At 59.4% G+C, this 57,671-nt stretch carries 46 protein-coding genes and 1 pseudogene (2 of these 47 cut by a window edge); 35 read left to right on the plus strand and 12 right to left on the minus strand.

The genetic code is table 11. The features are described 5' to 3' along the window. A protein-coding gene (locus FTE24_RS09905; protein WP_150233159.1) for a Gfo/Idh/MocA family protein crosses the window boundary here: on the plus strand, positions 1 to 74 show its final stretch. It extends 1,030 nt beyond the left edge of the window; the window shows 74 of its 1,104 coding nt (coding positions 1,031-1,104); its start codon lies off the left edge, out of view; its stop codon occupies positions 72 to 74. Positions 75 to 223: 149 nt separating this feature from the next. Here the strand turns inward: FTE24_RS09905 and FTE24_RS09910 are convergent, their stop codons facing one another. Further along, complete coding sequence (locus tag FTE24_RS09910; protein ID WP_150233161.1) at positions 224 to 787, minus strand: winged helix DNA-binding protein; 564 nt, start codon at positions 785 to 787, stop codon at positions 224 to 226. A gap of 202 nt (positions 788 to 989) precedes the next feature. On the opposite strand from FTE24_RS09910, the gene FTE24_RS09915 reads away from it, so the two are divergent. The 13 genes and pseudogenes from FTE24_RS09915 (at position 990) to FTE24_RS09975 (ending at position 15,626) form a co-directional block, all read left to right on the plus strand. Then, positions 990 to 1,868, plus strand: coding sequence for a carbohydrate ABC transporter permease (locus FTE24_RS09915; protein ID WP_150233162.1), 879 nt, complete (start codon positions 990 to 992; stop codon positions 1,866 to 1,868). Continuing rightward, a complete protein-coding gene (locus FTE24_RS09920; RefSeq protein ID WP_237401713.1) occupies positions 1,865 to 2,779 on the plus strand; it encodes a carbohydrate ABC transporter permease in 915 nt (304 codons plus the stop codon). Before FTE24_RS09915 ends, FTE24_RS09920 begins: the two co-directional genes overlap by 4 nt. Before the next feature lie 87 nt (positions 2,780 to 2,866). Further along, positions 2,867 to 4,219, plus strand: a complete 1,353-nt coding sequence (locus FTE24_RS09925) for an ABC transporter substrate-binding protein (protein ID WP_150233545.1) — start codon at positions 2,867 to 2,869, stop codon at positions 4,217 to 4,219. Positions 4,220 to 4,441: 222 nt separating this feature from the next. After that, complete coding sequence (locus FTE24_RS09930; RefSeq protein WP_237401714.1) at positions 4,442 to 5,365, plus strand: HAD family hydrolase; 924 nt, start codon at positions 4,442 to 4,444, stop codon at positions 5,363 to 5,365. Beyond that, positions 5,362 to 5,697, plus strand: coding sequence for a DMT family transporter (locus FTE24_RS09935; RefSeq protein ID WP_141446704.1), 336 nt, complete (start codon positions 5,362 to 5,364; stop codon positions 5,695 to 5,697). The genes FTE24_RS09930 and FTE24_RS09935 overlap by 4 nt, the downstream gene beginning before the upstream one ends. Positions 5,698 to 5,767: 70 nt before the next feature. Beyond that, entirely contained in the window at positions 5,768 to 7,093 is a 1,326-nt protein-coding gene (locus FTE24_RS09940) for a metallophosphoesterase family protein (RefSeq protein ID WP_337190039.1), read from the plus strand. Positions 7,094 to 7,528: 435 nt separating this feature from the next. Next, positions 7,529 to 8,440: a bifunctional GNAT family N-acetyltransferase/NUDIX hydrolase gene (locus tag FTE24_RS09945; protein ID WP_160441716.1), complete on the plus strand. Its 912-nt coding sequence runs from the start codon at positions 7,529 to 7,531 to the stop codon at positions 8,438 to 8,440. Positions 8,441 to 8,450: 10 nt separating this feature from the next. Then, on the plus strand, positions 8,451 to 9,299 hold the full coding sequence (locus FTE24_RS09950) for a DUF429 domain-containing protein (RefSeq protein WP_337190042.1): 849 nt from the start codon (positions 8,451 to 8,453) through the stop codon (positions 9,297 to 9,299). 100 nt (positions 9,300 to 9,399) lie between these two features. After that, positions 9,400 to 10,151 (plus strand): annotated as a pseudogene (locus FTE24_RS09955) (class I SAM-dependent methyltransferase). A 56-nt stretch (positions 10,152 to 10,207) separates the two neighbouring features. Further along, a complete protein-coding gene (locus FTE24_RS09960; RefSeq protein WP_150233168.1) occupies positions 10,208 to 11,479 on the plus strand; it encodes an ATP-binding response regulator in 1,272 nt (423 codons plus the stop codon). A gap of 40 nt (positions 11,480 to 11,519) precedes the next feature. After that, the gene (locus FTE24_RS09965) at positions 11,520 to 12,512 is read left to right on the plus strand and encodes an MBL fold metallo-hydrolase (RefSeq protein WP_150233170.1); all 993 of its coding nucleotides are present in this window, start codon (positions 11,520 to 11,522) and stop codon (positions 12,510 to 12,512) included. Positions 12,513 to 12,930: 418 nt separating this feature from the next. Further along, positions 12,931 to 14,646 carry a copper amine oxidase N-terminal domain-containing protein gene (locus FTE24_RS09970; RefSeq protein ID WP_237401715.1) on the plus strand — a complete coding sequence of 572 codons (1,716 nt, stop codon included), beginning with the start codon at positions 12,931 to 12,933 and terminating at the stop codon, positions 14,644 to 14,646. Between the two features lie 203 nt (positions 14,647 to 14,849). Further along, on the plus strand, positions 14,850 to 15,626 hold the full coding sequence (locus FTE24_RS09975; protein ID WP_160441717.1) for an enhanced serine sensitivity protein SseB C-terminal domain-containing protein: 777 nt from the start codon (positions 14,850 to 14,852) through the stop codon (positions 15,624 to 15,626). Positions 15,627 to 15,820: 194 nt separating this feature from the next. On the opposite strand, the gene FTE24_RS09980 is transcribed toward FTE24_RS09975, so the two are convergent. Further along, complete coding sequence (locus FTE24_RS09980; RefSeq protein ID WP_141450339.1) at positions 15,821 to 16,378, minus strand: phosphatidylglycerophosphatase A family protein; 558 nt, start codon at positions 16,376 to 16,378, stop codon at positions 15,821 to 15,823. 188 nt (positions 16,379 to 16,566) lie between these two features. Here FTE24_RS09980 and rph point away from each other — a divergent pair, with 188 nt between their 5' ends. Together rph and FTE24_RS09990 are read left to right on the plus strand one after the other, a co-directional pair. Next, positions 16,567 to 17,325 carry a ribonuclease PH gene (rph, locus tag FTE24_RS09985; RefSeq protein ID WP_150233174.1) on the plus strand — a complete coding sequence of 253 codons (759 nt, stop codon included), beginning with the start codon at positions 16,567 to 16,569 and terminating at the stop codon, positions 17,323 to 17,325. Then, positions 17,322 to 17,960 (plus strand): XTP/dITP diphosphatase, encoded by a 639-nt coding sequence (locus FTE24_RS09990; protein ID WP_141446690.1) that lies wholly within the window; start codon positions 17,322 to 17,324, stop codon positions 17,958 to 17,960. The genes rph and FTE24_RS09990 overlap by 4 nt, the downstream gene beginning before the upstream one ends. Before the next feature lie 179 nt (positions 17,961 to 18,139). Here FTE24_RS09990 and FTE24_RS09995 read toward each other — a convergent pair whose 3' ends face one another. Further along, entirely contained in the window at positions 18,140 to 19,984 is a 1,845-nt protein-coding gene (locus FTE24_RS09995; RefSeq protein ID WP_150233176.1) for a DUF342 domain-containing protein, read from the minus strand. Positions 19,985 to 20,214: 230 nt separating this feature from the next. On the opposite strand from FTE24_RS09995, the gene FTE24_RS10000 reads away from it, so the two are divergent. Further along, entirely contained in the window at positions 20,215 to 21,375 is a 1,161-nt protein-coding gene (locus FTE24_RS10000; RefSeq protein ID WP_150233178.1) for a hypothetical protein, read from the plus strand. Continuing rightward, positions 21,372 to 22,469, plus strand: coding sequence for a M23 family metallopeptidase (locus FTE24_RS10005; RefSeq protein WP_150233180.1), 1,098 nt, complete (start codon positions 21,372 to 21,374; stop codon positions 22,467 to 22,469). The genes FTE24_RS10000 and FTE24_RS10005 overlap by 4 nt, the downstream gene beginning before the upstream one ends. 131 nt (positions 22,470 to 22,600) lie before the next feature. On the opposite strand, the gene FTE24_RS10010 is transcribed toward FTE24_RS10005, so the two are convergent. From FTE24_RS10010 to FTE24_RS10030, 5 genes are all read right to left on the minus strand, one after another. Continuing rightward, positions 22,601 to 24,112: a methyl-accepting chemotaxis protein gene (locus tag FTE24_RS10010; protein WP_150233182.1), complete on the minus strand. Its 1,512-nt coding sequence runs from the start codon at positions 24,110 to 24,112 to the stop codon at positions 22,601 to 22,603. 109 nt (positions 24,113 to 24,221) lie between these two features. Next, a complete protein-coding gene (locus FTE24_RS10015; RefSeq protein ID WP_150233184.1) occupies positions 24,222 to 25,211 on the minus strand; it encodes a Gfo/Idh/MocA family protein in 990 nt (329 codons plus the stop codon). A 149-nt stretch (positions 25,212 to 25,360) separates the two neighbouring features. Continuing rightward, positions 25,361 to 26,665: a YsnF/AvaK domain-containing protein gene (locus FTE24_RS10020; RefSeq protein ID WP_150233186.1), complete on the minus strand. Its 1,305-nt coding sequence runs from the start codon at positions 26,663 to 26,665 to the stop codon at positions 25,361 to 25,363. Between the two features lie 238 nt (positions 26,666 to 26,903). After that, a complete protein-coding gene (locus FTE24_RS10025) occupies positions 26,904 to 28,058 on the minus strand; it encodes a YsnF/AvaK domain-containing protein (RefSeq protein WP_150233187.1) in 1,155 nt (384 codons plus the stop codon). Between the two features lie 223 nt (positions 28,059 to 28,281). Further along, complete coding sequence (locus FTE24_RS10030; protein ID WP_150233188.1) at positions 28,282 to 29,376, minus strand: AI-2E family transporter; 1,095 nt, start codon at positions 29,374 to 29,376, stop codon at positions 28,282 to 28,284. Between the two features lie 364 nt (positions 29,377 to 29,740). Between FTE24_RS10030 and FTE24_RS10035 the strand changes: the two genes are divergently transcribed. The 13 genes from FTE24_RS10035 to FTE24_RS10095 all read left to right on the plus strand — a co-directional run bounded on the left by FTE24_RS10035 (position 29,741) and on the right by FTE24_RS10095 (position 48,554). Beyond that, positions 29,741 to 30,577: an amino acid ABC transporter substrate-binding protein gene (locus FTE24_RS10035; protein WP_150233189.1), complete on the plus strand. Its 837-nt coding sequence runs from the start codon at positions 29,741 to 29,743 to the stop codon at positions 30,575 to 30,577. 250 nt (positions 30,578 to 30,827) lie between these two features. Further along, positions 30,828 to 31,496, plus strand: coding sequence for an amino acid ABC transporter permease (locus tag FTE24_RS10040; protein ID WP_150233190.1), 669 nt, complete (start codon positions 30,828 to 30,830; stop codon positions 31,494 to 31,496). Positions 31,497 to 31,520: 24 nt separating this feature from the next. Further along, the gene (locus FTE24_RS10045) at positions 31,521 to 32,273 is read left to right on the plus strand and encodes an amino acid ABC transporter ATP-binding protein (protein WP_141446673.1); all 753 of its coding nucleotides are present in this window, start codon (positions 31,521 to 31,523) and stop codon (positions 32,271 to 32,273) included. 219 nt (positions 32,274 to 32,492) lie between these two features. Then, a complete protein-coding gene (locus FTE24_RS10050; protein ID WP_150233191.1) occupies positions 32,493 to 34,226 on the plus strand; it encodes a methyl-accepting chemotaxis protein in 1,734 nt (577 codons plus the stop codon). 185 nt (positions 34,227 to 34,411) lie between these two features. Further along, positions 34,412 to 36,145, plus strand: coding sequence for a methyl-accepting chemotaxis protein (locus tag FTE24_RS10055; RefSeq protein ID WP_150233192.1), 1,734 nt, complete (start codon positions 34,412 to 34,414; stop codon positions 36,143 to 36,145). A 234-nt stretch (positions 36,146 to 36,379) separates the two neighbouring features. After that, positions 36,380 to 38,155 (plus strand): sensor histidine kinase, encoded by a 1,776-nt coding sequence (locus FTE24_RS10060; protein WP_150233193.1) that lies wholly within the window; start codon positions 36,380 to 36,382, stop codon positions 38,153 to 38,155. 22 nt (positions 38,156 to 38,177) lie between these two features. After that, on the plus strand, positions 38,178 to 39,845 hold the full coding sequence (locus tag FTE24_RS10065; RefSeq protein WP_150233194.1) for a response regulator transcription factor: 1,668 nt from the start codon (positions 38,178 to 38,180) through the stop codon (positions 39,843 to 39,845). A 257-nt stretch (positions 39,846 to 40,102) separates the two neighbouring features. Continuing rightward, complete coding sequence (locus FTE24_RS10070) at positions 40,103 to 41,791, plus strand: extracellular solute-binding protein (protein WP_150233195.1); 1,689 nt, start codon at positions 40,103 to 40,105, stop codon at positions 41,789 to 41,791. Positions 41,792 to 41,953: 162 nt separating this feature from the next. After that, on the plus strand, positions 41,954 to 42,844 hold the full coding sequence (locus tag FTE24_RS10075) for an ABC transporter permease (protein ID WP_150233196.1): 891 nt from the start codon (positions 41,954 to 41,956) through the stop codon (positions 42,842 to 42,844). A gap of 51 nt (positions 42,845 to 42,895) precedes the next feature. Beyond that, positions 42,896 to 43,774 carry a carbohydrate ABC transporter permease gene (locus FTE24_RS10080; RefSeq protein ID WP_141446663.1) on the plus strand — a complete coding sequence of 293 codons (879 nt, stop codon included), beginning with the start codon at positions 42,896 to 42,898 and terminating at the stop codon, positions 43,772 to 43,774. 567 nt (positions 43,775 to 44,341) lie between these two features. After that, complete coding sequence (locus FTE24_RS10085) at positions 44,342 to 46,369, plus strand: beta-galactosidase (protein ID WP_202111829.1); 2,028 nt, start codon at positions 44,342 to 44,344, stop codon at positions 46,367 to 46,369. Positions 46,370 to 46,585: 216 nt separating this feature from the next. Continuing rightward, a complete protein-coding gene (locus FTE24_RS10090) occupies positions 46,586 to 47,512 on the plus strand; it encodes an NADP-dependent oxidoreductase (protein ID WP_150233199.1) in 927 nt (308 codons plus the stop codon). Positions 47,513 to 47,672: 160 nt separating this feature from the next. Further along, positions 47,673 to 48,554, plus strand: coding sequence for a CHAD domain-containing protein (locus FTE24_RS10095; protein WP_160441718.1), 882 nt, complete (start codon positions 47,673 to 47,675; stop codon positions 48,552 to 48,554). Between the two features lie 229 nt (positions 48,555 to 48,783). Here the strand turns inward: FTE24_RS10095 and FTE24_RS10100 are convergent, their stop codons facing one another. The 4 genes from FTE24_RS10100 to FTE24_RS10115 form a co-directional block, all read right to left on the minus strand. Next, a complete protein-coding gene (locus tag FTE24_RS10100; protein WP_150233203.1) occupies positions 48,784 to 49,494 on the minus strand; it encodes an S-layer homology domain-containing protein in 711 nt (236 codons plus the stop codon). Between the two features lie 235 nt (positions 49,495 to 49,729). After that, positions 49,730 to 51,148, minus strand: coding sequence for an aldehyde dehydrogenase (locus tag FTE24_RS10105; RefSeq protein ID WP_150233205.1), 1,419 nt, complete (start codon positions 51,146 to 51,148; stop codon positions 49,730 to 49,732). A gap of 342 nt (positions 51,149 to 51,490) precedes the next feature. Then, positions 51,491 to 52,555 (minus strand): hemolysin family protein, encoded by a 1,065-nt coding sequence (locus FTE24_RS10110; RefSeq protein ID WP_150233207.1) that lies wholly within the window; start codon positions 52,553 to 52,555, stop codon positions 51,491 to 51,493. A gap of 110 nt (positions 52,556 to 52,665) precedes the next feature. Continuing rightward, positions 52,666 to 53,970: a hemolysin family protein gene (locus FTE24_RS10115; RefSeq protein ID WP_141446656.1), complete on the minus strand. Its 1,305-nt coding sequence runs from the start codon at positions 53,968 to 53,970 to the stop codon at positions 52,666 to 52,668. Positions 53,971 to 54,320: 350 nt separating this feature from the next. Here FTE24_RS10115 and FTE24_RS10120 point away from each other — a divergent pair, with 350 nt between their 5' ends. The 4 genes from FTE24_RS10120 to rbsK all read left to right on the plus strand — a co-directional run. Further along, positions 54,321 to 55,271 (plus strand): sulfurtransferase, encoded by a 951-nt coding sequence (locus FTE24_RS10120; RefSeq protein ID WP_150233209.1) that lies wholly within the window; start codon positions 54,321 to 54,323, stop codon positions 55,269 to 55,271. Positions 55,272 to 55,551: 280 nt separating this feature from the next. After that, positions 55,552 to 56,271 carry an SDR family NAD(P)-dependent oxidoreductase gene (locus FTE24_RS10125; RefSeq protein WP_150233211.1) on the plus strand — a complete coding sequence of 240 codons (720 nt, stop codon included), beginning with the start codon at positions 55,552 to 55,554 and terminating at the stop codon, positions 56,269 to 56,271. A gap of 266 nt (positions 56,272 to 56,537) precedes the next feature. Further along, complete coding sequence (locus tag FTE24_RS10130; RefSeq protein ID WP_150233213.1) at positions 56,538 to 57,533, plus strand: LacI family DNA-binding transcriptional regulator; 996 nt, start codon at positions 56,538 to 56,540, stop codon at positions 57,531 to 57,533. A 2-nt stretch (positions 57,534 to 57,535) separates the two neighbouring features. Next, positions 57,536 to 57,671, plus strand: partial view of a ribokinase gene (gene rbsK / locus FTE24_RS10135; RefSeq protein ID WP_150233215.1) — the beginning only. It continues 767 nt past the right edge of the window; 136 of the gene's 903 nt are visible here — the first part of the coding sequence; it begins with the start codon at positions 57,536 to 57,538; the stop codon falls past the right edge of the window.

Raw genomic sequence — 57,671 nt, forward strand, 5'->3', positions numbered from 1 at the left:
AAGCGGTCAAGCTGCATCAACTGCTGGACGCCGTCGAAGAATCTGCACGCACCGGGAACCGGCACGTTTTCTAAACGGGCCGAAATGTCGAAAAACCCGAAGCTCCAGCTTGGAGCTTCGGGTTTTTTGACGTGCATCCGGACATCGGGGTCACGTCGCGGAACGGAGCCCGCCGTCGCCCGACCTCCGATCCGCGTCCGCGTTTAGCCGCATTCAGCCGCGTTCAATCATTGTTTTCAAAAAAATCCCCGCCCTGCATCCGGTCGACGAATCCCTGCAGCCAGACGTAATACTGTTCGGCATGCTGAAGTTTGTGCAGGTCGCGCAGCGCCTGATCGCGCTCGTCGGCCTGCGTATGCCGCGAGAGGACGATCTCCGACAGGTCGGGCGAGACTTCGCGGATCGTGGACAGCATCACGTCGATCTCCCGTTGAAGCTTGGCTCCGAAAAAGTTCCGGAACGTGCGGAAAAAGTCGGTCTCGGCGACGTATTGGTCTTTGCGTTCTTTTTTCTCGTCAAGTTTGTAAATCATTTGCGATTCCGTCAGCGCGCGCACGGCGTAACTCATATTGCTTTTGCTCATGTTCATGAAGTCTTTCATCTCTTCCAGCGTCATCGGCCGGTCTTCGAAGTACATGATGCCGTAGAGCTGACCGAACGAATGGTTCACCCCGTACAGATCCATCGTCGAAGCGATAGACTCGATCATTTTCTTCCGCAGTTCGCGCCGCTGCTCCTGCCCGGACGCTGCGGAAAGGCCGGACGTGCCGGCGGATTCCTGTTCCACGCTGTCACCCCTGAATCGGAATTCGGACTTTGTTCCCCGTTGCCCCCATATTTTACACGATTCCCTGCACATTTAACACCGGGATAATCCCCGTTTTTCAAATCGAATGTACAATCATGTTTGTACGGTAGATTAAAACGTCGAAAAAAAGAGCTGAGAAAATCTTTGATCAAAAAAAATTGAACACGGAGGAGTTGTGGATTTGCGTCTTAAAGCGTTCAGGGAAGGCGAGGCGGTGCTGTTTACCCTGCCTGCGCTCGTTCCGCTGCTGATCTTCTGGATGGGGCCGCTCGGTTACATCCTGTATTTAAGCTTCACGGAGTGGGACTTCATGAGTCCCGAGAAACTCTTCGTCGGCCTGGACAACTATACATATCTGCTGACGCACGCCGAATTCTATCAGGCGCTTCGGGTGACGCTAACGTTCGGACTCGGCACCGTCATTCCGATCATCGTGGGCGGGCTTGCGCTTGCGCTGCTGATGAACAGCAAGCTGAGATCGACCGGCCTGTTCCGGGCCATGATGTTCTCGCCGTGGGTCACGCCGACCGTCGCGGTCTCGATCGCCTGGTCGTGGATCTTCGAACCGGACGTCGGACTTGCGAATCTGCTGCTCGGCTGGATGGGATTCTCGCCGGTCGGCTGGCTGCAGGACCCGAATTGGGCGCTCGTCGCCGTCATGATCGTCACGATCTGGAAATCGATCGGCTGGTCGATGGTGTTCTACCTCGTCGCGCTGCGCAATCTGCCGTCCGACCTGCTGGAAGCCGCTTCGATCGACGGAGCCGGCACCTGGGACAAGTTCCGGGCGATCACGCTGCCGCTGATCTCGCCGACGACGCTGTTCCTCTCGATCATCCTGACGATCCAGTCGCTGCAGGCCTATGACCAGATCAACGTCATGACGCAGGGCGGACCGGCCGGATCGACGCGCACGCTGCTGTACATGTATTACCAATCGGCGTTCGAGACGTTCAACGTCGGCGAAGCTTCCGCGATCGCCGTCATCATCATTCTGATCTGCGTCCTGCTGTCGGGATTGTCGTTCCTGATCAGCCGGCGCCTGGTGCACTACTCATGAACATGACCGAAGCAAGCAAGAAACGCGCCGTGCGCCGGGGAGCCGGGCAGGCGGGCAGCCGCCGGTTCGTCCCGGCCGGGGAACGGTTCGGCCGAGCCGCGCGTTACATCCTGCTGGCCGTGATCAGCCTTGCGATGGCGTTCCCCTTCTATTGGATGGTGACGAGCGGACTGAAGACGAACGACGAGATCTGGCGGTTCCCGCCGACGTTCTGGCCGGAGTCGATCCATTGGAACAACTATGCCGATGCGTGGAATTCGGCGCCGTTCGCCCGCTATATGTTCAACAGCATTTTCGTGGCCGTATCGATCTGCGTACTGCAGGTGATCAACGCCAGCATGATGGCTTATGCGCTGACCCATATGAAGTTTCGGCTAAAAGGCGCGTTCACCGCAATCGTGCTCGTCGGCTACATGATTCCGAGCACGGCCGTATACCTGCCGAGCTATCTGATCCTGAACGAGCTGCATCTGCTGGACAGCTACGCCGGGCTGATCCTGTCCAACTGCGTGAGCGTGTTCGCGATCTTCCTGCTGCGGCAGGCGTTCCTGCAGGTGTCGCACGAGCTTGTCGAAGCGGGGCAGCTGGACGGAGCTTCGCACTTCCGGATTCTGTGGACGATCATGGCTCCGCTGATCCGTTCGTCGTTCGCCGTCATGATCCTCATTACGTTTATCGAACAGTACAACAATTACTTCTGGCCGATGCTGATTACGAAAGACCCGGATCTGAGACTCGTCTCGGCGGGGCTGCGCAGCTTCTTCGTCGAAGGCGGTTCGTACGGGCTGGCCTGGCCGCAGATCATGGCCGCCAGCGCTTTTACCATCGCCCCGCTGCTGATCCTGTTCCTGTTCGCCCAGAAGACGATCATGCAGAGCGTCAACATGTCCGCCGGCGTCAACAAGAGCTGAATTCCGAGTCGAACCCGAACAGGGACAACCCACATCCATTAGGAGGCAAAAAGAATGAAATTACGCCTGAACGCAGCAAATTTCGTCATGAAGAAGCCGGACGCAAGTGCACGCTATCGGAGAGGCGGCCTGTCTATGCTGCTTGCGGCAAGCTTCGCGCTGCTGGCCGCCTGCGGTTCGCAGGGCGGAGATACCCAGGGCGCGGTCGCGACCGCGGCGCCGGCCGCCGCGGAATCGGGCAAGCCGGTCGAGATCGAATTCTGGTACGGCCTGGGCGGCAAGCTTGGCGACAACATGAAAGCGAAGATCGACGCATTCAACGCTTCGCAGGATGAAGTGATCGTCAAAGGCATTGCCCAGGCGGATTATACGGAGACCGAGCAGAAGCTGCAGGCGGCGATCGCGTCGAACAACGTGCCGGCGGCGGTCCTCAGCGCGAACGCGGATTGGGCGCGCAAAGGGTATTACGCTCCGCTGGACGAACTGATCGCGGCCGATCCGGACTTCAACGGCGACGATTTCGTGCAGACGTTCCTCAAGCAGGGCAAGGTGGATGGCAAACAGTATTTCCTGCCAATGTACGGCTCGACGCAGATCATGTATTACCGTCAGGATCTGTTCAAAGAGCACGGAATCGACCCGGCGTCGCTTACGACGTGGGAAGCGCTCGGCGAAGCCGCGGCCAAGATGACGAAAAAAGAAGGTGGCAAGACGACCGTCTACGGCTGGGAGCCGATGTGGGGCGAAGCCAATATGACCGATGCCGTGCTGAGCCGGGGCGGCAGCATCCTGAGCGAAGACGGCAAGACCGTCACGATCGATTCGCCGGAATGGATCGACACGTGGGAGCAGTTCCGCAAATGGATCCACGAAGACAAAATCATGCGGATCCACTCCGGCGGACAAGGCTGGGAATACTGGTACAAGACGATCGACGACGTGATGAAAGGCCAGGCGGCCGGTTACACCGGTTCGAGCGGCGATCAGGGCGACCTCGACTTCAAAGTCGTAGCCGCGATGGAGCAGCCGGGCTGGGCAGGGATGGGCGCGGGCAAGCCGGTCGCCGGCGCGAGCCAGGTGGGCATTCCGGCCAAAGCGACTCCCGAGCAGCAGCAGGCCGCGTTCAAATGGTTCATGTACTTCATGAAGTCGGAGAACACGGCCGATTGGTCGATGAAGACGGGCTATATCGCGGTGCGCCAATCCGCGCTCGAAGATCCGGCGTTCAAGGCGTTCAGCGCCAAAAATCCGCAGATCAGCGTTCCGCTCCAGCAGGCGTCGCATGCGTCGATGCCGTTCCAGGACCCGACCGGCGGCAAGATTACCGACGCGCTCAAAGTCGCAGCCGATCAGGTGCAGATCAACAACATGCCGGCCGAGCAGGCGCTCAAGGAAGCGCAGGCCACGGCGCAGAGCGCACTGGACCGCGCGGCCAGATAACGGTCGGGCGAAAGCCCGGTTCAAGCGGGCCGCAAGCCGCACGCAGCAAAGCCGTGCGAGCTGTAGCTGTCCGCGCTGTCCGCCGCACAGACTGTCCGCAGGGAGCGCGCGTTCCGCGCGGTGCCTGCGGTTTTCTTTTGGACAAAAATATTCGATCGAAGACGGCCGGAAGCGAAGACGCAAGGCCGATCCGGGCAGCAGGAGAAACGGGAGGACGGGATGATGACCGAGACTCAAGACAGGCAGGACGCAGAGGAAATGTGGGATACGCGGGCGCAGGTTGCGGGTACGGGGGAGACGCGCGGCGCGCCGGAGACGCAGATTACGGGGAAGAGCGGCGATCCGCAGATGCAGATGCAAAGCCCACGGAGTATGCGGGACGTTGAAGAGGCATACAGCCTCAATTTGGAGGGCGCGGGTGCGATTTTGTTCGACAAGGACGGGACGCTGCTCGATTTTACGGCCATGTGGGGATTTTGGAGCGATCGGGCGCTGGAGCTGTTTCGGACGCTGTTGGCGGAGCGCGGGCTGGAGCTCGCGGAAGCAGACCTGCCGCAGATCTGGGGCACGACGCATGATGAAAAGGGCAAAACGAACGACTACGACCGGCGGGGACCGCTTGCGATGGGTACGGTGGACGAGATGCACGCCGTGTTGGCCTGGCACGGTTACCGGGCGGGATTGTCGTGGGCGGAAGCCAAACTGCTCGTGCGCCGCTGCGCGGAGCAGGCCGATGCGGCGATGGAAGCGGAACGTCCCGCGCAGCTGCTGCCCGGTGTGCGGAACTTTCTGGACCTCTGCCGCGAGCTGAATATGCCGATGGGCGTCGTGACGGCCGACGAGACGGACAGCGCGCGGCGCCATCTGGAGTGGCTGGGGATCGCGGATTATTTTGAGATCGTCATCGGTACCGATTTGGCGCGGCGCGGCAAGCCGTTTCCCGACTTGTGCCTGCTGGCCTGCGAACGCCTCGGCGTGCGTCCCGAACGCGTCGTCGTGATCGGCGACACCGACGGCGACATGGAGATGGCCCGCGCGGCCGGGGCGGCATTGAAGATCGGTATCGGCGAAGCCGGAACGCTCAAGCTCGCCGACGTGACCGTACCTTCGTTTGAAGGGCTGCTGGGCAGCGCGGTACGGCGATGAGCCCGAACGTCTCGCTCGGGTGGACGCTGCTGGCGTGCGCGATCGCGCTTGAGCTGAGCGGAACGCTGCTGATGAAAATGTCGGACGGATTCACCCGGCCGTGGCCGTCGGTGTTTATGTTCGTCTGCTACGGAGTCAGCTTCACATTGCTCAATTTTTCCGTCAGGCATATTCCGCTCGGCGTCGCCTACGCGATCTGGTCCGGCGTCGGCATCACGCTGATCGGCGTGGCGGGCCATTACTTTTTCGGCGAGCGCCTCAAAGCGGCGTCGCTGGTCTGGATGGGCTTTATCCTCGTCGGCATCGTCGGCTTGAAATGGAGCGAATCGTAAAGCGCCGCAGGTCGGGACAGGCATTGAAAAGAGCAAATAAAACGGAAACCGGAAAACGGAGGGATACGTCATGGAACGGGCAATGCAGCGGGAATCGGAACGCGGAACGGACGGGATGAATGCGGCAGCGGGCTTCGGCACGGAGCGCGGCGAACGCAGAGGGCATCACGGGATGGGGACGTATGAAGCGGCTGCTGGCGCGGGCGGAGTCACAAGCGGGGCGGAGACACGCGGGCTGACGGAGGAAAAGAGTGAAGTGGGCAGCGGGACGGAGATGCGCGAAGCGGCGGACACGGTTTGGGGAAAAGAACTGGCTGCGGCGGCCGAAAAGCCGCTCGCGACGTTTCAGGTCATCACGGATACCCATGTTCGGGATGACGCCGACCATATCAACAACCGGCACTTTGAAGAGGCGCTTGCGGATATTGCGTCTTTTTGCGCGGGCAGCTTGGGCGTGATGCACGCCGGAGACGTGACGGATCGCGGCCTTGCGCCCGAATACCGGGAATTCGCCCGCATCTGGAGCAGCCGCCCGGCTGAGCTGCCGCCGATGTACGTCACGCTCGGCAACCACGACATCGGCGCGATCCTGTGGGGCGAAGGCGACAAGCCGATCGATCTGAGCGTGCTCTCCGGCGACGAGATCGAAGACGTGCTGGACGGGAATTTCCCGGCCGGGACGGTCGGGGCGATTGGGCAGCCGGGCGGAGCGGCCGCGGCGGCGGGGCTTGATCTGGGCGGCATGGCGGCGCGCTTGAACAGCTTGGACGGGAACGAGGCGGAAGGCGGCCTCGTACGCGAGATGTGGAACCGGCGCATGCGCCGGTTTGCCGAAGCGACGGGCGCCGCCGCGCCGTATCACGATCATTGGATCGGCGGCTATCATTTTATTTTCCTCGGCAGCGAAGTGCCGCATCCGAAAGACTGCGACCTTTCTTCGGCGCAGCTGCGCTGGCTGCAAGAGCGCCTGAGCGAAAAGTCGTCGCCGGACCGGCCGGTCTTCGTCTTCCTGCATCAGCCGCTTATGGATACCGTGGCCGGTTCGATGGAGCGGCAGGGCTGGTACGGTGTCAATCAGGACACCGAATTGAAAAAGGTGCTGTCGGCCTGCCCGCAGGCTATCCTGTTCACCGGGCATACGCATTGGCAGCTTGAAGCCGAGCGCACGATGTACGACGGGCAGGGCGTTATGCCGAGCATGTTCAACGCCTCTTCGGTCGCGTACCTCTGGACCGACGGCGACGAACATCTGACCGGCAGCGAAGGGCTGCAGGTCGACGTCTACGGCGACCGGGTCGTCGTGCGCGGCCGCGATTTCGTGAAGCGCGCGTGGATCGAAGGCGCCGAATATACGGTGCCTTATCCGGCAGCCGGTGCGGTTTCCGCGCGGAGGTAGAAAGTGAGCGGCGGGGTGAGCGATACGTCCGCGGTTGGTGCGGCGTATTGGCTCGGCGTGTCCAAAATAAAGGCGGACATGCACTCCGGCAGGCTTCAAGCCCTCGTATATCCAAAATAACTTCCTATATACAGTTATTTGGGCGAAGCCGATCGGCGTATGCGGAATAACTGCGCCAGAGCACTTATTTCGCCCGAAAAATCAAGAAATCAGCCTTGTGGATGAAAATAACTGTCGTGAGGACGTTATTTTTGTTCAAAAGGCTTTTTGTTGTAAAATAGTTGCGCTCAGGACGTTATTTTCGGAAAAGGGTAGAGTGGAGGGGAGAGAGAGGCTTTTTCGTAGGCTTCGGCGGCGCGGCTTGGTATAATAGCAGAAAAAGAACGGGCGGATGCGGAGAAAAAGGGCCGCCGTCAAGGGGAGAACAAGATAGCGATGTCAAAAAACGATCGACCGTCCGTCGCGCTGGAAACGGTGCGGCGCACGGAACTTGAGACGCTGCGCGCGATCGCGGTTGCGGCGTTTGCCGAAGGGCTGCGCGAGTACGGCAAACGACCGGACGGGATCGAGACGATCGGCTGGCACGAGCGGGGCTGCGCGGAAGGCAGCTATCTCGCGATCCGGGCCGACGGCCGCCTCGCGGGCGGGGCGCGGGTGTTCGACTACGGAGAAGGCATGTTCCGGCTCGGCTCGCTGTTCGTCGATCCGGCGCTGCACGGGCGCGGCATTGGCAGCCAAGCGCTCGCCGCGATTGAACGGCGGTATCCGCAGGCGAGCCGCTGGTCGCTCGACACGCCGGCGCTCAACGCACGCAGCCGGCGTTTTTACGAAAATGCGGGCTACGTCAACGTCGGGAACAGCCCCGCCGAACGCGCGTCCGATTTTAGGCTGATCGATTACGTGAAGCTGCCGCTGCTGCTGGAGATCCGGGAAGCCGATCTGTTCCCGGGCCGGCGAGATACTTCGCCGCGGGAAGAGGCGGGCTTCGCGCTGCGCCAGGCGGCCCGCGCCGTGCTGCTGGACGCGGACGGCCGCCTGGCGCTGATGCGCGTGACGCGCAGCGGCTTGCACAAGCTGCCCGGCGGCGGAATCGAAGCGGGCGAAGACGTATTTGCGGCGCTGCGGCGCGAACTGCGCGAAGAAGTCGGCGCTGGCGAGATTCAGCTGACGGACGAGCTCGGCATGACGGCCGAATATATCGCCGAGTATCGGCTGAAGCAGTTCTCGTACGCTTACGCGGCGCGTCTGAGCGGACCGCTCGGCGCCTCCGCGCTGACCGCGGAGGAACAAAGCGACGGGTTCGCGCTGATCTGGACNNGGCGCAGAGGAGGAGAAACTCATCTATAGAGGAATCGGGATCGACGGCTGCCCCGGAGGCTGGGCCGTCGTTTGGATCGAAGGCAAACGGGCCGCCGAGGGCATACGGGCTGACGGCGAATGGGCCGCCGAGGCTACACAGACTGACGGCGCACGATCCGGAGATCAACAGGGAGACGGTCCGCGCGCCGCGCTCGCTTTCCGCTCGGCCGTGTACCCCGACCTCCCGGCGATGTGGGCGGCGCTTCAGCCCGATCCGGCGCGCGACCGCATTCTGCTCGATATGCCGATCGGCTTGGCCGAAGGGGCGGACGGCTCGCTCAACCGCGTCGAAGACCGACGCTGCGACCGGGACTGCCGCAAGCTGCTGCCGAAGCGGCGCAAATCGAGCGTGTTCCCGGTGCCCGCGCGTCAGGCGCTGCATGCGGCCGATCCGTCCGCGGCCAACGAAGCGGCGACCGGCCGACGGCTGAGCCGCCAGAGCCTCAACCTGCTGCCGAAGATTCGCGAGGTCGACGACCTTGTCGCCGGGCTGCTGGCGCGCGGCCTGCCGGTGTCGGGCCTGCTGGACGAATCGCACCCGGAGCTCGCTTTTTTGCGGCTGAACGGGGGAGAGGCGCCGGTGCACGGCAAGAAGGAAGCGGCCGGGCGGCAGGAGCGCCTGGACATTCTGGCCGCCGCGGGCTTGCCCGAAGCGGAGCTGGAGCGGCTGCTGCAGACGTTCGCGCGCAAACAGGCCGCGCCGGACGATCTGCTCGACGCGGCGGCGCTTGCGCTCTGTGCCTGGCGAATCGTGTCCGGGCATTCGCCGGCCCGCGGCGTGACCGAAGGTGACCGGCGGCAGCACGATTACGACGGACGGGTAGAGATGAATATCGTCTATATATGAAGAGAAAATTCGCGGCCGGGTTCGGAAGCGGCCGATTTCGGGCCTTTTGACGTTGTCCGGCCCGCGAAGAACCAAACGGACAAACGAGGAGGACACGGCGATGAGCGAATGGTACAAGGAAAGTTTCGGTGAAGATTATTTGCGGGTGTACAATGACCGGGACGAGCAGGGAGCGGCGCACGAGGTGCACGGCATGATCGCCTGGCTGAAGCTTCCGGCCGGGGCGGAAGTGCTTGACCTGTGCTGCGGTATGGGCCGGCACTCGCTGTCGCTGGCGGAGAAAGGGTACGCCGTGACCGGCATGGACCTGTCGGACGTGCTGCTGGACGAAGCCCGCAAGGAAGAAGGCGCGGACAATGTGCGTTGGGTGCAGGGGGACATGCGGGAGCTGCCTTTTGCGGACGGCTCGTTCGACGCGGTGGTCAATCTGTTCACGTCGTTCGGCTACTTCAAGGAAGATGCGGAGCACGTCCGCGTGCTGCGGGAGATTCGGCGGGTGCTGCGCCCGGGCGGCCGGTTCATCGTCGACTTCATGAATCCCACACATGTGAAGCGCCATCTGAAGCCGTACACCGGACGCGAGGAAGACGGGCTCAAGATCGAGGAACGCCGCAGGCTCGAAGACGGCTTCGTCAAAAAGCACATCACGATCATCCCCGAAAATGAAGCAAAAAAGAAAGCGAAAAACAAAGCCGCGAATACGACGAACGGGTCAAATTGTATACGCGCGAACGCTTTGAAGACATGCTCGCGGAAGCCGGCCTGACGCTTGACGAAGTGCGCGGAAGCTATGAAGAGAAACGTTTCGAGCCCGATTCGCCCCGAATGATTTTTGTCGGAAAAAGGTTATAAGCAGGCAAGCTGAGGGTATATAGCACTATTATGCTTGCCTGAAGAGGTGCTAAGGAATGTCAAACGAACAAGAAAATTATCGAAAAATAGAACGATACGAACACGAGCATCAAGAGCTGCGGACCGAAATCAACGGGCTGCGGCTGCTGCTGGAAGAAGAGCGGTCGGCGCGCGAAGCGGCGGATCGCGAATCGAAGAACAAAGCGCATTTTGTCGCGGTGCTCAGCCACGAGATCCGCAACCCGCTCAACGGCATCATCGCCATGAGCGATCTGCTGCAGGATACCGAACTGACGGAAGAGCAGGAGAATTATCTGGAGATTATCCAGAGCAGCAACCACTCGCTGCTTGAGCTCGTCAACGGTATTCTCGATATGAGCCGTCTTGAAGCGGGCCGAATGACCGTGTCCCACAATCCGTTCGACCTGATCAACACGGTCGAAGATTTGATCTATATGCTCGCTCCGCGGGCGTTTGCCAAAAACGTCGAAGTCATCTTGAACGTCGAATCGGAAATTCCGCTGTTCGTCGTCGGGGACGTGTTGAAAGTGCGCCAGATTTTCCTCAACCTGATGCAGAACGCGATCAAGTTTACGCATGAAGGAGAGATCGTGTTCGAACTCAAACGGATTCCTTCGCTCAAAAGCGACGGTATCTCGGTCAGCTTCGCCATACACGATACGGGTATCGGCATGTCCGAAGAACAGTCGGGCCGGATCTTCGACGTCTACACACAGGTGCACGAGTCGTCGCAGCATACGTACGAAGGCTCCGGACTCGGCATGACGATCACGAAAAATCTGGTTGAGCTGCTCGGCGGCACGATCGAAGTGTCCAGCGAACCCGGCCGGGGCACGTCGATCGAAATCATGCTGTCGTTCGACCGGTATACCGACCTGCCTTCGATACCGTTCGAGGACGACGTGCTGGAAGGCATGCGTTTCCTTGTGGTGGACCAGCAGGCGACGAGCCGCAGCACGATCGTCGGCATGCTCGAAGGCTGGGGCGCCCATGCGGAGTCCGCGGCCGAAATGGAAGAAGATCTGGTGGAGCGCGTCGGCATGGGCGCGTTCGACGTCGTCTTTATCGACGGCAGCACGCTCAAGCGGGGCGAAATTTTCAGCAATTTGCAGCAAATCCCGGATCTTAACCTGTTTCTGCTGGCCTGGCTGGGCGAGAAGATCGAAGAAGGGGAACGCAGCTTCTTCCGCTCGATCATCCCGAAGCCGATTCGCAAGCTGCATATGTTGAACGCGATTTTGGCCATGGAAAAAAACGACCGTTCTGCGGGACGCGACCACGATCGCGATCCGGAGCGCGGCCTGTAGCGGAAGCGGCGGCAGACCGAGGAAAGGACGGAACAAAGGCATGAGCCAATCACGAATGACGAGCTACGACGAATTGACGCGGGTACGGATGGGCATGTCTTTTCCACTGCGCTGGGTCAACAGCTATATGCTGCGCGGCGAAGAAGGCTGGACGATCGTCGATCCCGGCCCCCGTTCCGCCGAGAACGAATCCGCGTGGGAAGACTTGATGCGGGACATGGGCATTGCGCCGCGGGACATCGCTTCGATCGTCCTGACGCATCATCACCCGGACCATTACGGGCTTGCGGGCTGGTTCCAGCAGCGGGGCGGAGCGCAGGTATGGATGTCCCACGCCGCAAGCGAAGCGGCCCGCCGCAACTGGGGCGGCGTGTCGGATTCGTCCGGGGGCGCCGGCTTCGCGCAGGCGACGATCGAATTGTACCGCCGCCACGGCATGGAAGAAGGCCGTCTGGCGCAGCTGCCGGAGCATCTGTCCGGCTTCGCCGCGCAGGTCGAGCCGCAGCCCGAAATCTCGGTGGTCGACACCGGCATGCCGATTCGCTTCGGCGGACGGTTGTGGCAGCCGGTGGAGACGGGCGGGCATGCCGAAGGGCATCTGTCTTTTTACGAGGAGAAGACGGGGCTGATCCTGTGCGGGGATGCGGTGCTGCCGAGAATCTCGCCGAACATTTCCTATACGCCCGGAGGCGACGAACATCCGCTGCGCTCGTATCTGGACGGGCTGCGCGTGCTGGGCGGGCTGCGGGTAAGCCAGGCTTTTCCCGGCCATCGCGATCCGTTCGGGAATTTCGCGGAACGGACGGCGCAGCTGTCGGCCCATCATGAGGAGCGGCTGGACCGGATGCAGGGCATGCTCGGCGGTGAACCGCGCAGCGCCTATGCAGTGTGCGTCGGGCTGTTCGGCGGTTCGCTCGGCATTCACCAGCTCCGCTTCGCGCTGTCGGAGACGCTCGCCCACCTGGTCGAATTGGAAGACCGGGGGCGTGTCTCCCGAACGGAAGAAGACGTATGCACGTGGCATTCCCTTTGACGATCCGCTATCGAATCGAACGAACCTGTTTGAACGAGCTTGTCTCCCTATTAAGGGGGACGGGCTTTTTTTTATGCGACCAAAGTATGAACCGGCAGCCCGGACAAGCCCGCAAAAATAAATTTCGAAATAAGCTTTGCCGCTTGGTTAGTTCTTAGGAACCGCGTTTATATAAGAGATGCCGGCAATTATATAACACTCCAAAAAGTTTCGGGAAATCAAAACCAGAAACGTCCAAATGGAAAATATTTTAAAAAGGCAATTTCGAAGAAATCCAAAGTTTTTAAAAAGATTTTGAAAACAGGTGATCCAAACTTCGAACCGCTGCGTTTTATGACATGTAAGCAGCGGAAACAACGCAACAAACAACGGAAATCAGGAAATAACAAAATTCAGATATACAATGGAGGAATGGACAATGTTTAAAATGTTCAATGCAAAGAAGCTCGTGGCACCGGTACTCGGTCTGGCTCTGGTAGTTCCGACAGTGGCGGGGGCCGCTCCGGCACAGGCTTCGACAACGACAACGACGAACATTGCGGCAACGGCAGCGCAAATGACAGCAATGAAAGCTTCGACTACGACACCTGCGGTCGAACTGAGAGCCGCGCTTGACCGTCTCCTTTCCGAACATTACCAACTCGCGGTAGACTCGATGATCAAAGCGTACCAGGGTTCGCCTGACGCAGCTGCTTCGTTCGCGGCACTGAACGCCAACGCAAGCGACATGCTGCCGGCGATCGAATCGCTGTACGGCAAAGCGGGCGCAACGGAATTCGGACGCATCTTCAGCGCCCACAACCAAGCGACCGATGAACTGGTCAAAGCGCAAAAAGCCGGCAACACGGCAGGCGTACAGGCAGCCCAAGCCAAAATCGAGAAATTCGTCAAAGAATTCTCGGCCTTCCTCGGAACGGCAACAGGCGGCAAACTGCCACAAGCTACAGCCGAAAAAGTGCTTCGTCTCCACGAAGACCAGGTTCAGGATACTTTCGAGAAATATGTAGCGGGCGACTTCACGGGAGCTTACACGGCTTACCGTACAGGCCTGAACACGATGTTTACGGTCAGCGAAGCATTGTCGACGGCAATCGTGACGCAAATGCCGGAAAAATTCCAGAACACGAAATCCGATACGCCTGCCGGCGATCTGAGATCGGCTCTGAACTACCTGTTCGCGGAACATTTCGCACTCGCTACGCTGCAAATGCAAGAGCAGTATGACGGCATGAGCGCAAGCAGCAGCGCACTCGTAATCGCTGAAGCCGGCAACACCAAAGACTTCAAAGCGGCAATCGCTTCGGTCTACGGCAATGCGGGAGCGGACCAGTTCGAAAAGCTCTGGACGACTGACCATATCAACGTGCAGGCTCAATACGTAGCTGCCGTGAAGAGCGGGGACCAAGCGGCCATTACGGCAGCCAAAGCCCAAATCACGAAATTCACCAAAGAAATGGCGGCGTTCTTGAGCGCGGCAACCGAAAACCGTATTCCGGAAGCCGGCGCATTGGCCGGACTGACTGCGCATGAAGATCAAGTGCAAAAAGTGCTGGATCAATACGCAGCCAAAGATTACACCGGTTCGTACAAAACGGAACGCGAAGGTTATGCCCTGATGTTCGACGTGGGCAAACTGCTGAGCGGCGCGATCGTGGACCAGTTTAACCCTAAATTCCAAGAACCGGCTATGACACCGGCTCCTACTACACCAGCTCCAACAACTCCGGCAACACCTGCACCGACACCGGGCAAAATGATGACGGTCAAAATGCAGATCGGAAGCAAAAACCTGACGCTGAACGGCAAAACGACCAAAATGGACACGATGCCGCGCGTTTGGGATAACACCACTTACGTACCGCTTCGTTTCCTGAGCGAAGGCATCGGCGCTGACGTGAAATGGGACAAAAAAGCCAATGCCGTAACGGTAATGGCCGGCAAAGATACGCTGAAATTCTGGTTGGGCAAAGACTTCATGGAAGTCAATGGCAAAAGACAGTCGATCGGCCACGAAGTATTCGCGGACGAGAACGGCAGAACCGTTGTACCGCTTCGCTTCATCACAGGCCTGCTGGGTTGGAACTTCAACGTCGACAGCAGCAACTGGATGATCACGCTCACGAAATCGATGTAATCGATTCGCCAACCTGTCCTTTTCGGACGGACACTTTCCAATCAAGCTTCAAGAGGACTTCCTGTAACCGGGAAGTCCTCTTTTTTTTTGCTTTTACCTATAAACAGGTATAAAATGTCTTATAAGACAGCTGTAATCCTTTTTCTGCAATCCTTTTTCAATCCATGTTCATTATAGAAGACCTACAAGAAAGGAGGGAAATGATGAGTTTTACACCCCAAAACCGATTGGAAATAGCTCTAAGCGAGGCGGTCGAATATCCGTCACGGCGCAGGGCATTCTATGAGGAGCTTCAACGTGCGGAACTGTATGCCCTACATATGGAAGGCGACGTACCGGTCGAAGACGGAATGATCCGGGAAAAAGCGGAAGTGCGTCTGCCATGCGTGGAAATCGAAGGCAAAACGTATTTGCCCGTATTCAGTTCCCTGGAAATGCTGCAGCGTTCGATCGAGCAGGAGATGCGTTATATCTCGATGAACGCGATGGATTTGTTCGGACTCGTTCGCGGTTCGGACGTCTGGCTGAATCCCGGCGCGCCGTTCGCCAAGCAGTTTCCGGCTGCCGAAATCGAATCGATTCTCGACGGAAGCCTGCTGGCAATGCCGCAGAGCTATACGCTGGATACGGACCGTCAGATCCTGCTCGGGCGTCCGGTGCAGGAACCGACCGAGCTGCTGAGCGGCCTCTCGGAAGTGTTTCGATCGTTCTCGAATGTGAAGCTTGCGTACAGCGCGCATTATTACAATCCCGAGAGCGGAGATCCGCCGCACACGCTGATCGCGGTCGAAGCCGAAGGGGAATGGGAAGAAGTGGTACGTGCGGCAAGCCTGCGGGCTTCCTCGGCGTGCATTCCCGATCCGCCTGTCGATTTCGTGCGGCTGGACGGCCTCAGCGGTCTGGAACGTTATTTCGAAGCGGACTGCGAGCCGTTCTACCGCAAGTTCGGACGCCTCAAGCAGGTCGTGCGCCGGGCTTGACAGGCGAGGCTTGACGGCGCGGCAGTCCTATGTTCGCGGAGGCAGGGAAAAAGGGACGTCCCTGCGATACTCCGGCGAACCGGCGGCATGCGAAAAGGCAGGACCGATTCGGTCCTGCCTCTTTTTGGCGCGTTTTGGGCGATGCCGGTTCGGGCAATGCCGGTTATAGGGATACGAACAATGCTGAATATTGCTCAATCGTCGCCGGGTTCTTTGGGCAGCTCGATCGACACTTCGCGTTCGGTCTGCTTGTTGTGCGCGATCCGGCTGCTGGCCGCCGCGGCGATCGCACCGACGATATCGTCGAGGAACGTATGGACGGGGCCGAGATTTTTGTCGTTCAGCCGCTCCAGAATGCCGGGCTTGAGCTTGTCGACGTAACCGAAATTGGTCAGGCCGATACTGCCGTACACGTTGACGATGGACAGCGCGAGAATCTCGTCCACGCCGTACAGCCCTTCGTCGTTTTTGATCATTTCCTGCAGCGGAGACAGCAGTTTGCCTTCTTCCGCAAGCACATCGAGCTGGATGCCGGTCAGCACGGCGTTTTGCACTTCGCGCTTTTCGAGCACTTTTTCCACGTTATGCACGCATTCTTCCATTGTCAGTTCGGGATAATATTTTTGCTGCAGAAAAAGGACCAGTTCCGCGATCTCTTCAATCTTCACGCCGCGCTTGTCCAGCCAGCTTCGGGTCGCTTCGGCCACTTTGCGGCTGTTCAGCGAATAAGCCTGACGTTCGGGAATGCCCATTTTTTCTTCTTTGGGCGTAATTTTTTCCGGATTTTGCATGTTAATCACCTCTCTTCCTTTCTGTACAGTTTCGGCGGCGATGAAACAAAAACTGTCCAAAAAGGCGAGGAAGATGTGCTTTCCCTGACGGATTTTGCTAAAATGAACACAACGAAGCGTCGAACAGACGGATACGGGAGGATACAAAAGTGAGCAGGAACGACAGAAAACCGGACGAGATCCGTCCCGTCAAGCTTGAGATCGACACGAACAAATACGCGGAAGGCTCGGTTACGATCACGGTAGGCGATACGATAGTGCTCTGCAACGCCACAGTGGAAGAAAAAGTGCCGCCGTTTATGAAAGGGCAGGGACGCGGCTGGGTCACGGCCGAATATTCGATGCTGCCCCGGGCGACGCATTCGCGCAGCATCCGGGAATCGGCCAAAGGAAAGCTTGGCGGGCGCACGATGGAAATCCAGCGCCTGATCGCCCGCGCCCTGCGCGCGGTCGTCGATCTGCAGGCGCTCGGCGAGCGGACGATTATCGTCGACTGCGACGTGATCCAGGCGGACGGAGGCACGCGAACGACTTCGATTACCGGCGCGTTTGTGGCGATGTGCCTGGCCATGAACAAGCTCGAAGCGCAGGGCAAGCTCAAGACGTATCCGATTACCGATTACCTCGCTTCGGTCAGCGTGGGCGTCGTCGACGGCGAAGCGCTGCTCGACCTGCGCTACGACGAAGATTCTTCCGCGGCGGTCGATATGAACATCGTGATGACCGGAGCCGGGGAATTCGTCGAGCTGCAGGGGACCGGCGAAGAGCGGCCGTTCAGCCGCGCCGAATTGAACCGCCTGCTCGAACTCGGCGAGCATGGCGTCCGGCAGATGATCGGGCTCCAGCGGGAAGCGCTCGGCGCGAACGCGCTGAAGATCGGCAGTCACGGAAGCGGAGGATTGGCATGAGCGAAGCAGGCAGCGGAAACGGCAGAGAGATCATAGTCATGGCGACCCGCAATATGGGCAAGGTACGCGAGTTCCGGCATGCGCTGGAACCGCTCGGCAAGGAAGTGCGCAGCCTGCACGAGTATCCGGAAGCGCCGGAAGTCGTGGAAGACGGCCGGACCTTCGCGGAGAACGCGTTCAAAAAAGCGAAAGAAATCGGCGATTTTCTGAATCTGCCGGTCATTTCCGACGATTCGGGGTTGTGCGTCGAGATGCTGGACGGAGCGCCGGGCATACATTCGGCGCGATACGCCGGCGAACACGGCAACGACGCGGCGAACAACGCCAAATTGATGGACGAGCTGATGCGCAGACGTCTCGGCGACGACACGGAGCAGCCATTGCTGAGTCCGGCGAAGTTCGTCTGCGCGCTGGCGATGTACGATCCGGCGACCGGCCGCACGCTGGAGTCCGAAGGCCAGGTCGAAGGCTGGATCACGTCGGAGACGGCCGGCGCGGGCGGCTTCGGCTACGATCCGCTGTTCTTCGTGCCGCAGTACGAGCGCACGATGGCGGAACTGAGCGTCGAGGAGAAGCAGCGGATCAGCCACCGCGGAGCGGCTCTGCAGGAACTGCTGAAGAAGCTGAACGGCTAGCAGCAGCAAAGGGACACGGGGACATGCAAGACCGGAAACGCATAAGACTCGGCAACGGGTAAGACCCGGGAGCGACCAAGACCGGGAATGTGCAAGACCGAAACGGCAAAAGCGCGGAAACGAAGGAGAACTTCGTTTCCGCGCTTTTTGCGTTCGGGTCAGGGGGCGTGCGTCCGGGTTCAGCCCGGCACGGCGTTCGCGTCCGGCTCGGGAACGCCGAACGTATAATCCTGCACCGGGGTCAGGATATTACGGTGCTGGGTGCCGACGGAAATTTTCCCTTCGAACATGCGGTGCACATGGATGCTCTGCCGGGCGCGCAGGATGCAGGGCGCGCCGCCGGCGCTGCCGACGATCCGCGCGTCGATCCGCTCTTCCGCTTCGAGGCACGAGCCGCGGCAGACCGAGACCGGATGCACGAACGTGATCGAGCCGGTCGAATACAGATCGCTCTGCATGACGCCTTCGCGGTGGATCACGAGGTCTCCGTTCGATTTGATCGTGCTGGTCTGGCAGCGGGACAATTCGATCCGCGAATCGCCCTGCTGCATATCGTTCACGAACGAATGCTCCCGCTCCAGACTGCCCTGCAGGCGGACGAGCAGCGGTTCGTCCAGCGATTCGATCATCTGGGCCGGCGACAGCATCAGGTTCAGGTCGTCGGCAAATTCGTTCGAAGCGCCGCCGGTGCTGCGCTGCACCGCGACGAGCACCTGCAGCAGCTCGCGCACCCGCGGCTGAATCTCTTTGAACTTCGTCTTCATGAGCAGCAGAACGACCTGGCCGAAGCGGGCGGACTGTCCCCGCCGGCCGACTTCGGCATACAGCGTGCGCGCCGCCTGCAGCAGCATCGCCGTCTCGTCCTTGAGCTGCATCGAGAGGTGATAGAGACGGTTGAAGGTCAGGCCGAAGCTGCCGGAATACAGACAGCTGCCGATCGTGCTGCCCTGCACGACGATGCTGCCGGCCGCCGTGATCGTCGAATGGTAGACGCCGCCCGATACGTAGACGTTGCCGAGCGACTCGACGATCATGTTGTCGGTCACGTTCCCCTGAATGGTCACGTCGCCCGAAAAGACGATATGCCCGGTCTTCAGGTTGACGTCGCCCTGCACGACGTAAGCGTCGGAGACGTCCAAGTAGCGGACGGCTCCTTCCGTGATGCACGGCCGGCCGGATTTGGCGGCGACGAATACGCCGGGTTCCCGTTCTTCGACATGCTGCCGCGCGCGCACGTCGAGCTCGCGTACCGGAGGCGCGGCAATAGATTCGCCGTATACGTCATAGCCCGGCGTGCCCGGCTCCGAAGGGATGACCCGGGCCAGCAGGTCGCCCGGCTGGACAGACGGAATGCGCAGATGGCTGCGGTAATCGAGGGAACCGCCGGCTTCTTCGAATGCATTTTCGATACTCTCTTCGAACCGAAGCTCCAGCTCGGCGTCCCGGCCGGGCAGCGGCTGGCGCCCGAAAGCGAAAGCGGCCGGCTGGCCGTTCGCCTGTTGAAGCGCTTGCACGATAGCGGGGACGTCCAGATGCTGGCGAATGCCAAGCGCTCCGACTTCGGCCATCAGCTCGGCGATCCCGAGCCGGCGAACGACGGTGTCAGTGTCGGGACGCGCGCTCGGCGAGAGCGTGCTTGCGGCGGAGGTGTCTGCAAGCGTCCACGCATGGCGGATCTCGGCGAAGACGCGAATGACCGCCTGCATGCGATCGGGCGAGACTTCGATGTCGTACATCGGCTCGTCCGTGTATTCCCATTCGATCCGGTCAGCCGATCGAACCGCCGAAGCGGAGAGCAGCTCGGCGCCATTGAGCCAAAATCGCAGCGGCGCGGCCGGCAGCAGAACGGCGGGCTCGCCTTCTCCCGCCGGATCGGTCACTTGAATTTTGCCCCCGCGTACGCGGATCGTGCCGTCCGCATGGACCGGCGGCGAAGACGGAGGATGAGGGACGCTGCCGGAGCCGGTAGACGCAGGGACATCGAACAAGTCTGGCTTTTCCGGCACGATCAGGGATTCCGGCATGCGAATAACCTCCTTTGGGATGATGGATCAGAACACGGCAAATAGACGTGCAACTTGAGAGCTAGACAGACAGGGAATTAAGTCTTTGTTATGGAATAGAATAATACCTTTAGCCCTATTTTTCAATAACCATTTCCAATTTGTCCGTTTTATTGCATGTATGCGAGTTATCGCGTACATTAGGGCGCATCAAGAGAACTTTCGTACCGGAAAGGGAGGATGAGCCGAATATGCGAAAAATGTTCAAAATCGCCGCCGCGGCCGCGCTGCTGCTCGCCGTGGCTTCGGGCGCCGCGCTCGCGGATACCGATGCCTGGACGCGGGCGGGCCAAGAGCCGGGGCTGACCGCCCAGCAAGGCGGCATGCTGCTCAAGCTGCCCGGACGGGCGGAGAAGCAGCGTGCCACGGCTTCGATCGATCCGGCGACCGGCCGCACCGGAAGTCTGGCCGGCACGCGGGCCGCGCAGGGGCAGACCGGCACGTTCACGGCCGGACTTCGGGCGGACGGCCTGAACGAGACGCTCACTTTCCGCTATGTCGAATTCGACGGCCGACGGGTTCCGCTGCCTTCGCCGGATCTCGGCTACGAGCTGCATACTCTTCTGGACGGGCAGGCGCTGATCGAATACGCGATGTCCCTCTATAAGCTCGATCCACAGCGGAAGACGCTGTCCCCGTTTCTGCTTGGAGAAACGGGCGGCTACCGCAAGACCGTCCGCAGCGGCACAGCCGGCGGAGCGCCCAAAATGGTCGTTTGGGGCCAGCGTGCTTCGATCAGCCCCGACGGGAGCAAGCTGCTGTACTGGACGACGCGCAGCCTTCCGTCGACCGGCAGCGAAGACGGGGAGAACTGGATCAAGGACCTGCGCACGGGAGCGGAGAAAAAGATCTACGGAGCCGGCTACACGCTGCTCGGCTGGGATACCGACAATCGCTTCTATCTCGATCTGGGCGACGGCGGCATCGTACGCGTGGACAGCTCGACCGGAGCGTCAACCAAGCTCGTCTCCGGCTATTCTGTCTCGGCCGTCTCCGGCACGCATCTGCTGTCGCAGACGAAGGACGGTTCGCTGAGCGTGCGCGACCTGTCCACCGGCAAGGTCCGCACGTTCAAAGGCGGCGGACTGGGGCATGTCCGTGCCGCGGCCGCGTCCGCGGACGGCGGAACGTTCGCGGTGCTGAACGCGCCCGACCGTTCGAGCCGCGTATCGACGCTGATGCTGATCGAAGCGCGCACGCTCAAGAGCCGCACGATCGCGGAGCCCGCGGGCGCTTCGATCCTCGGCCTGTCGTGGCAGGACGCCGAGCGCCTGCTCGTTCGGACGCGCAGCCGGGCGACCGGGACGGAATCGACGTATACGCTCGATATTGGCGAGGAGGCGGGGACATGAAGCGTCAGCGAAGCGTGAACGGAGACGTGCGGGAGCGTACAGACATGCGCCGCCATCGGCCGCTGCGCCGGATCGGCGCGGTCGTCTGCGCGCTGCTTGCGCTCGGCGCGGTATCGACGGCTTCGGCGGCCGATTACGGCGCGCGTTTTGTTCAGCAGTACGGCGTCCGCACGTCGATCGCGCCGGCTCTTACGCCGGCCCGCAGCGATGCGGACGGCTTGCTCGAACGCTATTCGCCGGTTGAAAGCAAGACGAATCAGCCGCGCAGCGTAGTCAGCGGAACCAATCCGCATAACGGCGCGGATCTGGCCATGGCCGCAGGCGAACGCGTCTACGCGATCCTGCCCGGCAGGGTGACCGAGATCAAGTCCGACACGTCGGCCCAGCTCGGCAGCGTGATCGTCGATCACGACACCGACGGGGACGGCATGCCCGACGGCGACTACGTCCAATATGTGCATATGGATCCGGCGGGTTCCGGCGGTTCGGGCCTGCGCGTCGGCGATTACGTGACCGAGACGACCGTGCTCGGCACGGTCGACCGGGCCAAGCGCTACAACCCGCATCTGCATATCCAGCACGTCAGCCGCGGCCGCAGCAGCGATCATGGCAGCCGGACGATGCCGATGTATCCGTTCTACCGCCACGCTTCGCTTGCGACGTGGAACGGCGGTTCGGATCTCGATTATGTGTCCGCCGATTGGCAGGACGGCAGCCTGCTGTACCTGACCGCGTATGCGGGCACCGACAATCCGCGCACGAATCGATATGACCGCAGCGCGCCGGCCGAGATCCGGCTGCATTACAAGATCGGTTCGGGCGGCAGATGGAAAATGTCGCCGGTCCGCTTCAGCCTGTACGACGCCCAAACGTTCCGGTATCGGATCGATCTGCGGCAGGCGACCGGAGCCCGGACCGGGCAGCAGGTTCACGTCTACGCGGTAGCGGTCCGGGCGACCGATCCGACGTTTCCGGGGTCGGCCGCTTACCGGCACGGCTTGTGGCCGCAGTTCTACAAGCAGCCGGACCGGGTGCTGTACGCGTCGTCCCAAGCGAGAGCGGACGCGGCTTCGAGAGTATTCACGATTCGGTAAACCGGGTATATCGGGTGAGCGTTGAGATAGAGGCATACGGCAAAAAAAGGGCAAATCCTGCGCGAGCGCTCGCGCGGGATTTGCCTTTTTATACGGGATAAACGATCGGCCGAACCCGCCGCATCCGGTCTTTATCCGCTCGTGCCGGACGGGACGGACAGCGAACTTTGAGCGTCTTCCCGCTCCGGGGCAGCGGTCAGGTCCTGCAGATCGCCGATCAGCTTCTCCAGCTGGCCGAAGCTGCCCGCCATCTGGTTGGTGATGTACTTCTGTTCGCTCATGCCGGCCAAAATCTCTTCCATGGCGGAGCTGGTCTGCTTCGTGATCGTGGAGATGGCGGCGGTCTGATCGGTGACTTCGGAAGACGAAGCTTTCATCTTCTCGGAGCGCAGTTCGACTTCGCCGGCCTGATCGAGCAGTTTGTGCGTATTCACGTTGATCTCGGTCAGCACGTCTTCGGAGCGCCGGGCGGCGGCCAGACTGCTCTCCGCCGCTTCGCGGCCGCGGTTCACCTGGCTCATGAGCCGCTCCGTGCCGCTCTGCAGCTCGCCGAGAATTCCGCCGATCTGTTCGGCGGACTCGCGCGAATGCTCGGCCAGCTTGCGCACTTCGTCCGACACGACGGCGAATCCGCGTCCGGCGTCTCCGGCCCGGGCCGCTTCGATCGCGGCGTTCAGCGCCAGCAGGTTGGTCTGGCTGGCGATCTCGGAGATCGTCGTCAGAATCTGGGCGATCTGGCGGTTCTGTTCGCGGAACAGCTCCATGTCGTGCGCCGTATCGCTCATGACCGAGTAGACCTGGTCGATCTGTTCGCGCAGGTCGCCCATGCGGCTGGCGCCTTCCTGCGTGACGCTCGCCGTATGGGCGGACAGGTCGCGCATGATCGACGAGTTCTGCACGACGCCTTCGATCTCCACGTCGCTGGCCGACATTTTGTCCGAGATGCCCGATACGCTGCCGGCCTGACTCTCCGCGCCTTCCGCCACCTGGGCAAAAGCGTTCGTGATCTCGCCGGTAATCAGTTCGTTCAGCGTAATGTTTTCTTTGGACTTGTGGGCGAACTTCCCGAGTTGATCGACCGCCGACTTGATTTGGGCAAATACCCGCTCAAGCTGCTCGGCGTCGGCTTCCGCGCGTTGACGCTGCCGGACGGAATCGGCGAACAATTTTTCGCTCAGAAGACCGATCGCGACCGCGATCGCCGCGATGACGACGAACAAGCCCACCGTGAAGATGAGCGATACCATCCGGCCTTCGGGCACGAACACGTCCGCACCGCGCAGCCACGACACGAAAATCGCGATTGCCGTCAGGCAAGAGTAGAGCAGCACGTAGCGCGCCCGCGGATAGAGCAGCAGCAGTACGACCGGCAGCAGCGCCGCCAGCACGTTGATCGTATCGGTCAGCACGAGGGCGTAGCAGGCGAAGAAAAACAAGGCGGCCGCATACGGCAGAGCCGGTTGTGCTTTTCCCGTCCACGTCAGCCATGTAAATGCCGCCGCAAAAACGCCCATGGCGCCGGCCGCAAGCTGCGTCGGAAGCGACAGGTTCAAGCTGGCGAGGCCGAGAAGCAGAAAGACGGCCCACAAGATCCACATGACGATTTTGTTTCTCTGATGCATGACTTGATCGAGATTGCTCAAATGCTCACTTCCCCATCTATGGAATTGGTTGTACGCGATGACAGACTTGGGTTTATTATCGGCAAAAAGCCCCTAACGGTGTAGGGGCTCCTGCGAAAAAACGTATTCCTCAGACCTCGTCGGGGTAGCGGAGTCCCCAACTGCTGCGCGCCTGATCCATCATCGCCATCACGCCGATCGACCAGCCGAGCGTGGAAGGCGTCTCGTCGCCCTGAACCCAGGCGTTGAAATCGCGCACTTCGTACGACAGCGCTTCGGCGCGTTCGCCGGCCGGAATCGTCTCCGTCGTCCCGTCTTCGTACGAGATGAGGGCGCGCACGGCGCGGGTGAAGTCTTTGATCAAGATCGTGCCGCGTTCGCAGACGATAAAGGCGACATGCCCGGTATCGGCCAAAAAGCTGATCGAGACCGACGCCGATTCGCCGAGTCCGCCGTGCAGACGGATGAACGCTTCTTCGTCGACGCCGGTATCCGCTTTGCGTACGTCCGTAAGGAAACGGTCGGGACCGCCCGGCATGAACATCTTGACAAGCGACAGCGCGTACGTGCCCATATCAAGCAGCACGCCGCCGGCCAGATCCGGATTGAAGAAGCGGTTGTCCGGATGGTATTCTTTGGCGTCGCCCATTTCCACGTGAATGCTTTTGATCGCGCCGAGTTTGCCGCCTGCAAGCAGGTCAAGCAGTTCCCGGTACAGCGGCATATGGTAGACGGTCATCGCTTCGGCCAGCACGAGACCTCGCGATTGGGCGGCTTCGACCGCTTCCGCAAGCTGGGCGCCGTTCAGCGTGATCGCTTTTTCGCACAAGACGTGCTTGCCTTTTTCAAGCGCGCGCAGGATGAATTCGTGGTGCGTATTGTGCGGCGTGGCGATATAGACAACGTCGACGGCCGGGTCGTCCAGCAGTTCGTCCAGGCTTCCGTAACTTTTGGCAATATCGTGTTCGCGGGCGAACGCTTGGGCTTTGTCCAGGCTGCGGGCGCCGACCGCCTCGATACTTCCGCACACCGCGCGGATCGCGGAAGCGAAATCGCCGGCAATCTGTCCGGGTCCGAAGATCGCCCACCGGATCTCGGAGCGGGTATTAGGTTCTGTCATGTCGTCAACCTCTTTCGATAGGGAATAGGAATACGGCAGCAGCGCCGAAGAACGGCGCGACAAAGCGGAACGTCCGCATACACGGAACGTTCCGCGGAAAAAGCCGGCCGGAGCCGGCAGATAGAGGACTGCAAATTGCAGCAAGGGCGTTAACGTCTTGGACGTTCGCTGCGCGGCGGCAGGGAGGCCGCATCGGTCGCCGGCGGGGAAGAAGGCAAGCCCGCAGACGGCCGCCGTTCGGCCGCTTCGCCGGCCGAAGCTTCGTCGACCGCCGCGTGCCCGGTCTGTTCGACCCGCGCTTCTTCATGCCGCAGCGTCTCTTCGATATGCCGCGTTTCTTCGACTTCCCGCTTGTAGACGTCGACTTCGCCGGTCACGACGCTGCGCTTGTTCACTTCGATGCGTTCTTCGCTGACCGGGATCCGGATCGTCTCGTTCTGGCCGATCTGTTCGTCCGTCGCTTCGCCGTTGACCGCGCGCCGCTCGATCACGACTTCTTCGTGGCTGACCGGCACCCGGATCACTTTTTCCTCGTGAACGATTTCTTTGCGGACTTCGACTTCCCCGGTGCGAACCTGCTTTTTGTCGATATCGAGCTGTTCGGCCCGCAGCTGGATCGCGTCGCGGTCTGTGTCGCGGTCTGTACCGTGGTCGGCGTGCATCTCCAGTTCGCGCTGCAGGGAGGCTTCCGTATCGCGGCCGGTATCGGCCGGATAAGCGGAATCCCGCTCCTGCTGCCCGATTCCGTCGATTACGCCGAGCGGCGCTTTATCTCGAACATCGGCTGTACCGCGAACATCGACTGTGTCACGAACATCGGCTGTGTCGCGAACATCGGCTGTGTCGCGAACATCGGCTGTACCGCGAACGTCAGCCGTCTCATGAACATCGGCCGCTTCGCGCTCCGAAGCGTGCGGCGCGGCGACGGTCAGATTGTCGTTGTCGCTGTCCGCGCCCAGACGGGTATGGTTCAGCGCGTAATGCCGGCGGAAGATGTCTTCGACTTCTTCTTTGCGGTCGCTTGTCGTATCGACAAGCACCAGCATGCGCCCGCCGCCGATCTGCTGATCGTACGCTTTCGCGTCTTCTTCGGGAATGCCGAGGCCGATCAGGCCGCCGACGAGCCCGCCGCTGGTCGCGCCAACAGCGATGCCGGCCAGCGCCGTCGCGATCGGGCCCGCCGCGAGCAGCGGCCCGATGCCGGGAATGGCCAGCGCGCCGAGTCCGGCCAGCAGTCCGCCTACGCCGCCCAGGATACCTCCGGCCGTCGCGCCTCCAGCGGCGCCTTCGGGTGCTTTGGTGCCGGTCTGTTCGCCGATCGCGGCCGCATCCTGATGGTCTTTGGAAATGACGGAAATATCGTCGGCGTCATAGCCGTACCGCTTCAGCTCCTCGATCGCTTCGGAAGCTTCACGCTGCGTCAGAAAGATGCCCGCTACTTTTTGAGTCTCCATACTTGTCATCCTCCTTGGTGGAACTTGAATAGGCAAATCTCGGACATGTAAAAAAAGAACAATCACCCCGAATACGCGAACAAGCCCGAGCTGTAGTCCAGCCGGGCTTATTCGCGTTCGGAAACGGCGCCGCTTCCTGTCATGGAAGCCTGATGAGGGAGCGGGGGAAGCGGCGCTAGCTTCGGAATCGTTTAACGGGATCTTTTAAGAGGTTCCGGTGTGCAGTCGCACAACCTCGTTACGGACGACGCGTCGTCGCGTTTTCTCTCAGCTTGTCCGCGTCCGCGCCGTCGCGCACTTCCACGCGGCCGTCTTTGTCGACGCGCGCTTCTTCGCGGCGCAGCGTATCGCGAACCTGCTCCGTTTCATGCACTTCGCGTTTGTGAACTTCGACTTCGCCGGTGACGACGTTGCGTTTGTTCACTTCGACCTGCTCTTCGGTGAGCGGCACGCGAATCGTCTCGTCCATGCCGACCGGCTCGTCGGTCGGTACGTTGTTCACCGAACGGCGTTCGATCACGACTTCTTCGTGGCTGACCGGAACGTCGATCGATTTCTGCTCTTCGACGATTTCTTTGTGCACGCCGACTTCGCCGCTGCGCACCGTGTTCTTCGTCACGTCGAGCTGTTCTTCGCGCAGTTGCAGCTTGCGCGCTTCGTCATGATGTTCCGTATCGAGTCCGGCCCGATGTTGATCCAGATCGAGATCGGCAGGGCTTGCAAGTCCGCGGTCGCCGACCGGCGTTCCGTCCATGCGGTTCGCGTCGAGGTTCGTCGCGCCCATCGCCGGCGTATCGCGGTACAGCGTATCTTCCGCCATCGTATCGCGCGCTGCCGCCGGATCGGACGTCGTGTCGTTCAGCATCGTTCCCCCGGCAAGTCCGCCTTTCATGTCCATTTCGTGCCGTCGATTCGTGGAATTGTTGTCCCGGAAAATGCGGGAAATTTCGCCGCGCTTCGCGTCTTCCGAATCGACGATGACGAGGATGCCGCCGCTATCGACCGCGTCATCGTATTCCTTCGCTTCGTTCTCGGGAATGCCGAGGCCGATCAGTCCGCCGACGAGTCCGCCGCCTGCCGCGCCGACCGCCGCTCCGGCCAGTGTTGCCGCGAGCGGGCCTGCCGCCAGCAGCGGGCCGATGCCCGGAATGGCCAGCGCGCCGAGTCCGGCCAGCAGACCGCCGATGCCGCCGAGCACGCCGCCGGTAGCCGCGCCGCCTGCTGCGCCTTCCGGAGCCATGGTGCCCGTCTCGTCTTCAAGCTTGCGCATATCTTTCTTGTCCCGGGTAATGACCGAGATATCGTTCGTGCTGTAACCCGATTTCTTCAGGTCCTCGATTGCATGGGAAGCGTCTCTTTCCGAATTGAACACGCCTACGATTTTGTTGTTCATGGTGGTACCTCCTCGTGGTTGTCGAAATGTAGAATTTCGTTGTGTTTGTCATTCGTCGATGGGGCTGTTCCAAGGCTTCGATGTTCCTGCCATGCTTCATATTTACACACGCCAAGAGATTCTAAACCGCCTTGCAAGGGGTTTTTTCTAAAAGTCAATCTTTTTCTCGAAATCGTTTCAAAAGCAAAAAAGCCGTTCTCCCTTTTGAGGAGAACGGCCGACTTCAGTTCAGCGTATGCTTGATCTTGCTTTTGATGTACATCTGGTAAATGTGACGGATCGCGATCTTGACGACCATGTAGATCGGGATGCAGATCAGCATGCCGAGGATGCCCATCACGTCGCCGCCGACGAGCAGCAGCACGATGACGGTCAGCGGGTGCATGTCGAGCTGCTTGCCGAAGACGAGCGGTTCGAGCAGGTTGTTCTGGACCAACTGCGCCACGACAACGATCACGATCGACCAGAGCGCCATGCTCGGCGATTCGATCAGGCCGACGATGCCGACCGGAACGCCGGCGAGGAAGGCGCCGATGAACGGAATGAAGTTCAGGAAGAACGAGATCAGAACGAGCAGCAGCGAGTACGGCAGTCCGATAATGAGGAAGCCGATATAGAGCAGCACGCACAGCATCAGGTTGACGATAACCCGCCCGGCGATGAAGCCGTTCAGCGCGTCGTCCATTTCGCCGAGCATTGCCTTGCCGTCTTCCTTGTTGTTCGCCGGGAACAGCTTCATCAGGTACGGAGGAAGCCGGTGATCGTCGCGGAGCAGGAAGTAGAGCAGGATCGGGAACGTCGCGATGACGAGCACGAAGCTCGACAGGAACGAGAACATGCCGGTGATGTTATCCGACAGCCAGGTCAGCGACGTGTCGAGTACGCCCGACAAGCGATCGAGCAGTTCCTGGTTCTGGCCGGCATCGCTCGGAAGGAAGCGGCTGAACGTCGGGTTGTTTTGCAGCTGCTGAAGCTGGTATACCGCATCCTGCGCAAGCTGCGGCGCGTTGGTCACGAAGCTCTCCACCTGATCGCGCAGGGTAGGCCATACCCAGAACGAAGCACCGACGATCAGCAGGATAAAGACTACGAAGATCAGCATGACCGACCAGGAGCGCTTCAATTTTTTGCGTTCGAGGAACCGGACGAGCGGACGCAGCGGATAATAGAAAAAGGCTGCGATCAGCAGGGGAACGACGAGCGAACTCACCAGCGATACGACCGGCGTGAAGATGAATTTGACCATCGTTCCCAGGAGAATGATGAGCAGGACCAGGGCGACGCCCGCTCCCGCGACGAAAAAGCGATTCTTGAACATGAACATCCTCCTAGTGAAAGTATGCTTCCGGCAAGAGAAGCTTGCGGCAAATGCCGCTCCGCTGCCCATCCGGAGAGGTGCGGAGACCGGGTCGAGGGTAAGGGGGACTACGGCCCAAGCAAGACAGATCTATGTATATACTTAAACGAAACCGGTTCCCTTCACGCTGTAAAAATAAGAGAGAAATAAGCGCGGTAAGAAGAAGGCGAAAAGGGCGGATTCGGAATGTTGAATCTAAAGCCGATAAAATGAATGGGAATTATACGAAACCCCATTGACTTTCATAAGGTAAGGGTATAAAATTCAATCTTGCACGACCTACTTGTACTGTACATCCATTAGACACAATCGGAGGAATTCACCCATGAAAAAAGCGACTTTGCTCGGCCTTGTTGCCATCCTGATGACCCTGATGCTCGCCGCCTGCGGCAGCAACGGAAGCAGCCCGGCCGCTACGAATAACGCGGGTACGGCGGAAGAGAAGCCGGCCGCGGCAGCCAACGCGCTGGAGAAGATCAAGTCCGACGGCAAGATGGTTATCGGAACCGAAGGCACGTACGCCCCGTTCACTTTCCACGACGCAAGCGGCGCATTGACCGGCTTCGACGTGGAGATCGCCCGCGAAGTGGCCAAGCGTCTCGGCGTGGAAGCCGAATTCGTGGAAGCGCCGTGGGACAGCCTGCTGGCCGGCATCGACGCCGGACGCTTCAACGCCGTATTCAACGAAGTCTCGATCCGCGACGATCGCAAAGAAAAATATGATTTCTCTGATCCGTACATTTCTTCCGGCGCGGTCCTGATCGTGCGCGAAGACAACACGGATATCCAATCGCTGGCCGATCTCAAAGGCAAAAAGTCCGCCCAGTCGCTGACCAGCAACCTCGCTGACATCGCCAAAGAGAACGGCGCCGAGATCGTGCCGATCGAAGGCTTCAACCAGGCGATCGACCTGCTGAACTCCAGCCGCGTCGACGCGACGATCAACGATAATCTGTCGTTCCTCGATCTGAAGAAACAAAAACCGGACATCGCGCTCAAAGTCGTGGCCGAAGCCGACGACGCTTCGCAAAGCGGCGGCGTATTCGCCAAGAACCAGCCGGAGCTGATCGAAGCGGTCAACAAAGCGCTGGCCGACATGCATGAAGACGGCACGTACAAGACGATCTCCGAGAAATATTTCGGCGAAGACGTGTCCAAGTAAGCAAGTAAGAGTGAAGCTTGCCGTCCCTACCTGAATCGGGACAAGGCGCTCGGCGCCGCGGGCTTCGATCCGCATTACTGATACGGAAGAAGCCGTTCGCGGTTTCAACCGCCCGGGGCTACCTTCGGATTCGCGCAGGCGATTCCGGAGGCGGCCCCCTTCCTTTTGTTCGGAGACGCCGATTGCGTGTAATGACGAAGGAGACGTCTTTTCCCAAAACGATTTTGCCTGGAGAGGGGTATAACGGAGCATGGACGAACGTAAAATTCAGATTTTGATCGACTCGCTGTGGCCGATGATCAAAGCCGGCCTGCAGTTTACGATCCCGCTGACGCTGATCGCGTTCGCGCTGGGATTGGTGCTGGCGATCGTCGTCGCTTTGGTGCGGCTGTGGAAGATCCCGGTATTGAGCCAGATTGCCGGCATCTATGTATGGATTATCCGGGGAACGCCGCTGCTCGTGCAGCTGTTCATCATTTTCTACGGACTGCCGAGCATCGGGATCGAACTCGATCCGTTCCCGGCCGCGGTCATCGGCTTCACGCTCAATATGGGCGCCTACAACTCCGAGATCGTGCGCGCCGCGATCCAGTCGATCTCGAACGGACAGTGGGAAGCGGCTTCTTCGCTCGGCATGACGCGCGGACAGGCGCTGCGGCGCATCATCCTGCCGCAGGCCGCCCGCGTGTCGGTGCCGCCGCTGTCGAACTCTTTTGTCAGCCTGGTCAAGGACACGTCGCTTGCTTTTACCATCACCGTGATCGATATGTTCCAGGTAGCCAAACAAATCACGGCCACCACGTATGAGCCGCTGCTTGTATACTCCGAGGTTGCGGTACTGTACCTGATTCTCTGTACGGTTCTTAATGCGCTGCAGAACGTGATGGAGAAGCGGCTGGCCCGTTTCTCGGCCCGCTAATTCGATCGGAGAGGAGACAAATCCATGCTTGAAATTCGCAATTTGCATAAATCGTTCGGAACGCTCGACGTGCTTAAGGGCGTAGACCTGTCGCTGGAAAAAGGCAAGGTGCTCGTCATTATCGGCCCGTCCGGCTCCGGCAAGACGACGCTGCTGCGCTGCCTGAACCTGCTGGAGATGCCGAGCGCCGGTTCGTTGAAGCTGGGCGATTCGGTCCTCGAATTCGGCACCGGGCGCAAACCGGGCAAGGCGGAGATACTCAAGCTGCGCCAAAGCACCGGCATGGTGTTCCAGTCGTACAATCTGTTCCCGCACAAGACGGCGATCGAGAACGTCATGGAAGCGCAGATTATTGTCCAAAAGAAAGACAAGGCGGCAGCGCGCAAACGTTCCGCCGAGCTGCTGGCCAAAGTCGGCCTGAGCGGCAAGGAAGATTCTTATCCGCACCAGCTGTCGGGCGGGCAGCAGCAGCGCGTCGGCATTGCCCGGGCGCTCGCGACCGATCCGCAGGTGATGCTGTTCGACGAACCGACTTCCGCGCTCGATCCCGAACTCGTCGGCGAAGTGCTGAAAGTCATGAAGCAGCTCGCTGCGGAAGGCATGACGATGGTCGTCGTGACGCACGAGATGAAGTTTGCCGCCGAAGCCGCCGACACGGTCGTGCTGATGGACGACGGCATCGTGCTCGAACAGGGACGTCCGGATCAGGTGCTCCGCAACCCGTCCAGCGAGCGCGCCGCGCAGTTCCTGAACGTGCTGATCGAAAAAGAAAGCTGATGCGCCGCTGTGGGTGGTTGGAGACGTCAGGCGATCGTACACAATAAAATCATAAATCATAAATCATAAATTAATAAAAGCCGAAAGATCGAAGCCGATCTTTCGGCTTTTTTTATTATATAAATGCCTATTCACAAATAGGAGTATTTTGTCGAAAAGTAAGAGGTAACGTTTACACAAACTTGTAATAATAAAAGCGCAAAGAACGGGGGAGAGCAGATGAAGCAGTTCAGACTTAATTTTTTTGCGAAAAATATGATCATGATCGCGTGCGGCATTTTGGTAGCCGGAGGGCTGCTGACCGGAATCACGGTTATGCTGCAGAAGAACATGGCGCTCGACAGCCTGCGTAAGCAGTATATCGGGGTCGCCGCCTACGTCAGGGAGCAGGTCGGTACGGATTTGATTGTCGAGATTGCGGCCGATCCGGGCGGTGCCAGCGAGGCATCCAATACACGCATGACGCAGCGGCTCAACGAAGTGTCGGACCTGAATTCGAATGTAGCCCAAGCTTATATATTCAGCGCCAAAATCGAAAACGGAGCCCAGGAGATCGTAGGCGCACCGGCTCCGTTGATTGCGGACGGCATGGTGCCGGGTTCGGTCTACGAAAATCCGGAAGAAATGAACGCTGCCATGCAGTATGTCGTGGATCAAAAGGCACCGTTCAGTACCGACATCTATACGGATGCCTACGGCAGCTGGGTCAGTATGCTTCAACCGGTAGTCGACAGCTCGGGTCAAGTCGTGGCGGTATTGGGACTGGATATCAGCGCGGCCGATATTGCCCAAAACACGTCCAAAATCTTGTGGACTTCGCTGCTGGTCATGATCTTGTGCGCGCTGGTCGTATTGGTGGCCCAGTTCTTCGTCATGAAGCGCCTGATGCAGCCGGTGCGGGAGCTGTTCGGAGCTATTAGCCAGATGAACGGCGGCGATCTGAATGTGCAGCTGCGCACCGATCGCAAAGACGACTTCGGCGATCTGAACCGCAAGTTCTCCGAAATGGCGGGCGAACTCAAGACGATCATCGCCGGCGTGCAGAGCCGCGCGCAGCAGGCGGCGAATTCGTCTTCCGCGCTCAAGAACGAAGTCGAACAGAATATGCGTATCCAGGGCGGCGTGCTGGAAAGCGCGGAACGGATGAGCCTTGGCGCTCGCACTCAGGAAAGTTCGGCGGAAGAAACGGCAAGAGTGATGGAAGAAATGTCGCGCGCCATTCAGGAAATCGCCCAGACCGCTTACCAGGTGTCTGACGCGGCTTCCGGCATGAAAACGGAAGTCGGAACGGGCGGCGAATCGATTGTTCGCGTGGGTGAGCAGATGTCGGCGATCAGCGCTTCCGTCGGCCGCTCCGCGGCCCGGATTCGCCAGCTGCAGGAGCGTTCGCGCGAGATCGAAGGCATCGCCGGACTGATCTCGGGCATCGCTTCGCAGACGAATCTGCTGGCGCTGAACGCCGCGATCGAAGCGGCGAGAGCCGGCGAGCACGGCCGCGGCTTCGCCGTCGTGGCGGAAGAAGTGCGCAAGCTGGCGGACCAATCGGCGACGTCGGCCGGCCAAATCTCCGGCATTCTCGGCCTGATGATCAAGGAGACCGACGAAGCGGTCGTGCTGATGGAAGAAGGGCTGCACGAAGTGCAGACCGGCATCGAGCTGTCGCAGCGCACGGGCGAAGCATTCAGCCGGATCGAAGCGGCGATCGGCGGCGTCTCGACGCAGACGGAAGACATGTCGGCCGTGACGGAGCAAATGTCCGCCAGTTCGGAAGAAGTGTCCGCATCGGTGGCGGAGCTTGCTGGCATTGCCAAAGAATCGGCCGGCAGCTCAATGCAAGTGACGGAAGCTTCGCAGCTGCAGCGCGAATCGCTGGGCAGCGTATCCGCTTCGTCGGAAGAGCTGAACCAGATGGCGCTGGAACTGAACGAACTGATTGCCAAGTTCAAGATTTGATCTTTACTTTCATATGAAGTCCGAACTTTTCAGATTGCAAGTCGAAGGATCGCAGCCAATCCTCCGGCTTTTTTTATTTTTTTATACGATTTGCTTGTTCACTATTCAAAAATCCATTTTTTTGTCGAAAAAACTAACGTGAGCACTTGTATCCGCACAGGAACGGAAAAGACGGGGGAAAACAGATGAAAAAGACATTCAGGCTTACGTTTTTTGCGAAAAACATGCTGATGATTGCGCTGGGAACGTTGTTGGTCGGCGGGATGCTGACAGGAATTACCGTAAAATTGCAGCAAAACATGGCACTCGACAATCTTCGCGACCAGTATGTCGGCGTTGCGAATTACATCAAAGCGCAGCTTGGCACGGAATTGGTCGCCCAGGCGATCGTGAATCCGGGACCGGATAACGCAGCAGGCCAAAAGCTGACTCCGCTGCTCGATCAAGTGTCGGAACTCAATTCCAACATCGCGCAGGTCTACGTCTACGGCGCCGATCTGGAGAACGGATCCGAGAGCATTATCGCTCTGCCGAACAGTCTGATCGACGCGGACATGGTGCAGGGGACGCGGTACGACAACCCGGCCGAATTCCAGGCGGCCATGGAGACCGCCATCAACGACAAAAAGCCGGCCAGCACCGGCATTTTCACGGACATCTATGGCAACTGGGTAACTGTAGTGCAGCCGATCACGGACGATGCCGGCAAAGTTATCGCCGTCATGGGACTGGACATCAATGCAGCGAGCGTTACCGCCAACACAGGTGACATTTTGCGCACGTCGCTGCTGGCGCTGGCGCTCTGCTTCCTCGTCGTCCTCGCAATCCAGTTCTTCGCCATGCGCCGCATGATGAAGCCGATCCGCGAATTGTTCGGAGCGATCGGCCAGATGAACGCCGGCGATCTGAACGTGCAGCTGCATACCGATCGCAAAGACGATTTCGGCGATCTGAACCGCAAGTTCTCCGAAATGGCGGGCGAACTCAAGACGATCATTGCCGGCGTGCAGAGCCGCGCGCAGCAGGCCGCAAAGTCGTCTTCCGCGCTCAAAAGCGAAGTCGAACAAAATATGCGCATTCAGGGCGGCGTGCTGGAGAGTGCGGAACGGATGAGCCTCGGCGCCCGGACGCAGGAAAGCTCGGCCGAAGAAACATCGCGAGTCATGGAAGAAATGTCTCGCGCGATTCAGGAAATCGCCCAGACCGCTTACCAGGTGTCCGACGCGGCTTCCGATATGAAAACGGAAGCCGGAACCGGCGGCGAATCGATCGTTCGCGTCGGCGAGCAGATGTCGGCGATCAGCGCTTCCGTCGGCCGCTCTGCGGCCCGGATTCGCCAGCTGCAGGAGCGTTCGCGCGAGATCGAAGGCATCGCCGGACTGATCTCGGGCATCGCTTCGCAGACGAACCTGCTGGCGCTGAACGCCGCGATCGAAGCGGCGAGAGCCGGCGAGCACGGCCGCGGCTTCGCTGTCGTGGCGGAAGAAGTGCGCAAGCTGGCGGACCAATCGGCGACGTCGGCCGGCCAAATCTCCGGTATCCTCGGCCTGATGATCAAAGAGACCGACGAAGCGGTCGTGCTGATGGAAGAAGGTCTGCACGAAGTGCAGACCGGCATCGAGCTGTCGCAGCGCACGGGCGAAGCGTTCAGCCGGATCGAAGCGGCGATCGGCGGCGTCTCGACGCAGACGGAAGACATGTCGGCCGTGACGGAGCAGATGTCCGCCAGTTCGGAAGAAGTGTCCGCATCGGTCGCGGAACTTGCCGGCATTGCCAAAGAATCGGCCGGCAGCTCGATGGAAGTGACACAGGCTTCGCAGCTGCAGCGCGAATCGCTGGGCAGCGTATCCGCTTCGTCGGAAGAGCTGAACCAGATGGCGCTGGAACTGAACGAACTGATTGCCAAGTTCAAGATTTGATCTGTACCTATAGGTCTGCGCCCTGATTCGTCGGGGCTCGGCCCGTAAATAGAAGCCGCTTACGCAGGGCAGGGGAGCCGTTCAAGCGAACGGCTCCTTTTTTCGCTGCCAAAACAGCCGAAATGTTGCCATAGTGCTCTTGCCGACTTCGGTGTCACCGCTTACAATGAGTTGGCTTGACCATTAACCGCCTGCGCCGCGCGCAGGCCGTTCACCGAGAGGGAGGAGACTCCGATGCCCCGCGCCAATCTTTTTGCGAAAATGATGCTTATTCTGACCTTGATGTGGATTCCGGTCGCGCTGCTCTACGGTTACTCCAACAAGACGACGACAGACGTGCTGAGGCAGGAACTCGGCGAATCGAACCGGAATCAGCTGGCCTTTTTCCAGAGTCAGGTCAATACCAATATCGAGATGCTCGCTTCCTGGCCGAATCTGCTTATTCACGATCCGGACATCGAGAGCTTCCGCAAGCTGTATACGAACGGCGGTTATTTTAATCTGGACGAGATCAATCTGGTCAAGCGGATTCAGAACAAGCTGAGCATCCAGGAAAGTTCGTCGAACTGGAAAAGCCGGCTGCATCTGTATTCGCCTTCCCTGCGCCGCGTAGTGTCCGAGAACGATGCCCGCGCCTACGATCCGACCGCCCTGCAGGCGCAGATCAAGCCGGGCTGGCAGGTGAACCGGGCGACAGACGGCAGCGAAGATATTTTCCGCTTCTCGTGGTTTACGGTCGCCCCTTACGGGATCGACGATCCGGCTCTCGAAGCGGAAACGATCGTGGAACTCGAATTCGACAGCCGCAATATCCAGAATATGCTCGACAAGTTCAAGACCGACGGCCGCCACGATCCTTTTTATTACCGGGGCGATATGGGAACGATCTACAACCGGACGTCGGATCGCGATCTGACCGGCCGGATGATGCAGAAGCTGAACGTATCGCCGCTGCCCGAAAGCGACAATCTCACGGTGCGGATCGACGGCGAGCCGTATATGGTCAGCATCGTGCTGTCCAAGGAGACGGGCTGGTACCTGATCGACTATATGCCGATGGCCGACATGCTGGAGCCGATCCGCAAATCGAATCTGCTGTTCTACTCGTCGATCCTGATGCTGCTCGTGATGGGTTCGGTCGCGGCGTATCTGCTCTACGTGCAGGTGCAGATCCCGATTCGCCAGCTGATCCGGGGCTTCCAGAGCCTGCAGCAGGAAGATTATTCGGTCCGGATCAATCCCAAAGGACGCAACGAGTTCAGCTTCCTGTCGGAGCGCTTCAACCAGATGGTCGACCAGATCCAGAACCTGTTCGAGCACGTCTATCTGGAGCAGCTGCACGTCAAGGAAGCACGGCTCAAGCAGCTGCAATCGCAGATCAATCCGCATTTCTTCTATAACTGCCTGTCGTTCGTGACGAGCATGGCGAAGCTTGGCCGGATGGATGCGGTCGTGGCGATGTCGCACAGCCTGTCGCGGTATTACCGCTATACGACCCGGCAGGAACGGGAATTGGTCCCGCTGCGCGAAGAAGCGGAGTTCGTGCGGCATTATCTGGAGATCCAGAAGATGCGCATGAACCGGCTGGATTACGTCATCGACCTGCCGGAGACGCTGCTCGATCTGTACGTGCCGCCGCTCATGCTCCAGCCGCTCGTCGAAAATGCGGTCATTCACGGTATCGAGCCGCATGCGGAAGCCGGGCTGATCCGGATTACGGGCGAGCTGAACGAAGACGGAGACGTGATTCTGCGCGTCGAAGACAACGGCGGCGGACTTGAAGCCGGCGAACGGGAGCAGTTGGAACGGCGCCTGATCGAACCGATGGGCGAAGAGACGGGCTGCGGCTTATGGAACGTCAATCAGCGGCTGCAGCTGCGCGGCGGCCGGGAAGCCGGCGTCCGGACGGAACGGTCGCCGATCGGAGGGCTGAGCGTCAGTCTGGTCTGGAACGAGCACACGCTCGGCAAAACGGACGAAGCGGACACGCTGCGGCGGCGATCCGGCTAAGCGAAAGAGAGGGGACGACGGAATGATCGAAGTGCTGCTTGTAGACGACGAGACGTATGTGACGGAAAGTCTGGAACTGACGATTCCGTGGGAAGAGATCGGGGTGAGCACGGTACGCCGCGCCGCTTCCGGTGCGGAAGCGTTGGCGATCATGGAAGAGGAAGCGATCGATCTGGTCGTGACGGACATCCGCATGCCGGGCATGGACGGGCTGCAGCTGATCGAGGAGATCGGGCGGCGGTTCGCGGGGGTGCGCTGCATTCTGCTCACGGGCCACAGCGACTTCTCCTATGCCAAAAAAGCGCTGCAGCTGCGGGCGAGCGACTACGTGCTCAAGCCGGTGGACGACGCGGAGTTCGTCGCCGCCGTGTCCGAAGCGATTGATTCGCTGCGGGAAGAATGGGACGAATTCGACAAAGTGCACCGGCTGCTGTACAGCCGCAAATCGGATTACAAAGTGCTGCGCGAGAACCTGCTGCAGGAACTGCTGCTCGGCCGCGAACTGGGCGGCCGGGCGCTCGACGAGCAGCTGCGCGCGTACGAACTGCCGCTGCAAGCCGGAGCGCCGACGCTTATGCTGCTCGCGCGGCTGGAAGGCCGCTTCGCGTCGATGGACGCGGCTTCGCTGGAGCTGATGGACTTTGCGGCCGGCAATATCGCCGGCGAAGTGCTGCGCGGCCAGCCGCTCTGGTACGGCAGCGGCCCGCACGGCTGCCTCGTGCTGCTGCTGCAGCCCAGCGAAGCCGGCGGCGGGCTCGCGCTCGAACAGACGGCCGGCGGCCTCGATCGCCGGCTCGATACGCTGCGGGAACATATCCGCCTGTATCTGAAGGGCGAGATCTCGCTCGCGGTCTCGACCGTGTTCGAACTCGGCGGAGGAGCGCCGACCGCCGCTTATCGGCGGACGCTCGGTTCGCTCTACGCCGCGGGCACGGGCGGGCGCACCGTCTATACCGATGCGCGCGCCGCGGCATCGGGCCAGGCGGTGTCGCATTCCGCCGTATCGCCGGCGGGGGACGGGCGCGGAGCGATCGCCGAGGCGATGTATGCGCCGCCGACGCTGCTGCATCTGCTGGAGTCCCACCAGTGGGACGAAGCCAAAGCGAAGATGGGCGGCGTCTTCGACGCGGCGGAGCAGGCCGGCCTTGCCGGCCCGCCGATGTACGAGATCTATTTGTGGATGACGAATGCGTTCCTGTTCATCTCGCACCGCGAAGGCCAGCCCGTCGGGGAACTCGGCGGCGAAGAAGGCTTCGACCCGGTCCTTGCGCGCGGACTCGTGCAGCATCCGCAGCGGCTGCGCAGCTGGGGTATGCGCCTGCTGGACGGCCTGGCCGAGCAGATGTCGCACGGCGGCGGCGAAGGCCAGGGCCGAAGCAAAGTGGCCGGCCGGATTCGCCATCTGGTCGGCGCCGGTCTCGACGGCGACCTGTCCGTCAAGACGCTTGCCGACCAGGTGTACCTGCATCCGGTGTACCTGTCCAAGATCTACAAAGCCGAGACCGGCGAAGCGCTCGGCGATTACATTATCCGGATGCGGATGGAGCGCGCCGCGCATCTGTTGAAGCATACGTCCAAAAAGATTTACGAGATTACCGGCGAGCTGGGGTATCAGAACCCGCAGTATTTTAGCAAGATGTTCAAGAAGCAGTACGGCATGACCCCGAACGAGTTCAGGGAATTAAGCTGAACAAGCAGAAAAGAAGCGGCCGAGCCGCTTCTTTTTTTGGTTTGCGCATCGTTTGGGCTTGGCGGCGTCCTGTGGAGGTCCGACATCCAAAACGCGCGGCGCGGGGTTCCCGCCCGCCCCCTGCCCGCTTACTCGCCCGCCCGCGAACCCGTCATTCCTTTCCAAAGGTGCAGGAATGTTGCGAACGCGACATAGGCCGCTTTCTTCGTCCGCCCTATAATAAAGAAGCAAGGCAGACGACACGAGGGGGAAACAACATGAAAGCGATATCCGGCAAAAGATGGCTGCCGCTGCTGGCGGCCGGCGCGATGCTGGCCACGACGCTGGCGGGATGCTCCGGCGGAGGCAAAGCGGAAGACAGCGCGGCAGGCGCCGCGCCGAACCTTGAGAACGTATACAAAGAGAAATACGATCCGCCGGTTACGATCACGACCGCCTGGGGCGTCGATCCGGCACTGACTTTCAAAAACGGCGAAACGATCGAAAATAGCGTGGCGACCAAATGGGCCAAAGAGCAGTTCGGCATCGATATCAAATCGCTCTGGTCGGTAACCGATACGAACGGCGCTTTCGGCACGAAGCTGCGCCTGGCGATGTCTTCGGGACAGGACATGCCCGACCTGCTGACGATCGGCACCGCCGACAACCAGATTGCGCAGGACCTGATCGATTCCGGCATGTACGAAGAAGTCGGTCCGCTGTTCGACAAATACGCGTCCGACACGTGGAAAGAAGCGGTCAACCAGGACCCGAACGTCTGGAACGCCTACATGCGCGACGGCAAGAAAATGGGCATTCCGGTACTCGATTACGCCTACAACCACGATTACCTGCTCTGGATTCGCCAGGATTGGCTGGACAAGCTGAACCTCAAAGCTCCGAAAACGATCGACGAAATGGAAAAAGTGATGGACGCGTTCAAAAACCAAAACCCGGACGGACTGTCGCCGGATCAGGTCGTTCCGCTGAGCATCGGCTTCAAGACGTCGATGAACACGTGGATGGGCGATCCGTCCTGGATCTTCGGCGCTTACGGCACGCTGCCTCAGCAGTGGAACGCCGGAGCGGACGGCAAGCTGGTGTACGGTTCGACCGAACCGGGCATGAAGGAAGGCCTGCAGAAGCTTGGCGACTGGCTGGCCAAAGGCTATATCCCGCAGGAAGCGGCGCTGTGGGACGAGAACAAGACGGCGGAACCGGCGGTTGCCGGCACAGCGGGCATCATTCCGGGACCGTACTGGATGAGCGGCTGGCCGCTCAAAGACACGGTCAAAAACGCGCCGGGCGCGGTCTGGGCGCCAATCGAAATTCCGTCCGGTCCGGACGGACAAGCGATGCGCCACGGCACGCAGTTCACGAACGGCGTCACGCTGATCAAAAAAGGCATGGAGCATCCCGAAGCTTTCTTCACGTACCAGAACTACCTGTTCGACAACTACGCGAATCCCGAGCCGGGCAGCCCGTACGATAACGGCTTGTTCGCCGGCTACGATTACCAGCTCGACGCCAACGGCAAGCAGCTGCCGATCGAAGAGATCGACGGCGGTTACGTCAACGTCGTTCGCTACCTGCTCGTTCGCGACGGCGCCCGGATTCCGGACGCGCAGATGAAAGCTCTGCAAAGTCTGGCCGAAGGCAGCGAGCCGAAGACCAAGCTTGAGAAAGACGTGGCCGTCAACTACGGTCCGGAGACGCCGGCAGCGGCGCAGGTGCTGTTGAAGCAGGACGACATTTCGCGCAAAAACCTGTTCACCGGTCCGACGACCGAAACGATGAAAAGCAAAATGGATTATCTCAACAAAATGGAAAACCAAACGTTCAACGAAATCATCTACGGCAAAAAAACGGCCGATGCGTTCGACGAGTTCGTCAGCACGTGGAAAGCGGGCGGCGGCGACCAGATCACGCAGGAAGTCAACGCCTGGTACGACGAAGTCAAACAGTAAACCGCCCGAATCCGGGTCCGGTCCGCAGCCCCCGAACAGGGAAGCGGGCCGGAATCGGCTTCTCGCCGGTGCGCGGCATACGCGGAAATTGAAGGCGGCAGGGGGATAGCCCTGCGGCCTTTGCTTTCCCATGCCCTTTTTCAGTCGAAGGAGGAGAATCGTTTGAAAACATTAAAAAAAACCTGGCCGTTTCACGTCATGCTCCTGCCGGCGATGATCTTCCTTATTATTTTCAGTTACATCCCGATGGGCGGTATCGTCATGGCATTCCAGGATTACAAGCCCTGGCTCGGCATCGGCGGCTCGGACTGGGTCGGACTGGACAACTTCCACTACCTGTTCGAGCGCGAAGACAGCGTGCAGGTGATCTGGAATACACTGTTTATCGCCATCTTGAAATTGGTCTTCAACCTGATCGTTCCGTTCCTGTTCGCGATTTTGTTGAACGAAGTACGCAAAACGGCGCTTCAGCGGGGCATTCAGACACTGGTGTACCTGCCCCACTTTCTGTCGTGGGTTATCCTCGGCGGCATACTGATCGACCTGCTCGCCACCGGCGGCCTGGTCAACCGGGCGCTCGGCTTTTTCGGTCTCGGTCCTTACTTTTTTCTCGGCGACAATGATTGGTTCCGCTTCACGGTCATCGTCTCGGACATCTGGAAAGAGTTCGGCTACAGCACGATCATCTTCCTCGCGGCACTTGCCGGCATCGATCCGTCGCAGTACGAAGCGGCCGAGATCGACGGCGCGACCCGCCTGAAGCAGACGCTGCATATTACGATTCCTTCGCTCATTCCGATCCTGATGGTCGTCGGCACGCTTGCGCTCGGCAACGTGCTGAACGCCGGCTTCGATCAGATCTTCAACCTGTACAACCCGCTCGTGTACGAAAAAGGCGACATCATCGACACGTTCGTCTACCGGACCGCCATCCTCAACGGGGAAATGGGCTTCGGCACCGCGGTCGGATTGTTCAAGTCGATCATCAGCATGGTCCTGATCCTGATCTCGTACCGTCTCGCTTACAAATGGGCCGGGTATCGCATTTTCTAATCCGGACGCCGCGCAGCCGCGCGGCCCGCTTCCGGGGAAAGAGGGAATCCCATGTATCATAAAACGACAGGTTACCGCGTCTTCAGCATTTTCAATACGTGCTTTCTCGTATTTCTCGCCGTCTTGTGCATCATCCCGCTCGTGCACGTACTGGCCGTCTCGTTCAGCACCAAAGCGGCGGCCGACGCCAATCTGGTCGGACTTTGGCCGGTCGGCTTTTCGCTCGAAGCGTACAAAAAAACGGCCGCCAACCCGCTGTTCCTGCATTCGCTCTGGGTGTCGGTCATGCGCACGGTTATCGGCACGGCGATCACGCTGCTTATTACGTTCCTCGCCTCCTACGCCCTGTCCAAAGAAAACAGCGTGTTCCGGGGCCGCAACGTCTACTCGTGGATCTTCGTGTTCAGCATGATCTTCAGCGGCGGCCTGGTTCCTTTTTATATCGTGATCCAAAAACTCGGCCTGATCAACTCGTTCTGGGTGCTCGTCCTGCCGGGTGCGGTGAACACGTTCCTCGTCATCTTGATGCTGAACTTTTTCCGCGGCATTCCAAAAGAACTCGAAGAAGCGGCGCTGATCGACGGAGCCGGCCATTTCCGCACGCTGTTCCGCATTTTCCTGCCGATCTCGCTGCCTTCGATCGCGACCGTCGCGCTGTTCAGCATGGTGTTCCACTGGAACTCGTGGTTCGACGGCCTGCTGTATCTCAACAACGCCAAAGATTTCCCGCTCGCCACGTTCCTGCAGACGGTCATCATCCAGCAGGACATGAGTTCCATGAGCGTGAATCCGAAAGAGATGGAACTGATCTCGCAGACGACCGTCAAAGCGGCGCAGATCTTTATCGGCAGCGCGCCGATCCTGATCGTGTATCCGTTCCTGCAAAAGTATTTCGTCAAAGGCATGACGGTCGGCTCGGTAAAAGGCTGAATCCGGCTTGTGTCTTTTGACGGGTTCGTCAGATTGGGTTGGAAAAGACGGGGCGTATGCGTATGCGATGCATGTGCACGTTGGCGCGCTGCGGGGCGAAGGGTTTTGTCCGCCTCGCTGGTCGTGAAATGTGCACCAAAAGTCAATATTCTCGGACGATGGAGGACTTTTTTCGCCGAATGTTGACTTTAAGTCAGCATTTTCGCTCGATTCCAGCCTTATTGGCAGGCAAACGTACAAAATGTTGCCTTTACGTCAACTTTTCCGCAAAAAGCTCGCTCAAAACTTTGAAGTGTGCACCAAAAGTCAACAATTCTAACCAGGCACCTATTTTTCCCGAAAATCGGTTCGATTCGTTGCTCTCCATATCCAGCAAGAATAGCGTAAGATGGATGAAACAGCCTTTACCTATCTCCATTGCTCTCCGCAGCGAAGCCCAACCGCCGCTACCTCCACCGCCGAGAGCTGAAGCTTTTCAGCCGTTATCCAGAAATTTTTTATCCAAGTGAAGGAGAGTGACTCCAAGTGACCTACGTTTACCCGCCCGTGAGCGACAAAGTCCCTCACATGCTGCACGGAGCCGACTACAACCCGGAGCAGTGGCTCCGCTACCCGGAAGTGCTGGAAGAAGATATCCGCCTGATGAAGCTGGCCAAATGCAACGTCATGTCCGTCGGCATTTTCTCGTGGGCGATGCTGGAACCGGAAGAAGGGGTGTTCACGTTCGACTGGCTCGATCAGGTGCTGGACCGCTTCGCGGCGAACGGCATCTACGCGCTGCTGGCGACGCCGAGCGCGGCGCGGCCGGCCTGGATGGCGCAGAAGTACCCCGAGGTGCTGCGCACCGAAGAGAACCGTGTACGCAACCTGTTCGGGTTCCGGCATAACCACTGTCCGACCTCGCCCGTGTACCGCGAGAAGACGTCGATCATCAACCGCAAGCTGGCCGAACGGTATTCGGAACATCCCGCGGTTATCGGCTGGCATATTTCGAACGAATTCGGCGGCGACTGCCACTGCGAGCTGTGCCAGGCCGAGTTCCGCAAGTTCGTTCAGGAGAAGTACGGCACGCTCGACGAGCTGAACCACGCCTGGTGGACGACGTTCTGGAGCCACAGCGTGACAGACTGGTCGCAGGTCGAATCGCCGGCTCCGCACGGGGAGAAGCAGGTGCATGCGATGAACCTCGATTGGCGCCGGTTCGTCACCAAGCGCACCGTCGATTTCGTCAAGCACGAAACGGTGCCGCTGCGGGAGATCAATCCCAAGCTGCCGGTGACGACCAATTTTATGGAATTTTACGAAGGGCTGGACTACTGGCAGTTCGCGGATGCGCTCGATTTCCTGTCGTGGGACAGTTATCCGACGTGGCATGACGCCGATACGGAATCGAAGCAGGCGGCGAAGATCGCCATGATGCACGATATCGTCCGCTCGATCAAGGGCGGCCGTCCGTTCCTGCTCATGGAGAGCACGCCGAGCCTCACCAACTGGCAGGACGTCAGCAAGCTGAAGCGTCCGGGCGTGCATCGGCTCTCGTCGCTGCAGGCCGTCGCGCACGGCTCGGACAGCGTGCAGTATTTCCAATGGCGCAAAAGCCGCGGGTCGAGCGAGAAGCTGCACGGGGCGGTCGTCGATCACGCCGGGCATGAACATACCCGCGTGTTCCGCGACGTGACGGATGTCGGGTCGGCGCTTGAAGGCATGGACCGGATCGTCGGCACGTCGGTGCCGGCCGAAACGGCGATTATCTTCGACTGGGAGAACCGCTGGGCGGTTAATGATTCGCAGGGACCGCGCAATATGGGCGTCAAGTACGAGCAGACCGTGCAGAGCCACCACGAAGCGCTGTGGAAGCTTGGCGTGCCGACGGACGTGATCAGCATGGATGCCGATTTTGCCAAGTACAAATTGATCGTCGCCCCGATGCTGTACATGGTGCGCGAAGGCGTGGGCGAGCGTCTGGAACGGTTTGTCGAACAGGGCGGCACGCTCGTCGTGACCTACTGGTCCGGCATCGTGAACGAGACGGATCTGTGCTTCCTCGGCGGATTCCCGGGTCCGCTGCGCAAGGTGCTCGGCATCTGGTCCGAAGAACTGGAAGGGCTGCACGACCGCGACCGGAACCGTCTTCGCCTGAACGGCAGCGGCGAGCTCGGACTGTCCGGGGATTATGAAATTTCCGAACTGTGCGACCTGATCCATCTGGAAAGCGCGGAGAGCCTGGCGGAGTACACATCCGACTTCTACGCGGGACGTCCGGCGCTGACCGTCAACCGTCTCGGCGAAGGCGAAGCGTATTATATGGCGGCCCGCACCGGCGGGACGTTCCACGACGATTTCTATACGGCGCTCGTCCGCCGCTCGGGCATTTTCCGCACGCTGGACGTGCCGCTGCCGCCGGGCACGTCGGCGCATCTGCGGACCGACGGCGAGAGCGACTTCGTATTCGTGCAGAACTACACGCCGGACGCCGTGTCGTTCCCGCTCGACAGCCGTTCTTACAGCGATCTGGACGGCGGCGAACCGGTCGGTACGCAGCTTGAGCTGGCGCCGTACGATATTCGCGTTTTGGAACGCCGCAGGGACGCGTAGCGGGACGAAAGGTTTCTTTTTGAAGTCACCGACCCGGCTTATGACCCGGTTCCCGGGACCGTCGTTTGCGACTTGACAGCGCTGAAACAAGCCCGTTCGAACCCTTCTTCCGTATCGGAAGGAGGGTTTTTTCATACAAAAAGGGTCTGGGCAAGGCAGCAGGGGTAATAGCATGGGAAGCAAGGCAACCCTGTTACAGAAAGGTGAGGATGAAATTTGAAAGCAATCGTAATTGACGAGTTTGGTGGACCCGACAAACTGCAAGAACGGAACGTACCCGAACCGAAGATCGATGCGAACCAGATCCTGATCAAACTGTATGCGACGTCGGTGAACCCGGTCGACACCAAAATCAGGGAAGGCGCGATGGGCGCGGCAGCCGGTCCATTCCCGCTCGTACTCGGCGGAGACGTCGCGGGCATCGTCAAGGAAGTCGGAGACAACGTCAGCCGCTTCAAGCCGCGCGATGCGGTATTTGCCCGGCCGCGCGTGTTCGGCACCTATGCGCAGTACGTCGCGGTAGACGCGGACGTCGTCGTGAAAAAGCCGGACAATCTGAGCTATGAAGAAGCGGCGTCGATTCCGTTGGCCGGCCTCACGGCCTGGCAGGCACTGGTCGATCACGGCAAAGTGAAGGCGGGCGACAAAGTGCTGATCCATGCGGGCGCCGGCGGCGTCGGCACGCTTGCGATCCAGATCGCCAAAGCGCTGGGCGCGGAAGTGGCTTCGACCGCAAGCGGCAAAAACGCCGAACTGCTGAAGTCGCTCGGCGTGGACCATGTCATCGACTATACGCAGGAGGACTTCTCCGAAGTGCTCTCGGATTACGATATGGTGCTCGACACGATGGGCGGAGATATTCAGCACAAAAGCTTCAAAGTGCTCAAACCGGGCGGCTATCTCGTCTCGATCCTCGAAAAGCCGGACGAAAATCTGGCGAAAGACCTCGGCATCCATACGGCCCATTTCATGATGGAACCCAAAGGCGAACAGCTGGAGAAGCTGGCCGAGCTGATCAAGCAGGGCAAATTGAAGCCGGTCATCGATTCGACCTACTGGTTGAGCGAAGAAGGCGTCCGTGACGCGCATACCAAAAGCGAAAGTCACCACGCCGTCGGCAAGATCGTCATTCGCGAAAAATAAACCGGTTCGGCGGGCTATCCTTTTCTGCCGCGCCCCGGTGTGAAAATATTCGTCAAAAACAAAGCCTCCCGGCAGACGGGGGGCTTTGTTTCGGGTAATGATACGGATAGACAGCATCGAAGCAGGCAGAGGGAATCTACCGAGAAGGAGTGCGAAGCAGATGAGCAATGAACGGGAATCATACGTATTGACGATGCAGGAGGATACGCCGGAGCTGATCGAACAGTGGCGGGACGCGCTGGACGAACTGTACACGGAATTCCGCAAACGCAGCCGGGCCGCGCTCAAAGATTACGACGTCGAAGACGTGCATCAGGCGAGGGTGAGCGCGCGCAAGCTGCTGACGCTGCTGCCGGTGCTTGACCCCGACGACGAGAGCGGGCTGTACCGCCCGATCAAAAAAGCGCAGAAGCGCTTCGGCCGCGTGCGGGACGCGGACGTGCTGATCGGCGAGTTCAAGCAGCTGCGGCAGGAAGCGAAGGAAGCCGGGCGAGGCGACGAGTCCAGACTGTTCAAACGGATGGCCAAGCTGGAAAAAGAAGAACGGCGCAGCCAACGCAAAAAGCTCAGCGCCAAACTGCCGAAGATCGTGAACGGGAAGCTGGATCGCCAGTGGAAGATGTTTCTAAAAGAAGACCTGCCGGAACTGGCCGCGCGCGCGGACGTTATGGGCGGTGTGCGCGAACTGAAAGACGATTACCGCAAACGGCGGCATGTGTACCAGGTGACAGCGGATCGCGCGGGTGTGTACAGCGACGAAGCGCTGGATGCGCTGCATCAGGTACGGATTGCGGCCAAGCGCTGCCGGTATACGGCGGAAGCGGCGGCGTTTGCGCTCGGCGACAAGCAGGCGGAAGACGCCGAACATTTCAAAAGCGTACAGAAGCGTCTCGGCGAAGTCAATGACCGCCATGTGCGTATCCGGATTGCCGACGACTACGGTCCCGAAGCGCTCGGCGCGGACGAGGCCGGCTGGAACGCGTTCCGGGAGCGGCTCGACGCCCAGTTAAAAGAAGCGCTCGAAGAAGTGGGCGAACTGTAAGCGGTATCGGATCGGAATCGTCGCAAGCCGATGACAGGGTCAAAAAGAGCCGTTAGCGGCGAAGTCGCCAAGAAACCCGGTTCTCCTTCAAGGAGAGCCGGGTTTCTTGTGCATGCAGGGTAGAAATGCGGGGAAATAACGATAGATCGGGCAGGGCGTGAACGCTGCTCGGCGCTTTGTTCGAGGTCAGGTATTCGGGGCAGCCGCCTTGCTCAAGCAGGCAGCCGACTTACTTGGCCGGCGGTTCCGGATTGGCCGGCATGTCCGGGGCGGAGGCCGGGGTTTTTGATGTATTTTTCAAAAAATCGATCGTGTCATACAGCAGCACGGCGGCTTCGGCGCGGGTGATTTTGGCTTTGGGATTCAGGGTGCCGTCGGCGTTCAATTTGAGAATGCCGCGCGAGAGCGCACGCTGGATCGAACCCTGGTATTCCGGGGTCAGCTGGTCTTCGTCGCCGATCGGCTGCGGCTTGATGTTGATCAGCGGCAGGTTGCCGGACGTCTCGACGGCCTGCATCAAGTAATGGATATACGTCTCCTTCGTCATCGGCGCGGCGGGATCGACGGATTCCGGCAGCTTCACGCCGTTGAAGTGGGCGTTGACGAACGCTTCCGCGTACCAGGCGTCGTCCGCGACGGCCGGGAACAGATCGTGCGCCGTCGGCACTTTGCCGGCTTCGAACGAGATCGCCGCGAGGCTGAGCTGCAGACCGCCGGCGATAAACTGGATGCCCTGGGCGTAGTTGAGCACCGACTTGGGCTGGAAGGAAGCCGTGCTTACGCCTTTGACCAATCCTTCGGTTTTGAGCGCGTCGATCTTCGCTTGTCCGCTCACGCCGTTCAGGTCGCCGAAGCCGGCGCCTGCGGCAAACAGCTGACCGCCAAGCGACAGGGAGAGCACGGAGACGGCCAATACGGAAGTCATGCTTTTTTTGTTCATTTTCTGTTCCTCCTCAAGGTGGCGGACGGCGCTTAGGAGACCGGCTTGGATAACATCCGCTGCGATAATCTTTCTTACTGCCTCAGACGCGCAGCCGCCGGGAAAGGTTGCAGCGCAAAAAAACCGTTCCTGCCGCGGGGATTTCCGGGGCAGGAACGGTTCGGTTATGACGAACCGTTCGGATCGAGAGGAACCGTTCGGTTGAAGCGGAGATTCGATCCGTCAACGGTTCGAATTATTTGAGCATTTTTTTGGCCAGCTGCATTTGCTCTTCGCCGTAAGGCGGGAAGAACAGCGTCGTGCCGCTTTCGGCCGAAGGGCGCTTCAGGATACTCTTCTGGTGCGAGAACGTGCGCAGGCTGTGCAGGCCGTGATACGAGCCCGTGCCCGATGCCCCGGTTCCGCCGAACGGCAGATGCGGGTTCGATACATGCAGCAGCGTATCGTTGATGCAGCCGCCGCCGAACGGTACTTTTTCGAGTACGCGGTCCTGCACTTCCTCGTCGGTCGTGAACAGGTACAGCGAGAGCGGACGCGGATGCGCGTTGACCTGGCGAATCGCGTCGTTCAGGTCCGTATACGTCAGCACGGGCAGAAGCGGTCCGAACAGTTCTTCCTGCATGCTGGCCGCATCCCACGAATCGATATCCAGCAGCGTCGGTTCGATAAACTTCGTATCCCGGTCGCCGCTGCCGCCGAAGACGATCTTGTCTTTGTCTTTTTCCAGGATGTCGGTTAGACGGTCGAAGTGGCGATGATTGATGATACGGCCGAAGTCCGGGCTGCTCGCCATGTCTTCGCCGAGGAACTCGCGAATCGCGTTCTTGAGCGCAATCAGCAGCTGGATCTTCTTGCTCTCGTGCACGAGCACGTAATCCGGCGCGATGCACGTCTGGCCGGCATTGACGAGCTTGCCCCAGACGATGCGCTTGGCTGCCATGCGCAGATCGGCCTGCTTGTCAACGATAGCCGGGCTTTTGCCGCCCAGTTCCAGCGTGACCGGAATGAGCTGCTTGGCCGCCGCCTGGGCGACGATACGGCCGACTTCCGTGCTGCCCGTGAAGAAGATATAGTCGAACGGCGAGTTGATCAGCGCGTTGACCGTGTCTTTGCCGCCGTCGATGACGCGGACGTAATGGTCTTCGAACACGTCGGCGAGCAGCTGCTTCACGACGAGCGAGACGTTAGGCGTGCTGTCGGACATCTTGATGACCGCGCAGTTGCCGGCCGCGATCGCGCCGACGAGCGGTTCCATGACGAGCTGGAACGGATAGTTGAACGGTCCGATGATCAGCACGGTGCCGTAGGGTTCGTTGATGACGAAGCTGCTGGCGCCGGCGAGCGTGATCGGCGTCGCGACGCGCTGCGGCTTGGACCAGCGATACAGCTCTTTGCTGATCTCGGAAATGCTGTTCAGCACGAAGCCGATTTCCGTCGTGTAGGCTTCGAACGCGGGCTTGCCGAGATCCGCGTGCAGCGCTTCGATCAGCGCGGGCTCGTACCGCTGGATAGCGGCTTTGAGTTTCTCCAGCCGGCGAATCCGGAATTTGTAGCTGCGCGTACGGTCGGTATCGTAGAAAGCGCGATGCTCTTCGAGCATCTGCGTCACTTCTTCGGAATTCCATTCTTTTGCAATCGTGTCCTTTGCGATCATAAAGATTGACCTCCTCGGGGGATGGAATGCTTGAACCGGTAGTTACCCATTTATAAAGTCCTGTAAAAATCATAGGGCTTCCGGAGGGCTAAAGTCAAACTTGCCGGAAGCGTGACGTTCGCAACAACAAAGCCGATGAACCTCAATAGCTTTATTACCCACATTCACGGTCAAGCGGAACAAAAATCGGCGGAAAAACGAGATTTGTCGGGAAAAGACAGCGTTCGGACGTGCAAAAAGCCCCGTTCTGCCGCAAAGCGGCAGCCGGGGCTTGCTGGATGAATCTGCTGCACGGCCGGCCGGAAGCCGCCGAATCGTCGAACCGGCGGTCCTGTAGGCCGGTTACAGCGGAGCGAGCGGCAGACGCACGCCGTCCGCTTCGTCGCGAATATCGCCGACGATCTCTTCCAGAATGTCTTCCATCGTCACGAGGCCGATCGTGCGGCCGCCCGCGTCCGACACGGACGCCATATGCACGCGGTTCGCCTGCATGCTGAGCATGACTTCGCGCAGCGTGGCGGTCTCCGTGAACTGCGGCAGCTTGTGGATAAAGCCTTCGATCCGGCCGTCCCGTCCCGCCGCGATAGCGGTCAGCACTTCCTTGCTGTGCAGGAAGCCGATAAACACGTCCGGGTTGCCGTTCGTGACCGGATAACGGGTATATTCGTGTTCGCTCAATTTCTCGATCAGTTCGCTCTGCGGCACTTCCTTCGCGATCTTGACGATCTTGTCCGAAGGAATCATGATTTCGCGCAGCGTACGGTCGTCGAAAGCGAAAATGTTGTTGAGGTACTGCTGTTCCGTTTTGTTGATCTCGCCGCTCTCGTAACTTTGTTCGACGAGCCATTTCAGTTCTTCTTCCGAGTGCACCGATTCGTGGCCGGCCGGCTTGACGCCGAACAACCGAAGCAGCAGCGTCGCGGAACCGTTAAGCAGGCGGATAAAAGGAGCGGTCATGCGTCCGAAGCGGTACAGCCACGGAGCGAGCATGAGCGTCATCTTCTCGGCGAACTGGATCGCCAGCGTCTTGGGCGCGAGTTCCCCGAGCACGACGTGCAGGAACGTCACGAGCGCAAGCGCGATCGTATACGACAGCACAGTCGCGGCTGCGGCCGGAACTTCGAAATGATCGAAGACCGGATGCAGCATCTTCTCGACGGTCGGTTCCCCGAGCGCGCCGAGCACGAGAGCGGTAATCGTAATGCCGAGCTGGCAGGCGGACAGGTAATAGTCGAGGTCCTGGGCGACTTTCTTCGCCATGACCGCTTTCTTGTTGCCGTCCGCGACCAGTTGGTCGAGCCTCGACATGCGCACTTTCAATATGGCAAATTCAGCACCGACGAAAAAGGCGGTCAGGCCGATAAATACGGCCACCAAAAACAAGTTTAACGCAATTGATCCGTCCAATAAATTCCCTCTTGCGAGGGATTCACCTCCATGAAATTAGGATTTGGAAACCGGGAATCGGGTAAAGCGGCCGAGCGGCGCTGCCGGAACAAGCCTGACCGGCGAAAACTTTACTGTTCGGTATAGTTCAGCCGTACCCGTTTGATTTGCAGGTCGTCTTTTTCCGTGATGGTCCACACATGATCGTTGTCGATCAGCTTCTCGCCTTCGGCGGCCGACGTGCCTTTGCGGTGCTGGATCCAGCCGCCGATCGTGTCGGTGTCGCTGCGTTCGTCGAACGTTACGCCGAAGCGCTTCTCCAGCTCGTCGAGCAGCACCCGTCCGCTGATCACGTATTCGCGTTCGCCGGACTGGCGGATCTCGGAGATCTCGTCCGCGTCGAACTCGTCCCGGATCTCGCCGACCAGCTCTTCCATGACGTCTTCCATCGTGACGACGCCCGCGGTGCCGCCGTATTCGTCGACGACGAGCGCGATGTGCATACGTTCCTGCTGCATCTTGAGCATCGTTTCCTGGATCGACGTCGCTTCCGATACGTTCGGGATGCGGCGGATAAACTCTTCGAGCCTGCGCGCGCGTCCGGCGATAATGTGCGGAAGCATCTTTTTGGCGTTGACGACGCCGATGATCCGGTCTTTGCTGCCGTCTTCGGTCACCGGGTACCGGGTGTAGTTGTTCTCGTCGAGAACCGCAATCAATTCCGCGTATTCCATATCCTTGTCGATCGTCACGAGCTGCGTCCGCGGCACCATGATGTCGCGCGCCACGCGCTCGTCGAACGAAAAGACGTTTTCCATGTAGGACAGCTTCGTTTCATTGATCTCGCCGCCCTGATAGCTCTGCGTCATGATGATCTTCAGTTCGTCCTCGGAGTAAATCTCCTCGTGGCCGGACGGCTTGACGCCGAAAGCGCGCAGCAGCAGGCGGGACGTTCCGTTAAGCGACCAGATGAACGGATACATGACCCGGCCGAAGACGTACAGCGACGGGGCCAGCAGCAGCGTCATCTTCTCGGCAAACTGGATCGCCAGCGTCTTCGGCGCCATCTCGCCCACGACCACGTGCAGGAACGTCACGAGGAAAAAGGCGATAGCGTACGAAGCGACCGACGAAGCGGAAGCCGAGACGTTGAGCCAGTCGAAGACCGGGTACAGCAGCAGCTCGACGGCCGGTTTGCCGATCGCGCCGAGTCCGAGCGCCGTAACGGTGATGCCGAGCTGGCACGCGGACAGGTAGTAGTCGAGGTCCTGGGCCACTTTTTTAGCCTTGACGGCTTTTTTGTTGCCCGCCGTGATCAGTTGGTCGAGCCTCGAGATGCGTACCTTGACGACCGCGAACTCCGAAGCGACGAAGAATGCGGTGAGCGCGAGCAGGACGGCCAGAATCAATAAATTGACGATTGTCATTAGGTCCAATAAGTTCCCTCGTACGAGGGATTCACCTCCAGTGAAATTTTAACGACAGACTCGCCTCTTTCGTGTGAATTCCGTTCGAAAGAGACAGGTCCAAGAAACGGTGATCAACGAAAAGTTGTGGTTCAGCGCCTTCCCAAGTCTGCTGCCTCCTCCCTGAATGTATTACTTGTTACTATACCATAACCTTTCGTAACCATGCAGCACCACGTTTGGGTTAATTAAATCGACAAACTTCGGACAAATTTTCCCAGCTCGATTTGACGTTGGCTTTCATGTTGGCGTTGGCTTTCATACCGGCAAGGTGCTATTCTGAGTAAAAAAGCGCTGCCTGTGGAGAGGAGACCATCAATATGCAAAATATCGTATCGAACAAATGGCTGCTGGCGAGACTCTACGAGCCGGAGCAGACGATCGTGGACTGCCGCTTTACGCTCGGACAACCCGAAGCGGGGCGGGCCGCGTACGAACAGGAACATATTCCGGGAGCCGTGCATCTGGATCTCAAGCAGGATCTGTCCGCACCGGCCGGCGATCACGGAGGGCGCCATCCGCTGCCGGAACCGGAAGATTTCGCGGCGAGACTCGCGAAGCTCGGCATCGGCAACGACACGCGCGTCGTCGCTTACGACGACGAAGGCGGCATGAATGCGGCACGGCTGTGGTGGATGCTGCGCTGGCTCGGACACGAGAACGTGACCGTGCTGGACGGCGGATTCTCGCAGTGGCAGCAGGCCGGTTTCCCGGTCGACGACAAGCAGGCCGTCCGCGTGCCCGCGACGTTCACGCCGAACGTGCAGCATCATCTGCTGACCGACGTGAACGAAGTGCAGCGCATCGTCGGCACGCTCAAGGCCGAACGGATCGTCGAGAGCGTACACGAAGAAATGGCGGCCGAGCGCAGCGAAGTGCCGGTGCAGGATATCGAGATTCCGGCCGCCGTCGATCCGCGGGTCTTTTTCACCCCTGTCCTGATCGATTCCCGCGCGCACGACCGCTACCTCGGCCAGAACGAGACGATGGATCAGGTCGGCGGCCATATCCCGGGAGCCGTCAACTTCTTCTGGAAAGATCTATTGAAGGAAGACGGCACGTACAAGAACGCGGAGGAGCTGGCGCAGCACTTCGAAGGCATCGACCGGGACGCCGAGATCGTCGTGTACTGCGGCTCCGGTGTAAGCGCCTGCCCGAATGTGCTGGCACTGGAACAGGCCGGCTTCAAGAGCGTGCGGCTGTATGCCGGAAGCTGGAGCGATTGGATCTCGTACGGCGACAATCCGATCGCGACGGGGGAAGAAGTTTAAGTTGGTTTGAAAGGATAGGGTTGGGTTTGAAAAGGAAGCCCGCGGCGGACGCGGGCTTTTTTGTATGTTCATCGCTGCGACTACAATTTCCTGCATAACGATCATTCCGATTCCGGTGCTGCGGTATTTGGTCGCCGCTTGCTGATTCAGTATCCGCTTTTCCGCTTTTAATGAAATCTTCATTACAATTTCTAGCGGGTGTCATATGCTTACTAAGTGAACGGATATTAATCGAACGGCACAAACACATCAAAAAGCGCATATAAGGAGAGAATCGATCATGAAAAGTCACCTCATCTTCGGAGCCAGCCAAGGACTCGGAGATGCTTTTGCAAGAGGCTTGCCCAAGGCGGGGGATACCATGTGGTTGGTATCGCGGAGCCGTCCATCCAGCCTTGAGCTGCAAGACGGCGTCGAACGAATCTGGATTCCGGCCGACCTGTCCGAAGCGGACGCCGCCCCTATTATTTTCGGGCATATTCAACAAGCGCGGCTGGACGTGGTCGTATACAATTTGGGAATCTGGGAGAGGGAAGGTTTCGAAGATCACTACACGTTCGATCGAGACGAATCCGAGCATATCAGCCGCATGATTCAGACCAATATCACTTCCGCGATCGTATGCCTGCAGGGCCTTCTGCCGAATCTGCGTCGGGCCGATTCCGGCAAGATCATCCTGATCGGCTCGACGGCGGGATTGAGCAACGCGAACAATGCCCAAGTAACCTTCGTCGCTTCGAAATTCGCGATCCGCGGCATCGGTGAAGCGCTGCGCGAGCATTTGCGTCAGGACCGGATCGCCGTCACCTGCATCAATCCGGGCGAGTTGGCTGCCGAGATTCCGTATGCAGAGGGGCGGGAACGCGCATTGGAGGCTTATGGAGGGACTCGTATTCCGTTGCAGGACGTGATCGATTTGGCAAGCTGCCTGATCGGTTTATCCCCGGCCGCCTGCGTCAAAGAGATCCATCTTCCGGCCATGACCGACACCAACGCCTGATTTTTATATGAAAAAGAACTCGCTTCACACGCAGTCGTCTCCTGCACCGACGCACATACGATCCGCTTCTGGGGCCGAATGGTATGCCGGAAGCCGGAGCGACTGGATCTCGTACGGGGGATCATCCGGTGGCGACGGCACGTACGGAATTTCGGTCTTGGAACGGAATTATACCCACAAGGTGTAAATAAATTCGATAAATCTTGAAAGCGGTTTAAAGGTGTGATATTTTATGTGTAACCGGTTACTCATTCGAGGTGAAAAGTATGGTCACGATAAAAGATGTCGCAAAACACGTAGGTGTATCGGTCGCTACCGTATCGCGGGTACTCAACGAAACTGGTTATGTGCACGAAGATACGCGCCGTATGGTGGAAAAGGCAATTCAAGAGCTGAATTATACGCCCAACGAGGTGGCCCGTTCCCTGTACAAGCGCAAATCGAAATTGATCGGATTGCTGCTGCCGGATATTACGAACCCGTATTTCCCGCAGCTTGCCCGAGGCGTGGAAGACCGGATGCAGGAGAGCGGATTCCGTCTGATCTTCGGCAATAGCGACGAGAGCGAACAAAAAGAACACGATTATATCCAGACTTTTGTGCAAAATAACGCGGTCGGCATTATCTCGTCCACCAATTTTCCGGGCATGGAATCGTATCGCCGTTTGAATATACCGGTCGTCTTTTTGGATCGGATCTCCAGCGACCGTCCGGCCGTGTACGCGGACGGTCGGGAAGGCGGCCGGATCGCTGCGCAGCAGATCATCAAGCGGGGCAGCCGCCGAATCGCCGTACTTCAAGGCCCGGCGCATATCCGTCCGGCGCAGGATCGTTTTCAGGGAGCCGTCGAAGTGCTTCAGGATACGGGAATTGCCTTCGAAGTGATTCGGACCGCGTCGTTTGCGCTGACAGAGGCGGAGGAAAAAGCGAAAGAGCTGTTCGCTGCTTTTCCCGATACGGACGGGGTAATCGCCAGCAACGATATGGCGGCGATCGCCGTACTGCACGAAGCGCTCCGATTAGGGAAAAAGGTACCGGAAGAAGTGCAGATTATCGGCTTTGACGATATTCCGCTGATCGGACTGTTGTCCCCGCCGCTGTCGACGATCCGCCAACCCGCTTACGATATGGGCTACAAAGCGGCAGAGTTAATGATCCGATTGATCGAAGGACAACCGGTGGAGCAGCAAAATATCCAGATGCCGGTCGAGTTTGTCGAGCGGGGCAGTACACGAAAAAATCCAGAAAAAAGGCGGGAATAAGCATGAGCGCATATACGAAAAAACAGCCGCGCGTCGTCGTGGTCGGAAGTTGTTCGATGGATCTGGTCGTGACGTCTTCCAGACGGCCGGGGGCCGGGGAGACGGTGCTTGGAGAAAGCTTCAAAACGGTACCGGGCG

Source organism: Saccharibacillus sp. WB 17 (genome assembly GCF_008634075.2).
GTDB lineage: Bacteria > Bacillota > Bacilli > Paenibacillales > Paenibacillaceae > Saccharibacillus > Saccharibacillus brassicae.

What these genes read in the sequence shown, in the direction of transcription:
- FTE24_RS09920 (WP_237401713.1), top strand. Translation starts at nt 1,865, where the DNA reads ATGAACATGACCGAAGCAAGCAAGAAACGCGCCGTGCGCCGGGGAGCC.
- FTE24_RS09925 (WP_150233545.1), top strand. Translation starts at nt 2,867, where the DNA reads ATGAAGAAGCCGGACGCAAGTGCACGCTATCGGAGAGGCGGCCTGTCT.
- FTE24_RS09930 (WP_237401714.1), top strand. Translation starts at nt 4,442, where the DNA reads ATGACCGAGACTCAAGACAGGCAGGACGCAGAGGAAATGTGGGATACG.
- FTE24_RS09935 (WP_141446704.1), top strand. Translation starts at nt 5,362, where the DNA reads ATGAGCCCGAACGTCTCGCTCGGGTGGACGCTGCTGGCGTGCGCGATC.
- FTE24_RS09940 (WP_337190039.1), top strand. Translation starts at nt 5,768, where the DNA reads ATGGAACGGGCAATGCAGCGGGAATCGGAACGCGGAACGGACGGGATG.
- FTE24_RS09960 (WP_150233168.1), top strand. Translation starts at nt 10,208, where the DNA reads ATGTCAAACGAACAAGAAAATTATCGAAAAATAGAACGATACGAACAC.
- FTE24_RS09965 (WP_150233170.1), top strand. Translation starts at nt 11,520, where the DNA reads ATGAGCCAATCACGAATGACGAGCTACGACGAATTGACGCGGGTACGG.
- FTE24_RS09970 (WP_237401715.1), top strand. Translation starts at nt 12,931, where the DNA reads ATGTTTAAAATGTTCAATGCAAAGAAGCTCGTGGCACCGGTACTCGGT.
- FTE24_RS09975 (WP_160441717.1), top strand. Translation starts at nt 14,850, where the DNA reads ATGAGTTTTACACCCCAAAACCGATTGGAAATAGCTCTAAGCGAGGCG.
- FTE24_RS09980 (WP_141450339.1), bottom strand. Translation starts at nt 16,378, where the DNA reads ATGGGCATTCCCGAACGTCAGGCTTATTCGCTGAACAGCCGCAAAGTG.
- FTE24_RS09990 (WP_141446690.1), top strand. Translation starts at nt 17,322, where the DNA reads ATGAGCGAAGCAGGCAGCGGAAACGGCAGAGAGATCATAGTCATGGCG.
- FTE24_RS09995 (WP_150233176.1), bottom strand. Translation starts at nt 19,984, where the DNA reads ATGCCGGAATCCCTGATCGTGCCGGAAAAGCCAGACTTGTTCGATGTC.
- FTE24_RS10000 (WP_150233178.1), top strand. Translation starts at nt 20,215, where the DNA reads ATGCGAAAAATGTTCAAAATCGCCGCCGCGGCCGCGCTGCTGCTCGCC.
- FTE24_RS10005 (WP_150233180.1), top strand. Translation starts at nt 21,372, where the DNA reads ATGAAGCGTCAGCGAAGCGTGAACGGAGACGTGCGGGAGCGTACAGAC.
- FTE24_RS10015 (WP_150233184.1), bottom strand. Translation starts at nt 25,211, where the DNA reads ATGACAGAACCTAATACCCGCTCCGAGATCCGGTGGGCGATCTTCGGA.
- FTE24_RS10020 (WP_150233186.1), bottom strand. Translation starts at nt 26,665, where the DNA reads ATGGAGACTCAAAAAGTAGCGGGCATCTTTCTGACGCAGCGTGAAGCT.
- FTE24_RS10025 (WP_150233187.1), bottom strand. Translation starts at nt 28,058, where the DNA reads ATGAACAACAAAATCGTAGGCGTGTTCAATTCGGAAAGAGACGCTTCC.
- FTE24_RS10030 (WP_150233188.1), bottom strand. Translation starts at nt 29,376, where the DNA reads ATGTTCAAGAATCGCTTTTTCGTCGCGGGAGCGGGCGTCGCCCTGGTC.
- FTE24_RS10035 (WP_150233189.1), top strand. Translation starts at nt 29,741, where the DNA reads ATGAAAAAAGCGACTTTGCTCGGCCTTGTTGCCATCCTGATGACCCTG.
- FTE24_RS10040 (WP_150233190.1), top strand. Translation starts at nt 30,828, where the DNA reads ATGGACGAACGTAAAATTCAGATTTTGATCGACTCGCTGTGGCCGATG.
- FTE24_RS10045 (WP_141446673.1), top strand. Translation starts at nt 31,521, where the DNA reads ATGCTTGAAATTCGCAATTTGCATAAATCGTTCGGAACGCTCGACGTG.
- FTE24_RS10050 (WP_150233191.1), top strand. Translation starts at nt 32,493, where the DNA reads ATGAAGCAGTTCAGACTTAATTTTTTTGCGAAAAATATGATCATGATC.
- FTE24_RS10055 (WP_150233192.1), top strand. Translation starts at nt 34,412, where the DNA reads ATGAAAAAGACATTCAGGCTTACGTTTTTTGCGAAAAACATGCTGATG.
- FTE24_RS10060 (WP_150233193.1), top strand. Translation starts at nt 36,380, where the DNA reads ATGCCCCGCGCCAATCTTTTTGCGAAAATGATGCTTATTCTGACCTTG.
- FTE24_RS10065 (WP_150233194.1), top strand. Translation starts at nt 38,178, where the DNA reads ATGATCGAAGTGCTGCTTGTAGACGACGAGACGTATGTGACGGAAAGT.
- FTE24_RS10070 (WP_150233195.1), top strand. Translation starts at nt 40,103, where the DNA reads ATGAAAGCGATATCCGGCAAAAGATGGCTGCCGCTGCTGGCGGCCGGC.
- FTE24_RS10080 (WP_141446663.1), top strand. Translation starts at nt 42,896, where the DNA reads ATGTATCATAAAACGACAGGTTACCGCGTCTTCAGCATTTTCAATACG.
- FTE24_RS10085 (WP_202111829.1), top strand. Translation starts at nt 44,342, where the DNA reads ATGCTGCACGGAGCCGACTACAACCCGGAGCAGTGGCTCCGCTACCCG.
- FTE24_RS10095 (WP_160441718.1), top strand. Translation starts at nt 47,673, where the DNA reads ATGAGCAATGAACGGGAATCATACGTATTGACGATGCAGGAGGATACG.
- FTE24_RS10100 (WP_150233203.1), bottom strand. Translation starts at nt 49,494, where the DNA reads ATGAACAAAAAAAGCATGACTTCCGTATTGGCCGTCTCCGTGCTCTCC.
- FTE24_RS10105 (WP_150233205.1), bottom strand. Translation starts at nt 51,148, where the DNA reads ATGATCGCAAAGGACACGATTGCAAAAGAATGGAATTCCGAAGAAGTG.
- FTE24_RS10120 (WP_150233209.1), top strand. Translation starts at nt 54,321, where the DNA reads ATGCAAAATATCGTATCGAACAAATGGCTGCTGGCGAGACTCTACGAG.
- FTE24_RS10125 (WP_150233211.1), top strand. Translation starts at nt 55,552, where the DNA reads ATGAAAAGTCACCTCATCTTCGGAGCCAGCCAAGGACTCGGAGATGCT.
- FTE24_RS10130 (WP_150233213.1), top strand. Translation starts at nt 56,538, where the DNA reads ATGGTCACGATAAAAGATGTCGCAAAACACGTAGGTGTATCGGTCGCT.